This window comes from Acinetobacter sp. SwsAc6, from assembly GCF_013391565.1.
Lineage (GTDB): Bacteria > Pseudomonadota > Gammaproteobacteria > Pseudomonadales > Moraxellaceae > Acinetobacter > Acinetobacter cumulans.
The window spans coordinates 1-57671 of sequence record NZ_JACAXE010000018.1; the positions used below are offsets into that span (position 1 = coordinate 1).

Below are 57671 nucleotides of genomic sequence, written 5' to 3' on the forward strand. Positions count from 1 at the left end.
TGGAGAGTTTTAGCATCTATACCAATATGTAATTTACGCCATTGACGACGATATTCAGGCTGATGTTTCTTCCTTTTCCATTCACCTTCACCTAAAAACTTTAGACCGGTAGAGTCTACTAGCAAGTTAAGCCCACCACTGCTTTTTTGATAACTAATCGCAATATCAATATGTTTTTGTCTTCTGCAAAGCGTACTGTAATCTGGTGCTGTCCAATTTAATCCACAGAGTTTAATCAGACTTTGAACAAAACCTGTGACCATACGTAAAGAAAGGCGAAATAAAGATTTAATCATTAGACAGCATTGGATGGCTGTGTCGGAATAAGTTTGATTTCGTCCATGCTTGCCTTTTGGCTGCGCATACCATTGAGTCTTAGTGTCAAACCAAATTGAAATATTTCCTCGATTTATTAATGCTCGATTATAAGAAGACCAATTGGTGGTACGATAAATTTTAGGTGCAGGCTTGTTCATTTGGAAATTATATTGTGGAATAAGCCCTTAACGATAGGTTTGTGCAACAAAGCCAATCTCAACTAGAAGATATTATTTATTTCATTATTTTTCAATTACTTATATTATATTTAATAAAAAAGAATAATTATCGCTTTAGCCAGTATTGAAATAGCCAATGACGTAAAGCGATATATTCAATCACCATTACTTTATAATGATTCTCAATTAGTGCTGGTAATAAATATCAGCATCATTACCTTCACCACCAGACTGGCCATCTGCACCAAATGAGTACAAATCAAAAGGACGGCCTTCTGTCCCTGGAGCAACATATTGTACGTCATTGTCCCAGCTGTCTTTTGGATAGCCACCTTTGACATAGCCTCCTTGTAGCCAGTTTTTTGCAGACTCTGGCTTATTTACTAATGCCCCTAAACCACCATCTTGCATGGATGGGTATTTGCCATTGTCCATTTTGTACTGATCTAAAGCACCCGCTACACTTTTGAGTGTGATTTGTGTGGTATCTACTTTGGCTTTTTCACCACGACCCATCACGTTTGGTACGATTAAAGCCGCCAACACACCTAAAATCACAATAACAACCATCACTTCAATGAGGGTAAAGCCCGATTGTTTTGCGTTTAATCCTTTGCCTTGCATGTTATTACTCTCGTTTATCTCTTTTGGGTTCAACAGGGTTAAATCATATTATTCATATTCACAATCGGTAGCATGACCGCAATCACAATGACCAACACAATACTGGCCATGACCACCAACATCAGTGGCTCTAACAAAGCCAATAAGGTCGAAATTAAAGTGGTTACTTCACGGTCTTGCATAACAGAAGCCCGTTCTAACATGCGGTCCAATTCGCCTGAAGATTCACCACTTCGGATCATTTGTACCATCATTGGTGGGAAATAACCACTGCGCTCTAGTTGTGTTGCTAAGTTCCCACCTTCGGTGACTTTTTCAGCTGCAATATTCACTGAATCACGGATGACCCAATTGTTACTGACCGCCGCGCCAATTTTCAGCGCATCCACCAAAGGCACACCTGACTTGGTCAAAATAGATAAGGTACTGGCAAAGCGTGCAGCATTAATACCTTTAGACAGCTTGCCAAACAGGGGCATTTTTAAAGTAAACCGATCAAAAGCATAATGCCCAGCGTTAGTTTTTAAAAATCTGACTAACAACATAATACCGACTGTGGCACCAACCAATAAAAATGGCCAAGCCACACGTATAAAATCACTGGCCTTCATTAAGGCAATGGTAATCCACGGCAGTGCCGCTTTGTCTTGATCAAAGGTTTTTACAATGTCTGGCACCACATAGGTCATTAAACCCATCACAATCGCGAAAGACATCAACATTAAAATAATTGGGTAGATCATGGCCCCTTGAATCTTTTTTTGCATGGCAAAACGATTTTCGGTGTAATCTGCCAATTGATCTAAAATTAAATCCAAGTGCCCAGAACGCTCACCTGCAGCAATGGTGGCAATATAGAGTTCAGGGAAACGCCCAGACTGTTGCAAGGCTTGCGCTAAAGAATGCCCTTCTAGCACTTTTGAGCGCACGGACATTAAAAGGCTTTGCACATGTGCTTTTTCGCTTTGCTTGCCTACCGCTCGAATCGCTTCTTCTAAGGGAATAGCTGCCGCCACCAACACTGCCAATTGCCGCGTCATGAGTGCCAAGTCATAAGAAGTAATACTTTTTTGAAACCAGCGTGGCTGTGCATGTTTATCTTTTTGCTCAATCGGATCTACAGCAACGGGAATTAATGCTTTATCACGTAACTGTTGACGAATCTGACGCGCAGAATCACCTTCAAGCACACCTTTCTGTTGCTTGCCTGACGCATCTATGGCGGTAAACTGATATGCTGGCATTACAATGCTCTAATTTTCCAAAAAACCCTGTTAGCGCAGTTGCGCCCAACCCTCAAAATCATTCATATTCTTAGATATAAATTGTTTGATCACTCTAACACAACTGTTCTTACAGCACGACGAAATTTAATCAGGACCCGACCGCCTTTTTATGCAAGTTTCAGATCTCGCCCCCGCCCCTATCTTTCGTGTCCGTGTGGCCGTCCCTGTACATTTATATGACTGTTTTGATTACAGTCTAAGTGCAGAACTTTATCAACGCGCTGAAGTTGGCACGCGGGTTGCAGTGTCTTTTGGTCGGCAAAATCTGGTCGGCGTGATTATGGAAAAGCTCGCACCTGATGTGCCACTCAATCCAGATATCAAGCTCAAAGCCATTACAGAACTACTTGATGAACGCGCTATTTTAAATACCCAAAGTTTAAGTTTATTGACTTGGGCTGCGCAGTATTATCAATTCCCCATTGGCGAAGTGGTTCATAGTGCTCTTCCTACACTACTGCGCCAAGGTAAACCCTATAACTTGCTGGCACGGACATGGAAACTGTTAGATGCCGAAGCCGAACAAAAAGTAAAACGCTCTGAACGCCAGCAAGAAGCTTATAAAATCTTAAAACTACATCCTGCTGGCACATCCGAAAATGTGCTGAATTTAGCGGGTGTAGAAACTGCAACACTCAAAGCTTTAGAAAAAAAACAAATTTGTCGTTGCGAGTTAGAGGCGCAAGATTTTAGCCCAATGCCGATTCAAATGGCGCAAATGCCTCTGACGGCCAATCCAGAACAGCAGCATGCGATTGATAGCATTCTGAAGGCCCGCAAAAAATATCAAGCTTTTTTACTCGATGGCCTCACAGGTAGTGGTAAAACTGAAGTGTATTTGCAAGTCATGCAAGAGGTTTTAAAACAAGGCAAACAAGTACTGGTCTTGGTACCCGAAATTGGTCTGACACCACAAACCATTAGCCGTTTTCAGTCGCGCTTTCATTGCAATATTGTCTTGTTACATTCAGGCCTCAACGACAGTAAACGCTTACAAGCATGGCAGGCTGCCGAAACAGGCAAAGCCTCGATTATCTTAGGTACGCGCTCAGCCATTTTTAGCCCACTCCCTAACTTAGGTCTGATCGTGCTCGACGAAGAACATGATTTGTCTTTTAAGCAACAAGAAGGCTTTCGTTATCATGCTCGAGATGTAGCATTATATCGTGGCTATTTAGAGCAATGCCCTGTGGTGCTCGGCTCTGCCACGCCAAGTATTGAAAGCTATGCATTGGTGCAACATCAAAAGATGCAATGCTTGGAACTCAACCAGCGTGCAGGCACGGCACTCATGCCTAAAATCCACATTTTGGATTTAAAAATTGCCAAGAAGCAACATGGCATGAGTCAAGCTTTGCTCGATGAGATGAAAAAACGCCTCGATAAAAATGAGCAAGTCTTGGTGTTTTTAAACCGCCGTGGTTATGCGCCTGTGCTGATCTGTGAAAGCTGTGCATGGCAGGCCAAATGCCCACATTGTGATGCCAATTTTACCGTGCATCGTACTCCTTATCAGCATTTGCATTGCCATCACTGTGGTACGATTCATCGCATGCCTGACCACTGCCCACAGTGTGCACATACAGAACTTAAACCTTTGGGCTTAGGCACTGCCAAAGTTGAAGAACATTTAAATGAGCTATTTCCTGATTATGACGTCATTCGGGTCGATCGAGACTCCACCAGTCGCGTAGGTAGCTGGCAAAAAATTTATGACAAAATTCAGCAAAGCCAAGCATCTATTTTATTGGGTACACAAATGCTGGCCAAAGGTCATCATTTTCCTTATGTGACCCTTGTGGCTATTTTAGATATCGACTCAGGCTTATTGAGCGTCGATTTTCGGGCAACTGAGCGCACTGCTCAATTGGTCGTACAAGTAGCTGGGCGTGCTGGTCGTGGCGAGCGTAAAGGGGATGTATATTTACAAACCTTAAGACCTGATCACCCCCTATTAAACACCTTGGTCAAAGAAGACTACCGCCAGTTTGCCAAACAAACTTTACAAGAACGTGAAGCAGCACTCATGCCACCTTTTCGCTATGCAGCACTGGTGCGTTGTGAGTCCAAAAGCCAAGATCTGAACCGTGATTTTTTACAACAGCATGCAGCCTTACTTAGACAAAGTGCTGGCTTAAATGTCGATATTTGGGGCCCAATTCCAGCTCCCATGGAACGTAAAGCAGGCCGCTATCAATCACACATGGTGTTATTGTCACCAGATCGCGCCCGATTACATTTTTATATCCGAAATTGGTGGCAAAATATGTTGCATCAAAAGCCTTCTAGCATGAAATTAACCCTAGATATTGACCCACAAGAACTCAGTTAATTTGATGCTCCTGCTTCAAAGTGACCGCTTATATTGAATGATAAAACGAGGACAGCCTTATGTCATTACTGTTGCAAATCACCCTGTTTCTAGGAGCGTCTTTGCTCCTGGTGCCTTTGTTAAAAAGGCTGGGCATTGCAACAGTACTCGGCTATTTATTTACTGGCATTTTACTGGGGCCCAGTGTATTTAATCTGGCCAGCGACCCAGAAGCCATTCAGGAACTGGCTGAGTTTGGTGTTATTCTCTTAATGTTTATTATTGGCTTAGAGCTTCGCCCACAACGCCTATGGTCGATGCGCCAATCTATTTTTGGTATGGGAAGCCTACAAGTGGGCTTAACAGGTATCTGTTTAGCACTACTTAGCTTTGTGGCTTTACAACAAGGGATTGCCGCCAGCTTTGTGATTGGCTTTGCGCTAGCACTATCTTCTACCGCTTTTGTACTGCAACTTTTGACCGAAAAACAACAACTCAACACCACCTACGGTCAACAATCCTTTTCTATTTTACTGTTTCAAGATATGGCGGCTATTCCCCTACTGGCCATCATTCCAATGCTCGCGGGCACGCAATCGACACATCATGGGATTGCTTATTTTGCTGCCATTGTGGCGACCTTTAGTGGCTTGTTTTTATTTAGTCGCTATCTCATGCGTCCGTTTTTTCGTTTTGTGGCCAAAAGTGGCGCCCACGAACTCATTACCGCTGTGGGACTGTTTATTGTTTTGGCTGTTGTTGGCCTGATGGATGTATTGGGCATTAGCACCACACTCGGGGCATTTTTAACTGGCGTACTTCTCGCTGACTCTGAGTTCCGCCATGAACTTGAAGCCAGTATTGCGCCCTTTAAAGGATTATTGCTTGGTCTATTCTTTATGACCGTCGGCATGACCACACAATTATCGCTGTTTGTCGATGCACCATGGCTTATTATTGGTGGCGCACTCTGCCTGATGTTAGTCAAAATCATCACCCTCACAGGCGTTGCACGTTATTTAAAAAACTCATGGCAAAACAGCTTAATGCTCGCCACTTGCCTTGCTCAAGGGGGTGAATTTGCCTTTGTGGTATTGAGTGTAGCCCGCAGTGAACAAGTGGTGAGCCAAGCCATTGTAGAACCTGTGGTCTTGATGGTGACACTCTCGATGGTTCTCACGCCGATTGCCTACTGGCTGATGAACTCGGTCATCCTACCTCGCTTTAGCCACAGCAAAGTCGTGCCTGAATATGATGATATTCCAGACCAGCACCATCCCGTGATTATTGCGGGCTTTGGCCGTTTTGGCCAAATTATTGCGCGTATTGCACACATTCAACATTTGTCTTTTACTGCCATTGATAGCAATTTAGACAAAGTCGATTTTGTACGTAATTATGGTGGCCAGCTCTACTATGGCGATGCTGCCCAACCGGAAATTTTACGGGCTGCAGGCATTGAGCATGCACGGGTATTTGTGCTGGCCATTGACGACATTGAAGACTCCATGAATGTTGCGCGTCATATTCGCTTAAATTACCCCAACCTAAAAATGCTCGTCCGCGCCCGTGATCGACACCATGTGCACTTATTGCGTGATTTAGGTGTAGAGCATATCTGGCGTGAAACCTATTTATCATCGCTAGGAATGGCTTATCACATGCTCCGCGATGCTGGTATTAATGAAGACGATGCCTATAAAAGTATTGAGCTGTTCCGTGATTATGATGAAAAGCTGTTAGAGCAACAGCAACACATCTATACCGATGAACAAAAAATCTATGAAACACACCGTAATGCCCTTGCTGAACTAGAACATTTATTTGCCAGCGATGCTCAAATGCGCCAACCACCCGCAGGGGTTGATTTACAGCGTGGCTTGCAACGTAATCGAATTGATGTAGCCCGTGATGAAAAGGATGATCTGAAATGACTTGTGTTTTACAATATTGACACCATTAAAGCAGGGTTATGGAGAATTTTATGCCTGATTTACGTCAACGCTTTTTTATTGAAGACAGCCCTGTGCGTGGTGAAGTCGTTCATCTTGAAGATGCCCTACAAACCATTCTTGCACAACGTGACTATGCGCCTGCAATTAAAATTTTATTGGGTGAAATGCTCAGTGCAACGGCGCTATTGGCCAGCACTTTAAAAATTAAAGGCCGTATTAGCTTACAAATTCAAGCTGCAGGGACATTTAAATGGGGCATGGCAGAATGCAACCATTTAGGTGAAGTTCGCGCCTTGGCCGACTATGAAGAAGACCCACACTTCACACAAGCTACCGACAGTAGCGTAGTGCTCCAGACGTTGGTTAATCCCGTGTTATTCATTAACATTGAGCCTGAATTTGGCGAACGTTACCAAGGGATTGTTCCCCTCGACAAGCCAAACCTTGCAGGTTGTTTGATGCAGTACTACGATTTGTCTGCACAAATCCCAACACGTATTGTATTGGCAAGCAATCAACAACGCTCAGGTGGCCTACTCATTCAGCTCTTGCCACGTAATAGTGAAGAAGAGCAAAAACGTGTTGATGAAGATTTGTGGCCTCGTCTAACTATGCTGACTGAAACACTAAATGCAGATGAGCTCACCAACTTAGAAAGCACTGAAATCTTATATCGTTTATATAACGAAGAAGAAGTACGTTTACCTGAAGTTGAACTGCTTAAATTTGGTTGCACATGCTCTAAAGAACGCTGTTCAGATGCACTCAAACAAATTGGCGTAGATGCCGTACGTGAAACCTTAGAACACCAAAATCCAATTCAAATGGATTGCCAGTTCTGTAACAGCCACTACCAATTTTCTGCCGAAGAAGCACTGGGACTATTTGGCGAACATCTCAGCTAAATTCTGTCTGATCTAAAAGCGCCCTTAAGGGCGCTTTTTTTATGCCAAAGCCTATACTTTAAATACAACAACAGCCTCATGCCATGCACTAAAATATTGCAATTTTTATAACACTTAAAGCTTAGAAATCACTCAAAAAAAGCCGATAAACTGCTCTTGTTATTTACATTTGTTCTTGTACACTTTGCGCACACTGAAGGCAAAAATATAATTTCAACCTTCTTTGAATAATTAAAATGACGCTAATAAATAATGGATAATATAGATGAATAAGAAAATTATTTTGGGAGCTTTCGCTCTCTCAATAACCTGCTTTTTTCAAGTGCAGGCTGCCGATCTAGCAGGACGCTGGAAAACAATAGACGATAAAACTGGCTATGCACGTGCAGAAGTTCTCATTAGTAAACTCAAAGATGGTAGCTACACAGGTAAAATTGTGAAAGTCCATGCAATTCCCAACCGTACTGCGATCGACCATTGCGACAAATGTGAAGGCAAATTAAAAAACGCACCTTTAATTGGTCTGCCTATTTTCTCAGGCTTCCATCAAGATGATGAAAATAAAAATGAATACGTTAATGGTAAAGTCATTGATCCATTAACAGGTAATGTCTATCAAGGCAAAGGGCAACTTAATGCACGAGGCAATGTACTCACACTTCGTGGCTATTTAGGTACCACCTTATTGGGCCGTACAGTATCTTGGATCCGTATCGACTAAGACATCAGCTTCACACTGAATACTGGCATTATTTGTCTAATCAACTGACAAATAATGCCTCCCTTCCCCGCAACTGTCTCTCGTCATGCACGCCATAATGATAGTTCAACCAGCTCAATGTGATTAAGTTTTCACTTTCATATTCAGAGTGCAATATATTTAATAATTTATGTGAATTTATATTTTTTAATCACCTGATTTACCTAGTATTTCTTTGCTTATTTAAGCTATATTAAATCCATACTTTTTTTATGCCTATCTGCTTAGGCAGATTTTCTCCTTCCTAGTGTGGATTGTCCAATTATGAAAAAGCACCCCTTCACTGCACTCATTTTAGCATTTAGCTTTGTGGCAAGCGTACCTGCATGGGCAGCCACAAGCGACCCTTTGGTGGGGACATGGAAAACCATCGATGACCGCACGGGTTATTCGCTCTCAGATGTGATTATTCAAAAAAACAAAAACAATGAGTACAGCGCCAAAATTATTAATGTGCGTAGTGTGCCTGGTGCAGAAAGCATGACCACCTGCATCAAATGTACAGGCCCAGAAAAAAATCAACCTTTGGTGGGTTTAACAACACTCACGGGACTAACTACAGACCCACACAATGCCCTTGAGTTTAATGGTGGTCATCTCCTTGATCCCAAATCTGGCCAACGTTACCAAGCTCGTGCACGTTTAATGAGTAACGGTAAACATCTGATCATTCGCAGTAGCATGGAAGGTGCAGCTGTAGGCCGAAATATCACTTGGGTCAAAAACTAAACCAAAGCCCCTGTTAAAAGGGGCTTTTTTTCACCATTTTATTCCACACAATTTTAGATAGAGCCAGCATTTAGCCCATATAATGTGACACAGATAACAATATATCTGTTTGTTTTTTAAAAATTAAATTATTAGAATAACTACTCTAAAAAATACATAAAACTTAGATTAGGGATATCTATGGTTGCATATAAAAGTATATTCACTGCGCTCATTTTTTCTGTCATCAGTAGCCTCGGCTATGCCAGTGAAGATCCATTGGTCGGTAAATGGAAAACCATTGATGATCGGACTGGATATTCACGTGCTGATGTTGAAATTAAGAAAAAGCCTGACGGGACCTATGAAGGTATTATTGTAGAAACTCGTAATATCCCAGGCACCGACAAAATGGTGATCTGTAGTAATTGTCCAGGTCAATTAAAGGACAAACCATTTTTAGGCTTACCTTTCATTTGGGGGTTTAAAAACGATCCAGACAATCCTCTCGCTTATGTACAAGGGAAAGTCCTAGACCCCATTGGCGGTAAAATTTATAAAGGTAAAGCACGCTTAAATGCCTCAGGCAAACGCCTCACCATTCGTGGTTATGTCGGTGTATCTGTTATTGGTCGTAGTGTGACATGGATTAAATACTAAGCCTCTGCATACTTGAATCAAAGCCTCATTTTAGAGGCTTTTTTATTGTCATGATTTGAAACAATCTGCTGCAAATAAACACTGTTTCAGAAATATGAACGTCATACTATTGATTAAAATACAATCAATTTATAAACAACAAGTATGACGACAAAAGTCCCCAAAAATTATTATGAAATTCTGGGTGTAACACGAGAGGCTTCTGCGGAGCAGATCAAAAAAGCCTATCGTAAATTAGCTCGGAAATACCATCCCGATGTCAGCAAAGAGGATGATGCTGAAGCACGCATGCAAGAAGTTAATATTGCTTATGACACGCTCAGCGATGCAGAAAAAAAACAAGAATATGACTTCCAGTTAGATCACCCAAACTTTACCCATAGCAACGCCAACCAGACGCAAGGCAGTGACTTTACTGACTCTGCTTTTCATCATTATCGTAGCTCACAGCAGCAATCTGATTTTAGCGGTTTTGAGGATTTATTCGGTCGCTTTGGTTCAGGCTTTGGCGGTGGGCGAAATCATCAACATGATGGTGCAATGCGTTATAAAGGTGAAGATCAACATGCACGGATCGATCTAGAACTTCAGGTTGCCTATGATGGCAGTACCCAAAAATTCAGTTTACAAATTCCAAGCTATAACGCTTATGGTGAGCCGGAAGTTCAGCGTAAAACGCTTGAAGTTAAAATTCCAGCTGGGCTTAAAGATGGTCAACAAATTCGCCTGAATGGGCAAGGCCAGCAAGGCATAAATGGCGGTGAAAATGGCGATTTATATATCGAAGTTCACTACCCAGCTACGCATAGTTATCATGTTGATGGCGCTCATGTTTACTGTCATGTAGACATCAGTCCTTGGGAAGCAGCCTTAGGACAAAATATTCGGGTTAATCTTCCCAATGGACGTCATGTAGATGTCAACTTGCCAAAAAATGCCAAAACAGGCCAACAACTGCGACTGAAAGATCAAGGTATTCCATCCCAACCCGCAGGGCATTTATATTTAATCTTAAATATCGTGTTGCCCGTTGCGCAAACCGACCAACAATTACGTGCCTACCAAGATTTTGCTGAAGCATTTCATCAATTTAATCCTCGTTAGTGTTAAGGAGAAATCTCTATGACCACGATTCATTACCGCGAAGTGACCTGCAATGACAGTTCGCATATTGAAATTGTCGATGATCAACGTAGCTTCGACTTAAACCATTTTGCAGCTGCTTGTGGCCAAAGCCCAGAGTGGGTATTACAACTTTTAGAATACGATATTTTGAGCAATCGACCAGATGAACGCATTCATCAATTTTTTGGAGATGATATTTCGCGTGCGCGTCGTGCTTACCGTTTACAGCGTGACTTTAACGCCAGTTTTACCGCTGTAGCCATGATGCTTGACTTGATTGATGAAGTACAACAGCTACGCAAACAAGTCAAACAACAGCATTTGCACTCACATTAAGAGTGAAATGATGCGGCTAGCACAATCCGAAGCATAGCCTGTACTTTAATCAGCCAAGAGAACCATGCATCACCATGAAAATCAAAGACTGTAATAAAAAAGTAAAAAATATGTTCCCAGAATATCGAGAGCGTATCCAACAACTTCGGGAGGAAAACCCACATTTCGCCCAAATGTTTGAACAACATTGCGAGCTCGATCAATCTATTACCCAATTGGAATTAGATCCACTCAACCATTTGCATGAAGATATCGAAGCACTCAAGCGGAAAAAACTTAAACTGAAAGACGAAATGTATCGCTTACTGAAAGATGCTGTGCCGCAGCATCCGACTTCACCCTAGTTTTGGCGAGTGACGATATAGTGTGTCATACAGTAACACCCGTAAAAACACCTAGCTTACTTCGTGTCAGCGATTTAATAGTGAATTAAAAATAAGTTATGCAGGAGCACACCTGCAATGGAAATGCCATAACAACAAAGATGAATAGGGAAAATTATGATATTGAAACGTGTTCTATCTATCGCACTACTCGGTTTTTGTAGCACTCTGTATGCCAATGATATGGTTGGGGTTTGGAAAACCATTGATGAACAAACGGGCTACTCGCGTGCAGATGTCACCATCACTAAAAATAGCGATGGAAGCTATACAGGTAAAATTACTGCCATTCGACCACTGCCCTATAAAGCTCTCGTTGAAACTTGTGAAAAGTGTAAAGGCCCACTTAAAAATACCAAATTGGTGGGACTTGAAATATTAAAAGGATTTAAACAAAACCCACAACATGAAAATGAATTTGTGGGCGGGACTGTGCTCGATCCACTGTCTGGGAATGTCTACAAAGGCAAAGCTAAACTCAATCCGACTGGCAAGCGGCTCACAATGCGTGGCTATATTGGTGTCTCTGCACTCGGCCGAAGCACCACGTGGATTCGCGCAGAATAATCAACACAACCTTGGGTGAAACCTTAGCTTTCACCCAGCGTATAAACTGAAAGCAACTTTATTTTTTCACCGCCAGTTTTTCAATTTCCTTTAAAGTCTTTTTGGTTCCACTGACCGTTTGCTTAATTGGCTCATAATCCATAAACCACAGTAAATTTACGTGCTGGTCGGTTTGTTGTTGTGCCAACATATCTATTACACTTTTTTCTCCACGGCCAACCAAATGGCGACGGTAAAAATAATAAATAAGAATCAAGGTCGTCATCAGCATAATAGCCAACATGATCCAAAATCCTGTCGGAGATTTTAAGCCAGGAATAAACTCAAAGTTCATTCCATACACCCCTGTCAATAAAGTGAGTGGTGCAAATATGGCGGTAATGATGGCCAAAATACGCATGTTTTCATTGGTTTGATTGGCAATGGCTGAAAAATGTAAATCAATGGCCGCTTGAACTGCAGAGCGTAATCGAGTTGTATGCTTTTGAATTCGCTCCACGTGGCTACTTAAATCATCCACGCGTAGCAACATAATGTCTTGCTTTTCACTGCGCTTCTTACCTTTGAGATGTGAGTAATTATCAACAATTTCATCACGCAATTCTTGCAAGACTTCGATCTGCTCTTCACACAGGTTTTCAATTTGTTGAAAGGCCATATTTTCCTGCAAAAGCTGATGCCACTTAGTAAAGCGTCGATGACCTTGCAACAGCTCTTGTTGCCAAAATTCGACACGACGCGTTAATGGCACCCGTAAATCTAAATATCCATCTACCATGGTATTGAGCAAACGTAGGGCTAAATCAAGCGGTGTAATCGGGAGTTTTCGCGGTTTTTGATGTTCTTCGATCGGTCGCATCAACACCGTTTCAATACGTTGTACGTAGCTTTCAATTTCTTTATTGCCCTGTTCACGTACCGTCACCAAGATCTGTGGCGTCATTAAAAAGCTAATCGGTGTTGTGGCTAAGCCAAACAGGCGATCGTGCTTTTCCTTGCTAGGTGTATCCAATTTAATCTGATCATCTGGTGTAATCAGTTTACGGAAAATCAGTAAGTCATAATCGTCGAGGGCATCAAAGGCGCAAGGATGCTCTAAATTTAAAATATCACGCAAATGGTATTCATTCACCCACAGCTGAGTAAGTTGATAGAGCTCTTGTTGCCAATGCTCTGCCCGATTCACTAAATCCTCACGGGTAAAATCGAGCCAAATAAATTCAGCATCTTGATGCTCTAGCGCTGACTTTTGGACAAAGATATGTTGCCCTGTGGGGTGCTGATAAAAATAATAGCTTTGCATGTCTCAAATTATTATGGCTTTTCTTTATGACGCATCATGCCATAAAAAAAGCCCTCAATTGAGGGCTTTTTTGTTTAGAACATCACAAGATTAAGCTTGTTCGATGTCTTTCATTGTTAACTTGATACGACCACGGTTGTCGACATCAGCAACTTGAACTTTAATCTCTTGACCTTCTTTCAATACGTCTGCAACGTTTGCAATACGCTCGTTAGAAATTTGAGAGATGTGAAGCAAGCCGTCAGTACCTGGAAGGATGTTGACGAACGCACCGAATTCAACGATACGGATTACTTTACCAGTGTAGATTGTACCTGGTTCGATTTCAGCAGTAAGCGCTTGGATTTTCGCAACAGCAGCAGAAGCAGCCGCTTTAGTTTCACCAAATACGCGAACTGTACCGTTATCTTCGATATCGATTGCAGCTTTAGTTTCTTCAGTAATTGCACGGATTGTTGCGCCACCTTTACCAATCACATCACGGATTTTGTCCGGGTTGATGTTGATCACTTGGAATGTAGGCGCGTGCATAGAAATTTCAGGACGAGCGCGTGAAATTACTTGGTTCATTTCGTTCAGGATGTGCATACGGCCAGCATAAGCTTGGTTCAATGCAGTTTCCATGATCTCTTCAGTAATACCTTCGATCTTGATGTCCATTTGAAGCGCAGTAATACCGTTTGCAGAACCTGCTACTTTAAAGTCCATGTCGCCAAGGTGGTCTTCGTCTCCCAAGATGTCAGAAAGAACTGCGAAACGCTCGCCTTCTTTCACTAGACCCATTGCGATACCTGCAACTGGCGCTTTAAGTGGAACACCTGCATCCATAAGTGATAGAGAAGCACCACATACAGAAGCCATTGAAGATGAACCGTTAGATTCAGTGATGTCAGATACGATACGGATTACATACGGGAAGCGGTCAGCTGCAGGAAGAACGGCTTGAACACCACGACGTGCTAGACGACCGTGACCGATTTCACGACGTTTAGGACCTGATTCACGACCCGTTTCACCTACAGAGTATGCAGGGAAGTTGTAGTGCAACATGAAGTTATCAGTTTTCGTACCTGCAAGGGTATCAACCATTAACGCATCACGTGTATTACCCAAAGTTGTTGTTACCAACGCCTGAGTTTCACCACGTGTGAACAATGCAGAACCGTGAGCACGGTCTAATACGCCAACTTGTACGTCGATTGCACGAACAGTTTTTGTATCACGACCATCAATACGTGGCTTACCAGACAAGATGTTGTCACGTACTGTACGGTATTTAAGATCTTCGAATAATTCGTTCACTTCGTCAGCAATGCCAGTTTCGTCATTTTCAGGAACGAATTGAGCCAATGCTTCTTCAGACAATGCATCAAGCGCTGCATAACGTTCATGCTTAACAGCAATAGTATAAGCATCAGAAATTTTCGCTTCGAATGCGTCTTTCAGTTTGCCAAGAAGTTCTTCGTTTTTAACTGGAGCAACCCAAGTTGATTCAACTGCACCAGCAGCTGCAGCAAATTCTTTGATCGCTTGGATCGCGATTTGCATTTCGTCATGACCAAACAATACAGCGCCAAGCATTTGGTCTTCTGAAAGTTCTTTCGCTTCAGATTCAACCATAAGCACTGCAGATTCTGTACCTGCAACAACAAGGTCAAGATCAGATTCTTTTAACTGTTCGTGGTTTGGGTTAAGAATGTATTCGCCGTTGATTAAACCAACACGCGCACCACCGATAGGACCACGGAACGGCGTACCTGCGATAGAAAGCGCAGCAGATGTACCTAACATTGCAGCAATGTCAGCATCCATAGTTTTGTCAGAAGAAATAACAGTCGCTGTTACTTGGATTTCGTTGAAGTAACCTTCTGGGAACAACGGACGAATTGGACGGTCGATTAGACGTGAAATTAGAGTTTCAGCTTCAGACGCGCGGCCTTCACGCTTGCCATAACCACCAGGGATACGACCAGCTGCATATTGTTTTTCTTGGTAGTTAACAGTCAATGGGAAGAAGTCTTGACCTGCTTTTGCTTTTGGTTGAGCAACTACAGCAACAAGGACTTGTACGCCACCCATTGTAATCACAACAGTATTGGCTTGACGTGCAACACGGCCTGTTTCAAGCACTACATTGTGCTGACCAAATTGGAATTCTTTACGAATAATATTAAACATCGACATGTTTTATTTTTTCCTAGTTCTTGTGAACAATTATTCTAGTGGAGACCCCTAAGGTTTGGCATTCACTCAGCTAAACACTAGCCCGCAACATAAATGACAAAGCTTAGAAGCCGACCTCACTAGAGACATTAAATACACATTTAAGACACAAAGAAGGAGCGAATCATCGCCCCTTCCCCATTATCCAACCAAGGTTGGATAGACTTTAGATTTCAGTATTACGGCATTCGACATGCAATAGTCCGAAAATCAAAGTTTAATCGAATTAACGACGTAAACCTAAAGCAGCAATCAAAGCGCTGTAACGAGTAGCGTCTTTACCTTTAAGGTAGTCAAGAAGCTTACGACGTTGGTTAACCATACGGATAAGACCGCGACGGCTATGATGGTCGTGTTTGTGTTCTTTGAAGTGACCTTGCAAATCATTGATTTGAGCAGTTAAAAGAGCTACTTGAACTTCTGGTGAACCAGTGTCGTTTTCAGCGCGAGCGAATTTTGCAACGATCTCTGCGCGATCTGCGTTTGTTAAAGCCATTCGATTTCTCCGAGATGCTTAATAAGTTACTTTTGATACAAATCAAACTGATTCTTCAAAACCAATTTGACTGCCGTGCATCACTACAGCAAGTCCAATATATTAAGGGAAAATGCCCACGATTGCAAAAAAGTTCATCTGCTTTGCACTATTATTCATGCAAACTTTGTTTGCCTATATTTTAAACAAAATAAATCTGGCTTATTTGAACGCTTTTTTGCACAGCAGATAACTAAACTTACAAAAATATTTTAGCTCCTGTACTGAGTGTCATTTTTGCAAACAGTTCGCCCCAAAAAGATAAAAAAAAGCCCGGGCAGAACCCGGGCTTTTTTGCGCTGTAGTTTCTTCTGTTTTCATTATTATTTTATTATTTATTGTTTTATGGCGCGTTCTCGCGTCTTGTTTCTCAAACATTCCATGTTTTAAGTTGTACTTCCTTATGCGGTAGATTTTGACAGATTCAAGCTGTGAAAAAAGTCGCATTTTCCTAATTTATCTGTAAGATATTTCGTACATTTAACACACAAACAACAAACTATTCACTAAATATTTCACGCATAAAAAAGCCCTGCAGTCTCTCCCAAAACTGCAAGGCTTAGCGGCTGTAAGTTTCCTCTTTACTTACTTCATTGTAAGTTCGCTGTCTTCACGACTTTTTTATTCTATTTGTGCGATTTTACCCAACATTCCATGTTGAGCACTTTATTGTGTGAAGCCATCTTCTCAGAAACTTATACAAAGCTCTATGCGTCAATTTCTCGAATTGTTGTAAGAAATTTCGTACAAAACAAAGCACATCAGTACCTTAAATTTAACTCAGCGTAGTAGCAACCTTGGCACTTAACCCACTACGGCGCAACGTTCGAACGCTCATTGCATTCGCCAATGACGAACGTGCAGCCAATATACTGACGACTTTTTTCGCACGTGTGATGGCCGTATAGATGAGTTCTTTACTTAGTAATTGCTGTGCATTGGCATCTAACACCACCGCGGTATGGGTAAATTCAGAACCTTGTGATTTATGAATGGTGAGCGCATAGGCCGTCTGTATGCTTTTAGGTAAGCGAGCAGCAGCGACCCATTTCTGTAAACTCGGAAAGTACACTGCAAATTGTATTTGACCTTGTTGTTGCTGTTGAAAGCAGATGCCAATATCACCATTCGACAGCCCGAGCTGATAGTCGTTATAGGTCATCATGACTGGGCGACCAACATACCACTCGCCTTGCTTCACTTGCTGTGTAGCTTCAAGCACACGTTGCTCGATCTGCTCATTCAGCACATTCAAACCCAGATTGCCATGCCGAATAGCCGACAACACGCGATAATCGTCAAAACGTGCAATCACCTGTTCAATTTCGGCGACATCTTTTATTTTTGGGGCCTGTTGCAAAAGGGAAACTAAAGCTTGGCAATAGCCAGAAAAACCAAACATTAGCTGATCATAATAGCGAGACCACATCGCCAGCGTAATATCACTCTCTTGCTCGGGCAGATACTGCAATTGAATCTGATTGTGCATGCTGTCCGTTAATGCGATTTCCCCCAACTCACCCGCAGGTACAAGCGCTTGCTCGAATTGTTGTAAAACGCCATCAATTACACGATTCTGTTGTATAAATTGCGCCATTCGACCAATCAATTGCTCACCATCAAAACGGCGACTGGTCACCAAATGCACGTGATTTTCAGCCAATGCAGGCACTTGCTGTAGATCCGCTAAAACGGATCCCACATCTACAGAGGCCAATTGGTCGGCATCGCCCAATAAAATCAGGCGGGTCTGTGGTGCAACTGCGGCCAACAGCATTTTGGCTAAATTGAGATCTAACATCGAAGCTTCATCAACCACAATTACTTCAAAGGGTAATGGACGCTTTGCATGAAAACGCGGGCGCTGTGTTTCGCCTAGCCCTAACAGGCGATGCAACGTAATAGGCGTTAAACGCTTTAAATCATCACTGATTAAATCGGCCAGTTTCGGATCTGAAAATGAATTTTGTAAAGCTTCTTTCATCCGCTGCGCCGCTTTACCAGTGGGTGCTGCCATAGCAATACGAATATTGGGCAGGCTTTGATTTAAGACCGCAATAATACGCGCCAAAGTATAAGTTTTACCTGTACCAGGCCCGCCTGTGATAATACTCAGTGCTTGTGAAGCCACCATACGCATCGCTTGCTTTTGTTGCGGGTCTTCTAATAAAGCCTCTTGCTGTGGGCTTAAAGTCAAAGCAGGTAACTGTTGTTGTTTCAATGTTGCAACATACTGGGCCAATTGAAATTCTAATGACCAATAGCGATATAGATAAATCTGCTGCTGATCATATACAAATGGTGCAATCTGTTGATTAGCTGCATCTTCACTTGTGGCATATAAGCCAGCCAGCAATTGCAACTCACTTTCTGTACATGTCAGACAGCTATCACCTTGGGTCAAGGCCTGAAAAATTTGCTGTATAAAAACAGTGGCTTTTTCTCGCATTAATGCAGAGCTATGTTGTAAAGACACATATTTTGCCCAAGCCTGCATTGGCAAGTCTTTTTGATCATTTTCCACACAGTTATCCTCAAATTTATCCACAGGATAATTTATTGTTTATTTGCTACTTTTTGTGACGAATTAGGCAATATCGCGCAGTTTATCAACATTAAAATTGCCCAATATTTCATCCAATTTTTGTATAAAATCCGCTGTGGGTTGCCAATGACACACGCCATAATTAGCATCACCATTCATGCCACGTAAGTACAAATAACTCGCCCCACCCAAATGCTGCGCGATATCATAATCCTGCAATTGCACCTTCAAATAACGATGTAAGGCCAATAAATAAATGGCTGCTTGTAACCAATAACTCGAACTACTCATGTTTCGGCGGATTTCACTCAGCGTATATTCCTGCTGTGCCTTACCCAAAAAGTTACTCTTGTAGTCGGCAATGTGATAACGCTGTCCATCGAAATACACCAAGTCAATGGCACCAATTAAATAACGTGCAGAATTGGCTTCATTTAGTGCTTCAATCGAAATTCCAGCTTGCGTGAAGAGTTGTTGAATTTTTTTAATTTGCACGGGTCGATCTGACAGTGAAAGTTGAAATGGGAACTCTGGGAGATGACTGTCTGTAGACAACTGACTCAAACTAAAATCCGCATGCAATGGCGTATTTACGACCTCTTGCGTCCACTGTGTCATTAGCGCATATAAGATTTCATTTTGCATCCCTTCAACCAACACCCCAAAACCAATGTTTTGGTAAAAGCTTGTTGACTTTGGTTGATCTAAGGCAGGGCTACTCCCCAACTGTTGCGCTTGCTGAATAAATCCATCCCGCGTTGCACTCGGATCTGCTTGCTGAATATGTTCCACCAAGGGTTGTAGCAGCTTTAAAAACTGTGAAGCATCATAGCTATGCTGACTTTGAAACAGCCTCGTACATGCTGTAGGGACATCGGTATGGGCCAGCATCTGTTGCAAAATGTCATGGTTAAATGCCAAATACACACTGCGCACTAATTTATGCTGTTCCTGCGTATGGATAAATTCACCAAAAGCCTGACGTACCGCATGATCCAAAGGCGCGGTCAGCGTTATATACGCAGATTTCCATGCCTGTGCAAACACTTTCCACACATCAAAACTGTCTTGCAATTTTTCACGTAGCTCATCCAGTAGCTGTGGGCCATCATTTTTAAAACGTCTTAAGATTTCCAATGGCCATGCAGCGGAATCTTGAAAATCAATTTGCTCATACACACTGTGTAAGAATGTTCCCGCCACCGTTCCTTTTGGAAAGTTTTGCTTAATCCATGAAACTCCCAAAGCGCTGTACTGGATTTCACTTTCTTGGTCTTGTTCATCTTCAGCACTGTCTTGCATCTCAACTTGATTCGCCAGCTGATCTTGGGTGCTTTGGCGGTAGGATAAATGCTGTGATAAACCAGTAAAACTGGTATTGCTCCGCGGGTAAAACCGCGCCTCAGGCAACGGCAAAGCCTCTAAGACTTGCGAAGTCTGCTCATGTGCAACCGAAATGAGGTCTGGACATTGTTCAAGCAATTCCTGCTGCATGCAGCCTGCATGTTCAAAATGATTAGGCGCAACACCACGCCAAAACGGCAAGCTGTAGACAGACTTATGATCTTGGGTTCTAAACATGGCATAAATGCGATAACTGGCACGGGTTAATGCCACATACCAAAGACGATGTTGCTCTGCGATACTTCGTGCATCACTTTGTTCTTTTTCTGCTTTTTCAGCATGCCCACTAATGTTAATCACACGGTGCTTTTCATTGCCTTGCCCATCAGCAAGGGGTTGCTCTTCGTATGAAAAAATTAAACTATTATCTGCCTTCTTTCCACCATCAGCATTGAGTAAAAAAACGACTTTAAACTCTAAACCCTTCGACTGATGGATGGTCATCAGTTGCACTCCTTCAGCATTACTTAAAGGCCGCTCTAGCTCCCAGTCGCGTTGCTGTGGCGCCTGCAATTGCTTGAGATACCAGTGATGTAAATGCTGTGCACCTTGCAAGTGTTCGCTTTGTGCACTGAGTAATTCTGTCAAATGACGTAAATTCACCACATCCCGCTCATTATTCAAACTCTGTAGCGCGACAATGCGCTCCCAAATTTTGAAATAGTTGAGACAATAATGCCAAGCTGGCAAGAAGCCCTGATGTAACCAAAGCTCTCTAATGTGATCAAATTGGGCAATATAGTGGCTTAAATCCAACATTTGCATGTCATCACGCCACAAATCGACCAACTGTAACCCCATCAGACGTCCCAATAGCGCACGTTTCACTTTGGCTTCTTGATACGGCGTTAAAATTGCATTTAACAGTGCAGCCACATCTTGGGCAATCTCACTACTAAATACACTCCGTTTGGCTGAACGATTGACTTTAATCCCCAAAGCCAAAAGTGATTTTTGTACCGCATTTAATGCAGAATGGCCTGCCGAAAGAATGGCGATATCTTCTACTGCCAATGCCTCACGAATTGTTTCTCCATCCTTGAGCGACTGAAAATACAACTCACCTTGCTTGGCTTGATTGAGTAAATGCTGAATTTGCCACGCCACTTGCGAGGCTTCATCGGCTGGTCGCTCTAATTGCACCCAACGTAAGGGCGCAGGATTGATTTGCCCTGCATCATATAAATCTGGATGCGATGCACCTGCACTAATCGGCACATAATGCACATCTTCACCAAAATCCATTTGCCGTTGAAATAAGGCATCCACCACATCAACCAATGGGGCAATCGAACGGAAGTTTTTGGTTAATTGATAAAACTGGCCTTGCTTACGATACACATCATTGCGTGCCTTTAAAAAGGTCAGCATATCGCCACCACGGAAGCCATAAATGGCCTGTTTACGGTCACCCACCATAATCATACAGCCCTGCTGTAAACGCGCAGGATGACGCCAAATCTCTGCCAGCATGCTGTCTTGATCTAGGTTGGTGTCTTGAAATTCATCGACCAAAATAAGCGGATAGCGCGCATGCACAAAAGCCGCAAACTTTTCCCCTTGCTCGCCTTGAAGCGCTTCCGATAAGGTTCGAATTTGCTGTGCAAACGTGGTTTCACCTTTGCTTTGTAGCATTTGCGGTAAGCGTTGCTTCGCTTGTAGCGCAATAAAATACTTCAGATAAGCTTCGAGCCCTTGCAAATTGGATTGGCATTCCTGCAAAGTAGCAAAGACCTGCCCCAATGCCACAATGACTGGATGCTGCTGAATAATAGTGAGTTCATCTTCGGTGAGTTTTTTCTTGCCAGTGGCATTTCGTGGATCAAGCTTGTCTACAAACTGCTTCAGCTGTGTCAATACGTCCGTGTTTGAGGCAAATAATACACTCACGCCATGCGTTGCAACATCGTCTAAAAGAGGCTTTAATTCCTCCAGTACAAGCTCAACAATCGACCATTTGGACCATGGTTGCAGTAGCCATTTGGCATAGTCACCATTTGGCGTAAACTGCTCTAAACTCCGAATTTTGTCTAAGTCCAATGTGCTTAATGCACTGACGGCGTGTTGCAATGCGGTCAAATCAAACTCAGGTTGCTCTACTGGCAACAACTTCGCCGAACTAAAATTTAAGCTTTTTGCAATCAGCTCGGCATAATGATCGACTGATTTCAAATTTTGACGTTGTATCAGTAAATTAATGGCATCTTGTGATTGTTGCTGAATCCATTCACGCAAGGTGTCATGCACCAATTGTTGAATATAAACGCTGTCATCATTGGTAATTTCAGCACGTTCAATTTTGCCACTTTCAAAGGCGAATTCACGAAGTAGGTTTTGGCTAAAGCTGTCCAAGGTCCCCACAAATAGTTCATCCAGCTGATCCAACACCAATTGCAAGCGATCACAGGCATAGCCTATCTGATGTGCATGACGTTCTAAAATCACTTTCACCAGCTCATCTTTTTCAGCTTCAGCTTTGACCTGTATTACCGCCACTTGTGTGCTTCTTAAACTTTCAAGCAGACTCAACACTTGATATAAACGCTGGCGAATACGGCTTTTTAATTCTGCCGCCGCTTTTCGGGTAAATGTGGTTGCAATAATTTGTCGCGGTAAATATTTTTCCAACAAAATACGCACCATCAGGCTCGATAAGGTAAAAGTTTTACCCGTACCCGCCGAGGCTTCTATCCAATGTAAGCCCTGAAAATGCATGTTGCGGATTGGATTTTCAATTTCCTGAATATTCATCATTTACTCCGCAGTTTGATGCTGAAAAATCGGCTGATACAGTGCATAGGCAAATAATTCACAGCAATGCTCCAGCAACTGTTTACTGTCCTGATCACGTAATATAAAGGCCCAATCCAGATGTGCCTGATTGGCTTCATCGAAGCGAATATCAAAAGCACTATAATCGCCTGCAGCCGTCCATTTTTGTTTTAACTGTTCGATTTGCTCAAGCACTAAAATGCCTGCCTTTTTTTCAATCCAGCGCACACCGCGCTCATTGCCTTTACCATTATTTTCTAAGGTAAATGCACCACTTTTTTCACTTGCCAGCAATAAATTGGCCGGTAAAACCAAAGGCCGTTGTTGTCCATAGCGCCAAGCCTTAAGCCACGCTTGAATGTGCACGCGCGCTTGCGCAGGTGATATCCCCTGACAACACACCGTAAGGTCGCCACATACTTCTATACGTTGATAGCTTTGTGTATCTTGCTCGGGCAAGCTATGCAACCAAAGCAAATATTCAAGCCAAATTTGTGCACGGCGACGCCCTCGGGCACTCGATGCTGTCAAGCTCACCCACGTTTGTACAGGCTCGGCAGGTACAGTAATTTGCATTTGTAGATTGGTTTCTAAGCTCAACATGCGCTGAGTCACTGGCGTTAAAGTTGCATCATCGCTCTGGGTCACGGCTTTCACTCGCTCCAGCAAAGCTTCATGCTGTTGTAGGCTACTATTCCAAGTCGCCTCTTTTAATTTGCCCACAGGCAATTGATCTAACAGTAAGTCTTCGCTCGCAATTTGCGTCGACTGCAATAAGCTATTGCGTACAGCATATTTTTCTAAACCATCTAAAAGTAAAGGCTCATCCGTAGCCAAACTGTCCTCAGGTTTAGGGTTTACAATGCCTAAGGTTTTTAAATAGAGCTCGGCAGGAAAAGTGACTTGCTTGATCCACTGGCTACTATCTAGCTGTAAATCAGCGACTTCCGTCGGCTTAAGGGCTTTGCTGGCCCATGCAGTACGCGCACCCTGAGCCTGTTGTAGTTGCTGTGCCACATGAAACCAGTGGTCTTGATAGCGAATCTTTCGCTCTTGGCGAGTGTGAACAAAATTCTGCTGTTCAAACGGTTGTAGACTGTGAATGCGATACAGAGTTTTTAAATTATCTGGCACTTCAATGCCACTATCCAAAGTAGTCAGCAGAGGCAAAGTGCTCTCTGCACGCCCTCCCTGAACGATCACGGCCAAATGACGAATAAATTCTTGCACCACACTCGATGGCTCGCGTATTTCACCATCATTGACATCAAAGCCATTATAAAACAGCCATAAATTATCTTTGGCCAACAACAATGCATCTAAAAATGCGCCTTGTTCATCATCTAAACGTGAACGGTCACCCAAGTGCGATTTCAGCACATCCATTAAGTCAAAAGGCAAACGCACCTGACGGCTTGGGAACTTCCCGCTGTCTAAGTTCAGCATCACAATCAGCTTATAGGGCAAGGGACGAATTTGCCCCATTTGGCTAAAAGTAATTTGACCAGTCGGCACAGCCTGATCCATTTGGCTATCAATAGTATTTTGAATTTCTTGTAATAAGTAAGGCAAAGGCAATTGCATGTCTTTGAGTAGCAGTTGCTCCTGCGGGCCCAGCTCTCCATCTTCGGTATAGTACGACAGTGTAATTAAAGTAATATATTTACGCAGTGTATCGCGCACTGCTTTTAAGGCTGTGACGCCATGTTTTTGGTACTGATCTAAATCACGTAACAATAAATGTAACCACTCTTCAACATTACGTTGAATGCCCATCTCATGCTCTACCAGCCAATGGCGACGTTCGGCAAAATCTTGATACATCGTGATCAAGATATTGATCAACTCAAAATCTTCTGGACGCACATAGGCATAACTTAAAGTATCTTGTAGCATGACATGCTCAGGCACTGCTACGCCAAGTACCAAACGGTCTAAGGCAAATTTAAAACTGTAACGATAGTCCTGATCATTGGCAGCCAAACTCCGTTTTAAATGTTCCTCGTCTAGGCCTCGCTTAAATTTGGCATCACTAAGTAATTCAATCATACGTGCTGCTTGATCGGTGCTCAGCGCATAACGGGTTTGCACCGCACCTAAATTCAGCCAATCTGCAAAATCTTCTAGGCTAAAGCGACCTTGGCCTAACTGAATTGGCCCAAGTACAGCACGCCATGCATTTTGTGTATCCAACTGTGGTACACCTGCAATTTTAACAGGCAAATACACACTGTCTTTACGCGTCTGCTGTGCAGTATTTTCAAAGCTCTGCTCTCGTGGTGGCGGTGCAAATACACTGCGAATAAGCGGTTCAAGCTCTTTGAGCTGCGGACTTAACACCAAAATATCATTGGGCTGACGAGGCTGTTCTGGCGTGCTCTGTGATAGCCAATGCACCAATTGATCTTTGAGCACTTCCAACTGACGCAAAGATGAATGGCAAACATGCAGTTGAATCGAATCATCTTGTTCCAACAATTCAAATGATTCAGGTTCTGGCTCAGCCAAATTTAAAATATCAGACTGTAATTTCCCCAGTAAATGCGCTTCATAATCCATTGGAAAAAGGTCATGCCACTCTTCATCTTGCTCACCTGCAGCCAAATTGACCAGCAATGAAAAGTGATCTCGGGCTTGCTTGCCAAAACGAGTCAACAGTGGATGTCTGGAATCTTTTTGTTGTCCATATTCCAGCGTGTATTTTTCAAAAAATGCGTCAATTTGTGCAGTGGTTGCTTCAGGATTTTTTTCTTGAAAGCGTTGTTTGAGTTTTACGTCATATTGCTTTTTCCAGTTGGCATCTACGGTGTCTGCCCAGTACTCTTGCGATGGATTGAAGTGCAAAATCAACACATCCATATACTGCCCCAAACGACGTAAAAAACTCAGCTGGCTCGGAGGCAAATCCAGTACTGTAAATAGCACCACCTGTTTAGGCAACGCTTGTAAAGCTTTGACACGCTGTGCAGGATCATCCATCACTTGCCAAAAGTTTTGATCAATACTTTGCATTAACTCAAAGTCAGCATGAAATTCGCTATGCCACAACCAGCGTTGCCATTGCTCAAGTTGTTCGGCTTGTGCCAAAGCAAAGCTTGAAATTTGCTGCTGTTGTACTTGCTCTTCTTTGCTGTCCAAACCAGGAAACAAAGGCCTTGGCATAAAAAATTGCTTATCCAAATCCAGTGGCTGATTGTTGCCCCAATCTTTCAGCCAATTATGTGCACAGTCACAAGACTCGCCCTGCGCATGTTGTTTTAAACAATGTCCACGGTATTCCATATAGTTACTAAATAAACGTGAGACTTGCTCCGAAACCCAATACAACATACCTTGCTTTTTGAGCTGTTGCTCCGTGCTATCACTCAGTCTGGACGCGCTGTCATACATACGTTGCACAATGCTATGTAAAGGGTGATCTACAGACAAAGGATTGTTTGCCTGCTGAATAAAGGGTTTTAAAATTTGATAGGTACGCCATTTAATAATTAAGCGTGGAATATTGGCTTTCCGTACTTTTTCTTTATCATCCAATACTGCCTGATAAGCAAACCATTGAAAGGCACGGATCCGCTGATGAAACATGGTATTGGCGCTAATACCTTGTTGTTCTGATAATTTTGTCGTGAGCCACGTTTGCACTGCCATAGAAGGCACAATAAAATGTTGGGTCTTGAGTGCGGCCAAGGGCGAAGTTTCAGCTTGATGGCCTGCTTGAATCATGGCTTCTAATAAGATTTCAACACGCTGACTTTGTATGACGCGAATAGCCATGTTCTCTCCACTCAATAAAATACGGACGCTGCAAAACGATAAAGATTATTTACTATACTTTTATGGCTGTCTATGCGAATTTGAAAACAATATTCAGTATAAAAATCAATTTGAAACGCGTATCTTAAAGTACATTAGCGATCAATACCTTTGATGAGCGCAGAAGGATCTTCACCATGAAAATAGACAATGTTCCAGACTCCATTGATCCAAGCTTAGATTTGGAGGCCATCCGCCAAGAATGCCTAGAGCTGGTAAAAAAACGTGCTTACCTCTCTGCTGGGGTTGCCGTCATTCCCGTGCCTTTTTTAGATGTCGTGATTGATGTCGGTATTTTGTCGCTCCTCATTCCAGAGGTAAATGCACGCTTTGCGCTCGCGCCAGAGCAAATTAGCGTGTTTGACCCAAAAACCAAACAAGTCCATTGGAACGAACTACGCAAACGTGGTGTAGAGTTCTCTGGTTTAGTCGTTGCCCGCACAGCAATGAAAAAATCACTCAATAATGTTGCGGCCAAATACATTACCAAACAAGTAACTAAATTCATTCCGCTCGGTGGCCAAGCCATTGCAGCCACTTTGGGTTATATAGTGATGAAAAAAGTGGCAGATGCCCATGTAGAAGATTGCTACAACTTAGCCAAAAGCATTCAACAAAAACAAATTGCACAGCAAGGTAGTACAACCATCTAATTCGTCCGCTCTTCAAATACATGCTATCGCATAAATGAGCAGGTCGAAATTGATTGAGCACTTGCGCTACACACATAGCGCAGTGCTAAAAAATAAGGGCTAAGTTCTCGGTTAGCCCTTATTGTTAGATGTTATTTCATTCCAATTTAAGTACTGTTTTTAGTCTATTTCATCGCGGTACAGCACAAGACTTACTCAACCTTCAATTGCTTTAAGATCGCACGTAGCACGTCTAAGCGTGCCGTATTTTTATCATCCGTTGCAATCACATGCCATGGCGCATACTCCGTATTCGTGCGCTCAAACATGTCAGCAGCCGCATTTAAATAATCATCCCAATGTTCCCGATTACGCCAATCTTCTGGTGTAATTTTAAAGCGTTTATGGGGTGTTTCTTCACGTGCTTTAAAGCGTGCCGCTTGCTCATCTTTACTGATCGCCAACCAACACTTCACCACAACGGTATTGCTGTTCACCAGATCTCGCTCAAAACGATTAATTTCATCATAAGCACGTTGCCACTCGATCGGGCTCGCAAAGCCTTCAATCCGCTCTACCAATACACGCCCATACCAAGTGCGGTCAAAAATGGTGATCTTTTCACTCGGCTGAATTTTACTCCAAAAGCGCCATTGATAAGGTCGGCGCAATTCATATTTTTCAGGCGCGCCAATGGTATAAATTTCGTATTCACGTGGATCTAATTTTTTTACAATTCGTTTAATTGCGCCACCCTTGCCTGCAGCATCCATACCTTCAAAGGCAATCACCACATTTCGGCTATCAAAACGCAGTGCTTTCGACACCTTTTTGCTGAGCTGTTTCAGTTCTTGTTTATATACATCTTTCTCCATAACATCTGTTGCAGGCTTTAATAAAGCTTCTGGAATCGTCGCTTGTTTCCAGCGACCTTTGCCCTGCTTTAAGTGTTCTGGGCAATGTTGTATCGCTCGTAAAATATATTGTGCAAATTGCTGATCACGTTCTTTTTCATCTTCACAATCAATCAAAAACCAATCTTGGGTAAACCTCTGGCGTAGCTTTTGCAGATTGTCATATTGTTTTTTATTTCGCCAATCTAGTCCGTGTAATTTATGCCAATGCACTTCACTCGGGTCCATCGTATCTAAACGCTTTTGCAAAGATTTCCAAGACAGATCAAACCAGACTTTAATCACATCGACATTATTATTTTTTAAGTCTTGTTCAAAATTGCGCATGTTTTCGACATATTCATCAAACATGGTGTCATCCATCGGCTGTGATACATGCATGGCCGTGGTCAGCAAATCACTATACCAATTGCCAAACATCACCATCATTTGTCCTTCAGCTGGAATTGAGCGTGCATAAGACTGCCAAAAGGTTTCTTTATGATTAAACGTTCTCGGTGGATCAGCTTTCACCTGTAAAAATCTTGGATCTAACCATTCTCTGAGCTGTTTAACCGCCTCACCTTTGCCCGCCAACTCAATGCCACTCACGAGAATCAACTGACTTTTAGCATTGGTTTTAGCACGGCTGTCTTTCAGGGCATATTGAGCTTCAATCAGTGCCAACGATAATTGTTCTTCATCCATCAACTGAAATTGGTTTTGTTTTGTCGTCATTTTCTATTCGATACTTTATGATGATTTTTTCCAGTATAGCCCTAGTTTTTAATTTTATAGAAGCGCTCAAAAGTGCTTTTAGCCAGCAGTTTTGAAGCATTTTACAACCAACTGGCTGCGCGCTCTACATTTTTCCTGCAATTTGTCATAGCAGCACATCTCAAGTGCAGCTACTATGTGGTGAACTTGAAAATAATTGAGACACACAATGTCCAAGCTGGCTGTTTTAGACGATCTTTTAGAACTTTATATTCAACTGAACTATCATAAAAATCCTGAGATCCAACAACGCTTGGCCGATGTACAGCTTTGGCAAAAAACACGTATGCAGCGCACCCATGCACAACAATTTGCTGAAAAACAAAATGTACTCATGGCCGAATATTTTTTAAATCGTTTATATGGTGGCCCAGACTTTGATGCCCTTGCAGAGCAAATTGCACGCTTGACCAAATATGCACACAAAGCAGAAAAACTCATTCCAGATAACGCAATTAAAACTGGTACATCAGGCGTCGCTTTAGCTATTTTAGCCGTACAGCTGGACGAACAAGTCGCCATGCAACTACTACAAGACTATCATCCAAACGAAACCTTGACCGATGAAATGATGCGTCAAGCTTATCTCAAGCTCAATCAAAGTGATGACCGCTTAAAACAATTAGCCTTACTCGATGAGCTTGGCAAAAGCCTAGACAAATATATGCGTTCCTTCGTGGTCTACACGGCATTTAAAATGTGTAAAGGTGCGGCCACTAAATATCGTTTTGAAGTCATGTATGACTTTATGCAAGATGGTTTTTCGGCAATGAAGCCCTTAAAATCTGCAGAAAAATTTGTGAAAGAATTTACCGCAACTGAACGCCAAATCGTTGCGAAAGTGCATGCTGGTGACCCCAACCCCTTTCAATAATTTTGGGGCAATGTCAAAGTAAGCATCGCATGAAATCAAGATAATTCTGTATATTATTCATAACAATTGCTTGATGATTGCTGTACAACGCACGAGAATCTGTCATCATGCATGCAATGATGAATTAACCCTATTTTGAAGTTAGGAGTGACTTAATGTCTAATGAAAATCAAAAGCCTGCTCAACCTGAAACTGCAGCACAAAATACAGACAAAGTCAGCCCATTCTTAACCGAATCTCTGCCTCAAGGTGCGCCACAAGGCCAACAACAGTCTCTAGAACAACGCCTTACCGATACACCAGTAACAGGCACCATTCCAAAATACAATCTACCTCGTGGCGCCAATACAGGTAATGTTGGCGCAACAACGCACTTCGGTTATCAAACTGTCAACAGTGAAGATAAGGCACAAAAAGTGGCTGAAGTTTTCCATTCTGTTGCTGCCAAGTACGACATTATGAATGACCTGATGTCTTTTGGTATTCACCGCCTTTGGAAACGTTTTGCAATTAACATGTCTGGCGTACGCCGTGGTCAACACGTGCTTGATATTGCGGGTGGTACAGGTGACTTAGCCAAAGTTTTCAGTCGTGAAGTCGGCCCTACAGGTCATGTCGTTCTTTCAGACATTAACGAATCAATGTTAAACGTTGGCCGTGATCGTTTAATTGATGCAGGTTGCACGAACGTTGATTTTGTCTTGGCCAATGCGGAAACTTTAGAGCCTTTTGCAGACAACAGTTTTGATTTACTCACCATTTCATTTGGTCTACGCAACGTGACTGATAAAGATGCCGCTTTAGCCGCAATGTACCGTGTGTTAAAGCCAGGTGGCCGTTTATTAGTGCTCGAGTTTTCTAAACCTGTGTTTGAACCTTTCTCTAAGCTCTACGATCTTTACTCATTCACGGCACTTCCGATTATGGGTAAAATCATTGCGAATGACTCAGAAAGCTATAAATATTTAGCAGAATCAATTCGTATGCATCCAGACCAACGTACTCTCAAAGGTATGATGGAAAATGCAGGCTTCCAAAACTGTGATTACCATAACCTCACAGGCGGTATTGTTGCAGTACATCGTGGCTTTAAACTTTAATTCGGTTTTTTAAGGTTCCATTATGTGGTCAATTCTCGCACTCGGCGTAGTGGAAAGATTGATTCATCATGTTATTGATCTGGATGCCATTACGCGCATCCAGTTCAACGCCTTGCAAGGAAAAATGCTCCGCGTCGTGATGGACTCACCTAAACTTTCTGTCGATGTTTTTTTTGATGACGGAAAAGTTCGTCTCGAAGCCACCGCAACAGGACACAGCAACGCGCCATCCATCTTTGAGCAGCGCCCTTTTGATCCACAGAATACTGTGATCGAAGCAACAGCAACCTTGCATGTTGAAAATGCAGTTGCTGCGCTTAAACTGTTGCTTGCTGAAGATGTAGGCACGATTCCTGTACAAGGTGATTATCGTCTTTTACAAGAAATTCAGCGCATCATTCGCCAAGCAGAGCCAGATTTAGCAGCCCACCTTTCGCCATTGATTGGTCCTGCCTTAGCACATGAAATTGCTAAAATTCAATTGGCACCAAAACACTTAAAACAATCCTTCCAAAGCCAACTATTTTTTGCTGAAGACTTCCTCAAAGAAGACCTCCATGCACTTGCACCACGTTGGCAAATGGATGATTTAAACCAAGATACACGCATTTTAAATCAAAATTTGGATCGTGCCGAAGCTAAGATTCAGCAACTCCAAAATCAAATTGATGCATTACACACCCCCACTCAACCCTAGGTAAAACTTATATGATTCCGCATTTGAGACGTTTAATCGACCTTTGGCGCATTGCCGCGCACTATAGACTCGACACGTTATTCCCTGCGGAAGAGTTGCCTGAAAAAGCACGCCATGTGTTAGGGTTGATTCGTATGCATCCTGCGGCGTGGTCGAGTCGCGAACGCAAAAATCCGCTGAAGCTCAAAATGGCTTTAGAGGAAATGGGTCCTTTGGCCATTAAGCTTGGCCAGCTGCTCTCTACCCGTCGTGATCTCATTCCACCCGAAGTATTGCAACAACTGGTTTTACTGCAAGACCGTGTCAAACCCTTTGACAACAATGTTGCGAAAATGCGTATTCAGCAATCACTTAAAGCTGATGTAAATACCTTATTTGCACGTTTTGATGAACAACCTTTGGCTGCAGCATCCATTGCCCAAGTGCATACAGCTGCACTACATGATGGTCGTGAAGTCGTGGTCAAAGTCACACGCCCAGATATTCGCAATCAAATTTTACAAGACTTTGAAATTTTAGAATGGCTCGGTCATTTTTTAGAAAAACGCTTAGAAGCTGCCCGTGCACTGCACTTGTCTGAAATTATTCAAGACTATAGACAAATTATTTTAAAAGAATTAGACCTCACTTTAGAGGCTGACAACACCCGTCGTATGCGCCATTACTTTACAGGCTCAAGCATGATGTATGTGCCTGAAGTCTATATGGACAGCAAAGACGTCATGGTGGAAGAGCGTATCACAGGTGTACCAATTTCAGATATTGCAACCTTTGAACGTCTGGGCATGGACCGTAAAGATTTGGCAGAAAAAGGTCTGACCATTTTCTTTACCCAAGTCTTTCGGGATAATTTTTTCCATGCAGACATGCATCCAGGCAATGTCTTTGTGGAAACGATTAATCCTGCAAATCCACGTTTTATTGCGCTGGACTGCGCCATTATGGGTGAGTTATCTAAACATGACCAAATGACCGTAGCACGCATGCTACTGGCCGTCATGAATAGTGACTTTATGCAACTGATTCAAGTGGTACATCAAGCAGGCTGGATTCCACCAGGCACAGACCAAGATGCTTTAGCACGAGAAATGCGTCGGACGGTTGGCCCAATGGTCTCTAAACCAATGCATGAACTGGATTTTGCGGGCATCTTGATTGAAGTGATGGATGTGGCTCGTCGCTTCCATTTGGAAATTCCACCTCAATTAATGCTGTTGCTTAAAACCTTAGTCCATGTGGAAGGTTTAGGCACAGATTTATATCCAGAACTGGATATTTGGAGCCTTGCAAAACCAATTCTAACGGATTGGATTAAAACCCAAATGAATCCACAAAAAAACTTGAAAGAGTTAGGACAAAAAATTCCCGACTTACTTCTAGGGGCACAAGATTTACCTACCTTACTCATTGATAGCTTAAATGGTCTCAAAAACCAATCCGCTTGGAATGCCAAACAATTACATGAGATTCAAACCATACGTTTACAGCTCGAACAGCAACAAAAGCGTAGTTGGATCTTCGGTAGCTTCATTGCCATCTTCTTAGCGATTGCCGTTATTTCTCCGTGGTATATCTCTGTTCTTCTTATTGCACTGGCAAGCTTATTATCTCTTTGGCGAATTTTTAAATAATTTAAAACCAGTATGTTCAGCAAATCATGTGCTGAACATACTGGTTTTTTGTGACATACATCGCAGAATTCAATTAAAGCCTTATAAATATATGTATTTGTAATTTAAATATTTTTTATATCTATTTTCACGGTATTTTTATCTTAATTTTAAAATACGAAATCCAATCAAAATAATACCTGTTAATATTTAAAACAAAATATTTAGATATTTATCCATAAAAAAACATATTAATCATAACTCAATATTATTTTATCTTTCTCATGATTATTACTTTTTGTATATTTTTTGTTTTTTTATTTGATATAAGTTACATCACGTAACCCTTCACTTCGAGATTCAAAATAATGAAGCATAAAACATTAAAACTGTCTGTCTTATCAATTGCTTTAACTTCACTATTAACTGCATGTGGCGGTGGGGGTGGAAGTGATGAAGGTAGCACAACACCTCCTTTCGCATCTAAAACAGTTTCTGGTCAAGCTGTCGATTTCTATTTAAAAAATGCAACAGTCACTTTAACTGACTGTCTGGATAGCAATGGCCTCCCTCTTGTTGAAAAAACAGGAGATAAAGGTGAATTTACATTTAAAACCACTGAAAAATGCCAAAGTTCAGCCATGACTGTGACTGGCGGTACTGATATTGCCACTGGATTAAGCTTCACTGGTACACTAAAAATTCAAAAAACTGATCTGCAAAACTTCAATAGCGCAGCAGTTGTTGTAAGCCCATTAACCACCTTACAAGTGTATGCTGGCTCAGCAGGCATTGAATCATTGTTAACTAATTTAGGCCTTTCTGCTGAAACACTTGCTAAGCTTAAAGCATCTAATTTTAACCTTGCAGGCTTTGATCCTGTTAAAGATGCAAGTGCTAAAGACATGGCAACGATTTTCGTTATTCAGCAACTTGCTAACCAAATTGAAGATAGCTTACAAAGCATTAGTAAATCAGATGGTTCTGTGGCTCTAGATGCAAGCAAAGCAACTGAACTTGCATTTGGTGCATTGGTAAAACAATTATCAGCTGGAAAACTATTTACTGACGGAACAACCAAATTAGATACCACAGTACTGCAGAACCTATTAACTACTGTTAAAGCAGATGCAACAACAGCCATCAATGACAATACTATTGTGATTGATAACAGCGTTTTAGATCAAATAAGCCATAGTGTAAGCACTGTTGCAGATGCATTAAATACGGTTGTTACCACAGGTGGCAATTTAACCGCTGAAGCCTTACAACAAAAACTACAAAATAATGAAGGTGGCATTCAAGATCAACTGCAAGCAGAGTTACTTACTCCAGTTTATAGTGACTTCAAACTTGCAAACTACGATTTAACTCAGATTAAAGGTTCAGCAACAGCACCATTAGCAATTGGCCTAAGTCAATTAACAAGCAACTTAAATGTTTCATTTAAAATGAAAAATGCAACAACATCATTAAAAGACACGATTAAGCTTGCTTTTGCATTACATGGAATTCGTGGTACTGCTCAAAAAGATTTAAATGTCACCGTAAATAGTATTCAAGCAACTTTTGATAATACGGGCAACCTAGAAAAAGCCATCATTCCAGCTGGTGCGAAAATCACAATTTCGTCGACCATTAATAGCTTGAAAAATGCAACTTTCACGATTGATCAAGATATTAAAGTAAGCTCAAGCAATGGTGCTATTTCACTACAAGCTCTAATTGACAGCAATGCTACATTGAAAGGCTACTACAATCAGTATTATTCAGAATTGGCTACAGGTGATGCAATTAACGCAACAGCATACGTCCTACCAATCTCTTATGTAATAGATGCTGATTTAAATCTGCCAACAAGCCAAGCCAACTTTAATGGCGAAAACTTTAGCGCACCTTCGATAACTGCATATTTCAAACTAAATTAATTCAAAAACTAAAAAGCCAGTTTTCGAACTGGCTTTTTTCATTGCTTACGTTTTAGAGTGACCCAGAATTATGCATTTTAAACTTCTTATTTCCTACTCTTGCTTGGTGATTAGCACACAACTAATCGCAGCACCCAATGACCCTTTCTTAACTGCAAAAGACTTTAATGCAAAACATAATGCAGCATTGCAAATGACCTTTGCTATTGATGCTGTCAATGACACCATCGATTTTCTAGACATGCGACAAAGCGAAGGTATTACGGACAAATCTACGGGTGATTACCAAGGTTTTCATCTTGGGGCAAACTACCAGATTAACCCACAATGGTCAGTTGAAGGTACCTATTGGCATCGAGAAATTGACTACAGCCAAGACACCAATAAAATTGACAGTGGTTTAATTGCAGCGCGCTATACCCCAGCATTAAATTTAAATAAGAATGATGCACTCACCTTCCGTGCAAGTCTTTGGGGAAATACTGCAAACACCTTAACCAAATCCACCCCAACAAAAGTTAATCAACGTACATTTCAAAATGTAAAAGTTGAAGACCCACAAGATCTTCAACTGCAACTCGATGGTATTTTCTCACGCAAACTTGATCCAATGAATCAGCTAAATGCTTTCGTTAGTGTGGGTTACAGTAAAGTAGAAGTGAGTCAGCTCCAAATTCAAGCCATGCAACAAGGTTGCTTGATGAATGTAAACATTAATAGTAGTAATCAATATACAGGCAACTTAGCACAGCCGTGTAAAAGTGGTTCAATTACTCTGACTGATTTGGCAATTAGCGGCAATGCTAATGAGTTTGGCCTTGAGATCGATAAAGACTTAAATTACGACAGCTATTTCACTAATTTAGGCGCATCGTGGAATTGGCGTTATCAACAATTTGAAAGCCAAATTGCATATCACTATCAACGCTTATGGCGTAAGAATATCGACGATCGCGTCAATCAGTTTGGTAATAGCGCAATCAAAGACAACCACACGCTTGGCATGAAATTTAGCTACGATTTTTCACCAACAATCACCGGCTTTGTTCAAGGTGAAATCTACCAAAACAACTTTGTCGGTTATATCCCTTTCGTTTACAACGGGGTAACCGCTTCTCGCTTAGAAAAACGCTATGGCCTTGCCTCTATAGGCCTACAAGCTCGCATGTTCTAAACACTTAAACAGTTTACTTACCATAAAAAATCGCAACTTAATCCCTTGCGATTTTTTATTTTAAGTTAAAGACACCCTTGATCAACACAAGCAATTTACTGGCTGTTTTGTTATGCTCGAACTGCCATTTTTCATATTCATAGCCTATTTATGATCCAAATATTAAAAAAGTCTGCGCCCGCACTTTCGCTTCGGGCTGGGCGTATTGCACGTCAGTTAATTGAAAAAGACGGATTAAATGCGGCCCAAATCGATATGATTCCTGGGGCTGCAGGGGGACCGAAAGGCATTGGCTTAATGGGTCTCGACCAAGCCATTTTTGGTGATTTTCTACCACGTGCCAAACAGCGTCGCTTTTTAATTGGTTCATCAGTAGGGGCATGGCGCTTTGCTGGAATTTTGGCTCAGGGTGAAATTGCTGGGCCTGAACAATTGGCCGAACTTTATATTCATTTGCCTTTTCATAAAAAAATGCGCATTGCAGAAATTGAAAAAATTTCTAGAGATATGCTTCATGGCATCATTGGTCAGCAAACTGAAAAACTGGTTCAGCATCCCGACTATCATCTCACCATTATTGCAGCCAAAGCCTCTCATTTATTTCAAAGTGATCAGCGTCTTGCACTGTATGGTAGCTTGGCCGGTATTGTGGGTGCAAATGCTATTTCACGCGATCATTTAAGCAAATTTATGCAACGTGTGATTTGTCAGCCTTCTCAGTTTCCTCAATTTAAAATGCCAGATGACGCCTTTAAAACCCATTATCTCAACTTCAATGCACATAATGTGGCGGATTGGCTCATGGCTTCTGGTTCTATTCCCGGAGTCACACCTGCAGTTAAAAATATTCAAGATGCGCCATTAGGTGTCTATCGAGATGGTGGCCTGATTGACTATCATCTTGACTTGGCATTTGAAAGCCAAGGTATTGTGCTCTACCCTCATTTCAGTGACAGTATTATTCCTGGCTGGTTTGATAAAATGTTTAAATCACGCCAAGCCAATCCCGTCAATCAGGCACGCACGCTGTTGATTTCGCCTTCACAAAGCTATCTAGATTCATTGCCCTTGGGTCGCCTGCCCGATCGTAAAGACTTTGTTTTAAAAGGTTTAGACCCCGAGCAGCGGATTAAAATGTGGAAACAATCTGTAGCTGAAAGTCAGCGTTTAGGCGATGAGTTTTTAGCCCTAATTGAGAGCCAAAGTTTCGCCGATGTCTTACAAGACCTGTAGTTTTGGGCATTCTACAAATTATTTGTATAATCCCCCTGATCTATTGATATGTTGAAAATTATGCAGAAGTTTTTATGGGCCCTGCAATATCTGTGTTTAGCCTTTGGCATTTATCTTGTGTACGGCGTTGCGTTGTCGCTATATACACAAGACTTTGATTTAATGGAACTCGTTTCAGATATTGGGACCATTTTAATTTGTATTGATTTGGCCGTGTTCTTATATACCAGCAAATCCAAGAAAGGGATCAGCATGGAAGAATATGCGAAGCAGCTGGAACAACCACCGACTAAGCTGGTGAGCATCACCCGAAAACTCGGACATTTAGGCATCATGCTGATTGTATGTGGTTGGATTGTGCCCATCATCAATGGCTAATTTTTACGATAAAAAAACCTCCCAACTGGGAGGTTTTTTTATTGCGGTGAAAAGATTACTTAGAACCTTTCACACCTGCTTGTAATAACAATGCGCCTAAACCACCAATTTTTTGCTCTTGTGGTTTTTGAGTGTGTGGTTTCTTCGCTTGTGGGCGATCGCCTTGTGGACGTGCATTCTGCGGACGTTTGCCTTGAGGCTTGCGTTCACCACGTGGCTGATCATTATCACGGCGTGGTTGGCGCGGTGCTTTCGCAGGCGCTTCTGAACCTTCTGGACGCATCGATAAATTCACACGGTTACGTTCAACATCCACATTAAGTACACGTACTTGTACAATTTGACCTGGTTTCACCACTTTATGTGGATCTGACACGAAACTATTGGCTAATTCAGAAATATGTACCAAACCATCCTGATGTACGCCCACATCAACAAATGCACCAAAGTTCGTTACATTGGTCACCACACCTTCAAGCTGTAAGCCTTCAGTTAGTTGAGCAACTTCAGTAATGTCATCACGGAATTGCGCTGTACGGAACTCAGGACGCGGGTCACGGCCTGGTTTTTCCAATTCAGCCAACACATCTTTAATCGTTGGTAAACCGAATGTGTCATCTGCAAATTCTTCAGCATTCACTTGGCGAATAATTTCAGTATTGCCAATGATATCTTTTACTGTCGTTGCTTTCGCACCTACAATTTTAGCAACCAATGCATAAGATTCTGGATGAACTGCCGACGCATCTAATGGTTCTGTACCATCTTGAATACGTAAGAAACCTGCTGCTTGTTCAAAAGTACGCTCGCCTAAACGTGGTACTTTCTTCAAGTTTTGACGGTTATCAAAACGGCCGTTTTCTTTACGGAAATCTACAATTTGCTGTGCAATTGATTTATTCAAACCAGCGATATAACCCAAAATTGCAGCAGAGGCAGTATTTACATCTACACCAACAGAGTTCACACAGTCTTCAACCACAGCTTCAAGTGTTTTTGCCAAACCCGTTTGGTTCACGTCATGTTGATATTGACCTACACCAATAGATTTTGGATCAATTTTCACTAGCTCAGCAAGCGGGTCTTGTAAACGACGTGCGATTGAAACCGCACCACGAATAGATACGTCTAATTCTGGTAATTCAGCAGATGCCAATTCTGATGCTGAATATACCGATGCGCCTGCTTCAGATACAGATACACGTGTCAATTTCAGGTCGCTGTTGGCAGCCATCATTTCCGCTACAACCGCTTCTGTTTCACGGCTTGCTGTACCATTGCCAATCGCAATCAGATCAACATTAAACTCACGGCATAAACGTGCAAGTTCAGCAATTGAGCCTGCTTTATCGTCTTTAGGTGCAAATGGGTAAATTGTGCTATGTGCAAGTACATCGCCAGATGCATTCACTACTGCCAATTTAACGCCCGTACGGATGCCAGGGTCCACGCCCAGTGTTGTACGCGCACCTGCAGGAGCAGACAACAACAAGTGACGTAGATTTTCAGCAAATACGTTCATTGCTTCAGCTTCAGCAGCTAAACGCTTTTCAGTCAACAATGAATGTTCGATGGCAGGACGCACCTTGCCTAACCAAAACAATTTTGCTGTTTGCTTTAAATAGTCCTGACGGCTTTGTGGCTGAATCGTCTCTAAATCATATTCAGTTTCGATGCGTGCTAATGGTGCTGTATCTTCACCATCTACCTTTAAGCCCAAGACATTTTCTTGACGGCCACGAAGCATTGCCAGTAAGCGGTGTGATGGAACTTTGTTCAGATTCTCTGAAAAATCAAAATAGTCGCGGAACTTTTTGCCCACTTCTTTTTTCTCATCACTCGCCACAAGGCTTTTCAATACTGCAGTTTTTGCAAATGTATCTTTTAGCGTAGTGGTTAAAGCAATATTTTGTGCCCACTCATCAATTAAAATATGCTGAATCGCATCTAATTGACTTTCAGTGTCTGGATAATCTTCATGACTAAATCCATTAAGCGCCTCTACTGGATCAATTGCATCTGTAAAAATTTTCTCTGCAATTGGACCTAAACCAGCTTCTTTGGCTTTAAAAGATTTACTCGTACGTTTAGGGCGGTACGGCGCATAAATTTCTTCTAATGCATTTTTGGTTTCGGCTGCAATAACGCGTGCCAATAAGTCTTCTGATAATTTGTCTTGTTCTTTCAGTGATTCAATGACTTTTTCACGGCGCTCATATAAATCACGCAAGTACGCGAGACGCGTATCGAGCTGGCGTAACTGCGTATCGTCTAAGCCCTGCGTTACTTCTTTACGGTAACGTGCAATAAATGGAACACTGGCACCTTCGTCGATAAGCTTGATGGCAGCTTCAACTTGATTTGGACGTACGGCAAGTTCTTTTGCCAACTGCTGAACTAAGTCAGTCATCGTGTATGATTCCACAAGGATAAGTACTAAAAGCCATGATTATAAAGACCAAGTGCATAAAATCCACAATTGTTTTTAATAATTTACACAGCGATTTTGCAACCGATTCACTGCAAATTCATAAAATGTGCTTAAAGTCCTCTATAAACATTGTTTTAACAAAGATCGGCTCAACATACTTTTCGCCAATCCCTGTATATATTTAGTATCTATGTCTTGATTTTAACTGCAATATTTGTTGCTTTAGAACATAGTAAATAGATATGAATGAATCGTATACTCAAGGCATACCTACTTTTGTTTACGATGACAATAAAGAATAAAGGAGCACATCATGAGTTTAGTTGTACCTGCTGAAAAAACAGATGCCGTACAAACCGAAACTGACCGCGTTGAACGCATCCTCGTTGTCGATGATGATGTGCGTTTACGTACGCTTTTACAGCGCTTTTTGGAAGATAAAGGCTTTGTTGTAAAAACTGCACACGACGCAACTCAAATGGATCGACTCCTTCAGCGCGAACTGTTCTCCCTCATTGTGCTGGACTTCATGCTACCTGTAGAAGATGGTTTAAGTATTTGCCGTCGTTTACGTCAATCTAGCATCGATACGCCCATTATTATGCTGACTGCACGTGGTAGTGACTCAGATCGTATTGCTGGATTAGAAGCTGGTGCAGATGACTATTTGCCAAAACCATTTAATCCAAATGAGCTTTTAGCCCGTATTCGTGCTGTATTACGTCGCCAAGTACGCGAAGTACCTGGTGCACCAAGCCAGCAAATGGAAGTAGTTTCATTTGGCCCATGGTCACTCGATCTTTCAACACGCACCCTCACCCGTGAAGGACAAGTTGTAACGCTCACCACTGGCGAATTTGCTGTATTAAAAGCTTTGGTACAGCATCCACGTGAACCGCTGACCCGTGACAAATTAATGAATTTAGCACGTGGTCGTGAATGGGGCGCAATGGAACGCTCGATTGATGTTCAGGTATCGCGCCTGCGCCGTTTAGTGGAAGAAAACCCAGCCCGTGCACGCTATATCCAAACGGTTTGGGGCGTAGGTTATGTTTTCGTTCCAGATGGCGCGGAATAAAAAATTGGCATAAGAGTCAAATCACTGGCTCTCATGTCCGGAAATGCCATTCGCTGCTGTTTGAGCCGCTTGAAATTGAATTTATAAAACTAAAGTGCGCGAGTTCAGCGAATGGCAAAAATTTTGGTTACTTTTTTAAAAAGTAACATAACGAACTCCTTCCAAAGAACGTTCCAGCAGTAAGATTCCATCACAAAGAACAAAAACTGCATTTCAAAAAATTTGCTTAAAGGATTTCTGCGTGAAACTCGAACCCATCGACCCACAGGAGTTTACCGACTACGTTACCTACTCCGAAAAAAAACGGACACCTTGGGAACGCTTCCTAGATAAAATCAAACCCCGGTCTGCAGCTATGCGCACCACGGTTTTAGTCTTATTTATCGTATTTTTCAGTTTATTTATGTCGCTGTGGTTCTTTTGGCGCACTTTGTATTTACCAGAAATTCAACAACATGCACGCTATTTGGCTGTTGAGCTAGAAATTATCAACAATCCACAATTACGTATTTTTCACAACAATGCCGAAGTTGATGTGGATAATTGGCTAAAAAATCGAGTCGGGATCGAATACATTACCGATAAAAAAGAATTTCCAAACGTTAAAGATAAAGTCATCGCTGAATTCTTTACCAATCAAATTGAACAAAAATTGGCAAAGGAAATGCGCATTGACAATGCCACGGTTTATTTTCAATTTAAACCAGACCCACGTATATGGATTCAAACCCCAGAAATGAATGGCAATTGGGTGCGTGAGCCACTCAAAACCTACGCCAACTATAGCCCTGAACTTATTTTAGGCTGGCTACTCGGTATTCCACTTATTGCTGCAGTTATTATTTTAACCTTGGTGCGTCAGCTCAACCGTCCGCTTGCACGCTTACAACACGCAGCCAATAGTTATAGTAAAACAGGGAGTGCGCCCTATTTAGAAACCAATCATGGACCACAAGAAATCCGTGAAGTGAACCAAGCATTCAACCACATGATCTATACCTTAGACCAAACAGAACGTGACCGTCGCATTATGTTGGCAGGGATTTCACACGACCTGCGTACACCGCTCACGCGCATTCGGCTCAGTGCAGAAATGATGCCAGATGATGATTTTTTAAAAGAGGGCTTGATTTATGATGTCGAAGATATGGATGCCATTTTAAATCAGTTCATTTCTTATATGCGTGATGGTTCTGATGAAGAACCTCAAGACACCGATATTAATATGTTGCTACAAGAGCTCGTCATCCAGTTTAAGCCACTCGATATTCGTTTCGATGCACAAGACCTTCCCGTTATTCAAGCCCGTAGCCTTTCACTCAAACGCCTCATTGGTAATTTAATCAACAACTCCAAGCGTTATGGTGCAGAACCAATTGAACTTGCAACCAGATATGAAGGTGACCATATCCTGATCAGTGTGGCTGATCATGGCGAAGGGATTCCAGATGATCAAATTGAAGACCTCATGCAACCCTTTGTCCGCGGTAATGATGCCCGCACAATACAAGGTAGTGGATTAGGTTTGGCCATTGTAAAACGAATTGTCGATATTCACTCTGGACAACTTTCAATTCATAATCGGCCCGAAGGCGGACTAGAAGCGATCATTTCCTTACCGCTCAAAAAGCTAGAAAATGATGAAGTTTTAAACATCAGTCCATTGGAAAAAATTAAACAAAGTTTTACTGAACGCTTTTAACAAGCGTTCAAAAATACAACAAACAGTTTTGTATACTACTTAAACAACTATTTTTTTAGTTTTAAAAATCATAAAGATAAAAACCATAAATAATTCTTATACCCGCATTTTTTCAAAAAATTAGACCTTAGCCTAACAGGTATGCAAAATGGCTTTTTTGATCGGTACAATCCGTATCAGTTTTGAGATTTTAATGAGAGTAAAAGATGTCTTTAGATCGCATCCGTTTAGCGTCACTTCACGATAAAGTCATCAGCGCGGCAAAAGCTGCTGAATTTATTAAAGATGGCATGACTGTAGGTATGAGTGGCTTTACCCGTGCTGGTGAAGCAAAAGCAGTGCCTTTGGCCTTGGTTGAACAAGCGCATGCGAACCCGTTAAAAATTACTTTAATCACGGGTGCATCTCTAGGCAATGACTTAGATAAAAAATTAACAGAAGCAGGCGTACTTGCTCGTCGTTTACCGTTCCAAGTAGACAACACTTTACGTAAAGCAATCAACAAAGGCGAAGTGATGTTCATCGATCAGCACTTGTCTGAAACTGTTGAACAAATGCGTAACCTTCAATTAAAAAAGCCTGATGTTGCTATTATTGAAGCTGTTGCAATCACTGAAGACGGTGGCATCATTCCAACAACGTCTGTAGGTAACTCTGCAAGCTTTGCGATTTTTGCTGAAAAAGTAATTGTCGAAATCAACACCAACTTAAGCCCTGCTTTTGAAGGTTTACACGACATCTACATCCCTACTTACCGCCCAACACGTCAAGCAATTCCATTGACTCATGTTGAAGAGCGTATTGGTACACATGCAATTAATATTGATCCTTCAAAAATCGTAGGTATCGTATTTAACAACGAATTACATGATTCTCCATCAACAGTGACTGCACCAGATGATGAGACTCAAGGTATTGCCAATCACCTCATCGCATTCTTTGAAAAAGAAGTTGCTGCTGAACGCCTACCGAAAAACTTAGGCCCGCTTCAAGCTGGTATTGGTTCAATTGCCAATGCAGTATTGACTGGTCTTAAAGATTCAAACTTCGAAGACCTCATCATGTACTCTGAAGTTCTTCAAGACTGTACATTTGAACTTATCGATGCTGGCAAAATGAAATTTGCTTCAGGTTCATCAATTACACTTTCTGCAAAATACGGCGAAAAAGTATTTAACAATCTTGAAGCGTACAAAGACAAATTAGTACTTCGTCCACAAGAAATTTCCAACCATCCTGAACTTGTACGTCGTTTAGGCATCATCGGCATTAACACTGCGCTTGAGTTCGACATTTACGGCAACGTAAACTCAACTCACGTATGTGGTAGCAAAATGATGAACGGTATTGGTGGTTCAGGTGACTTTGCGCGTAATGCTCACATTGCTATTTTCGTAACAAAATCAATTGCGAAAGGTGGCGACATTTCATCAGTAGTACCAATGGCATCTCACGTAGACCATACAGGTCATGACGTAGATGTATTGGTAACCGAGCAAGGCCTAGCAGACTTACGTGGTTTAGCACCTCGTGAACGTGCTCGTGCAATTATTGATAACTGTGTACACCCAATGTACCGCGATGCATTGAATGATTACTTTGCACGTGCATGTGCAAAAGGCGGTCAAACACCTCATCTTCTTCGTGAAGCGCTTTCTTGGCACTCTAACTTTGAAGAGCAAGGCCGTATGTTGGTAGATGCAACAGAAGCTAAATCAGCTTAAGCATCTCTAGCATGTAAAAAAGCACCCTATTCAGGGTGCTTTTTTTATGGCATTGGCACTCAAAAAAACAGAAGTATCAATAGAATTTAATTTCACTGGCAAGCTGATTACCTAAGCTCCCCTTTTTCATTGACCTGAAACAACTTACCAAAGGTCGTGGCCTCTGTAGCCGTTTGAGCAGATGCTGGAGCAAAGAATTGCTGAATCTGATGGCGAATAACATCTAAGTTCAGACCATAAGGATCTTCAGCCGACATATTGCTCACCCCCTGCCCAATCACCATACTTAAAGCATCATTATCCAATGACATCATTGTAGGTAATGAATATGCCGCCATGGATTCAAAAGATAAACCGACAACCAAACCAATAAAAATAGATCGTTTAATCATAGCGATTCCCTCATATCGTCAAATTAGCGCCCAAAGCTTGATAATTAAGGGCGCTAAGTTTTATCTATTCAGTGCTTAAAAATACGGCACAACATGACAAAAAAAAATTAATTAGCAAAGCTAAAAAGAAAAATTACCCCTAGCGGATGAGGTTCTTTTCATTTTAATTAGGATTTAATTTTTAGCATAATAATTAACCATTTATCTAGAATATTCAGACCAAGTGTTATATTTTTTCTTTTTGTTCTGATTTTTTAATTAAGTTTCTCTATAAATTAAGTGGACATTTCTTATTTTTAAAAACATCCAAAGATGCGATGTATTTTTTTATTTGCTACATCTCAAATGCGCTTTAAATTCTCAAGCTCGCCCCAATAATTTATAAAAACGATTGGTTGAGAAAAATTATGCGCGTTGATATTTGGTCAGATGTGGTTTGTCCATTTTGCTATATTGGAAAAAAACGTTTAGAGAGTGCGGCTGAAGAAGCAGGTGTCGACTTAGAAATTCATTGGCACAGCTTCCAACTTGACCCAGAAGCACCAACACGCCAAACAGTTTCCAATTCAGAACGCCTTGCACAAAAATATGGTCGCACAGTCGCTGAAGTTGAAGACATGCAACGCAATATTGCCAGCATGGCTAAAGAAGAAGGCATTGAATTTAATTGGAAAAATGCCAATTCTGGCAATACATTTAATGCCCATCGCCTGATTCATTTAGCACAAAGCAAAGGGCTGGGTAATGAAGCTAAAGAAGCTTTATTTTATAGCTATATGACTCAAGGCCTAGCCATTGGCGAACGTGAAACCCTTGAAGATGTGGCTGCACGTATTGGCTTAAACCCTGTTGAAGTTGATGATTTGCTCGATTCAGATGAATTTGCTGACTTTGTGAAATTTGATGAAGAGGTTGCACGTGAGCAACTCAAAGTTACGGGTGTACCATTCTTTGTATTTGATGAAAGAATTGCTTTAGCAGGTGCACAACCGAAAGAAGTCTTTTTACAAGTGTTAGATAAAGCTACTGCTCCACCTGAAACAAAAAATGCAAATCAATGCAATGACGACCAGTGCGAAACTCCTGAAAACTAAGTTCATTTTCATGTGAACTCAAATTTCAAAAAAAATTCTCTATCCGTAGGGAATTTTTTTTGCTTTTAGCTCCTCAAATTCTGCATTTGTCGCCAATGGTTAGATAAGAGACCGCGTGATGGCAGACCACCAGCTTAAACCTGTTTCAATGAGCATATTTAACACCAGCACCAAATAATCACCCACCTATTCTGCAACTGAAAATAGCTCAATATAAACATTCAACGAAACTGTTGTTTCGCTACATCATGCATGAGCAAATTCAGTAAAACCCCCTCTCTATAAGATGAAGCTTTTAACTGTAAATGATGTATTTTTCATCAATAAATTAAGCCTTTAGTTCTTGTGTTTATTCCTAAAATCAGAAGTAAAAACTATAGAGCAACAACTCTAACACCATGTTTTATATTGTATATTTATATTGCCGTTTATCTTGTATTGCCGAAACGATCATTTTTTAATATACCACTTTTGCTATTATTTTTATGTTTTTAAGATTTACCTTTTCTCCTTACTCAACATCGTTGAGTATTTGATTGTTAGGATATTGTGATGAACGCACTTCAATCTATTTTGGCTGTTTCTGTTTTAGCTCTTTCTTCTGCTGTATCTGCTCAAATCGTATACGTACCTGACTTCCCTGTTAAAAAATCAGTACAAACTGAAACTGCAACAGAAGTTCAAGCACCTGCTACTGATACAACAGAGACACAAAAAGCGGCTTAATCTATTTAACTAGATTTTTCCATTAAAAAACCAAGCATCCTTTATGGAGCTTGGTTTTTTAATTGCTTTTATTTTATGTAAGCATCAATCCAAAATTTTTATTTGTATTTTTTCCATGCAAAACTACATTTCAATATGACCATATTTGTCATCATAGCATTCGCATCATGATGACAATTTTTTACCCTAAATGACTAAAATTTCACTTTTTTATTAAAAAATGATCAATATTTTTAAAAATTCATGCAAAGAAATGCGGATTGTTGTTCCTGTTTCCATTTACCTCACTCTATAATCAAAACTTCTTTTTTATAAATGTCTTGTCCATCAGGCGGCGTTATGCAAGAACTACAAGCATTGATACAAGGTAAAATTTCTCCCTTTGCTATTAAAATTGATCATTTAATGGAAATGGCAGAAAAATACCCAGAACCCAATTCGTCAGAATATAAATTAGTGGAACTTGCCACCAATATTGTACTGAGCGCTTATTTAGAAAAAACACAAAAATATTTTTAAGGGCATCGAAGGTATGAATGTATTAGAAAAAGCACAGCTCCTTAAAGAACTCCATGATTTACTCAATCATTTAGAGAATCGTAGCCTTAATTTTTTTGAAATTGCCAAATCAAAGAATAGAATTAAGCAAATTTTCAAGCTATGTGATGAACCTATTTTTCATAAGCAACAAGCTGAATTTAAACGCCGCTCAGAGCCTAAGGTTTCTGCCATTGAGTTTGCTCAACAAAGTGCTTATGCACTGAGTTTTGTCGGCTATTTTGAACAAGAAGATACCCTATTAGAGCAATTTGGCTCACAACATCAGCTAGGCTGGGGTCTTTTACATCATAGCAATGCAAGCTGGAAAGTGATTGTTTACACCCCCCAGCTGACGCAGCCATGGCAAAGCCCGTGGGGAACGCTAGAACAGAGTTTTGCAGTAATGCAGACCCAGCATACCGAACATGGTCTATTGACCGATGAAGCATTATTACATGCGCAGCAAATACTGCCATTGGATAGTGTTGTTTCTCATGAGATTGTTACAGAAAACACTTCACCTTATTGTTTTGATGAAGTCATTATCACTGAGACAGATCCCTCGGACAATCATTCCATCAGTGTAAATAGTGACTCCAATACAGCAGAAGCAGAAGCAGAAGCAGAAGCAGAAGCAGAAGCAGAAGCAGAAGAGATTAGCTTATATGCTGATGTACCTACACAAACAGAATTTGGTGTGAACACGCCATTAATCCCCGACCCTATCATCGAATTTAAACCAGCACTGATCGAAGAACTCACACCGATGCCAGAGGTGGAGACTATACCGAGTCAGGAATTTAACGCACCAGAGCAAATCGCTTTATTTAAACTCAAAGCAGCAGTACAGGTCATACCACCCAAAACAGCCACTGAAGATGTTTTATTACACTTAAACATTGAAAGCATGCCTGAGCTTGATCAGCATGCCACGCTGATCATGCATGCCAATGCCATTGAGACATGGCAAAACATGCCAGCAACCTTGGCTGAACAAATCGATAGTGATAATAAATTTATTAAATATATTTTGCTATTTGGTGCACATAATCATAGCGCTGCCATGCGCCTATTAAATCAATATTGTCGCCATGCTAATTTGCATATCGCAGCCATTAAAGAATTAAGCCTCAATAGCTTAGGCATGGACTTTACAGATGCCGATTTGCTATTTCGTGCTTATCAGGAACGCGCTCATTTACTGTGGTCAATGGATCATTACTATCCTTATATTCCAGCGCATTTGGTGCATACCCCAAAATTCATTCTATTTGAAGAAGCCGCTGCAACACGTCAAACCCCCATTTTATTGCTCTTAGAACGGAATAAGACCCGAGTGATTCATGGCGAAAATCGAATGGCCTTTGATCATTCAGAATCTGCCTACCCTTACTTGTTGCTCAATCGCCAACAAGACATCACATGGCAACGCATTCACAATATTATTTTGGAGATGCCCCAACCGATTGATGTTTTGACCCTGTATCAAACCCTCAAACAAACTGAGCTGGAATAATTGCTGTCTTTTTGTATATTGCCTTGTTTTAAGTCAGCTTTTTCACCACACTAAAAAGATGATCATTAAGTACAAGGGATAAAGTCGAATGCGAACAATAAAAAAACCTTTTGCTTATAGCCTATTTATTTTTAGTGCGAGTTTAAGCTGTATGTCCAGCTTTGCAGCCGATACAGCAAATCCGCCCACTGAAATGACAGAGACTGATAGCACAGAACAGGGATTGTTATATCAAATACCACGCTTGATTGATGCAACACCAACAGTATTCCCTGAGCAATCTGAAGAGAGTACAGTACCCACCACTTCAGAAACTGAAAATTCGACATGGCCCGATCGACAACAAAAAAACATTCGCGAATGGGCCGATCGTACAGCACATAAAATTGATAATTGGTTTGGCGATACCAACCCTAACCACCCAGCGTCTGCAACACTACGGGTCATCTTAGACAGCACATGGAATAAACATGATGGTTATGAGCTAAGTCCTCGAATTCGAGGGAAAATTAAGCTCCCCACCCTAGAGCAAAAAGTGAGTGTGGTTTTTGGTGATGATAGTCTGGACAATGAATTGGCAAATAATGTGGCAATTACCAATGAAAACCCAGCCAGCCAAAATAATAAAAATATCGACAACAAAAAAACCCGTCAAGATAATGGCTCTATTGCCATACGCTGGTCAGAGTTTTCTAAACACGTCCCTTTTACAACCGACTTTGACATCGGGATACGTTCTGGAAGTGATATTTATGCCCGCTTGAAGGCATCTAAAGATTGGCAATTAGACAATGATTTTAGCTTTCGTGCAGAGCAAATTTACCGTTATGGTATTGATAGTAAAAACTACCTGCGTACCAATTTAGAGTTTACCCAAAGTAAGCCTCATCATCCTATTTTATCCAATCAATTCAACCTCACGTATGCTGATGCACAAGATGACGACTTAAGCTGGGACAATTTTAGTTTTCGTCAACACCAGTTTTTTAAAGGCAATAGCTTTAGCTACGGGCTTTATACCGGGGGTTATTATAATGACAGTGACTTACGCCTAAATAGCTATGGCCCATTTGTATCATGGCGCCAACCTGTATTACGCGAATGGTTTTTTGTGCAAGGTGATTTAAATTATCTGAATGATCATCGTGCTGATCGTAGCCACTTTCTAGGGGCATTGGTTCGTTTAGAGGCGCTGTTTTAAATCTAGTTTTTTAAATGAATCATGCTAAATATTTAGCCTCCCAAAGGAGGCTAAATATTTTGAGTGTGATACTTAATTACTTCAATAACAGACTATTAATACGTTTAATGTATTCCGCTGGGTTTTCAGGTAAACCACCTTCAGCAATCACGGCCTGATCAAAAATCACATTGGCCAAGTCATCAAATTGATTTGATGTCTCTAACTTTTTCACCAACGGATGCTCAGGGTTAATTTCTAAAATTGGTTTACTCTCTGGCACTGCCTGACCTGCTTGCTTCAACATACGAATCAACTGCGGTGAGAGCTCACCATCACCTGTCACTAAACATGCCGGAGAATCAACCAACCGTGTTGTCACTCGTACTTCTTTGGTTTTGTCCTTTAATGAACCAGATAGTTTTTCAATCACTGGCTTAAATTGTTCAGCTGCCTGTTCTAAAGCTTTTTTCTCTTCGGCATCTTGTAAATCGCCTAGATCAACTGCACCCTTCGCAATATTTTGCATTGGTAGACCATCAAATTCTGTCACGAATTCCATCGCCCATTCATCAACACGCTCAGACATCAACAACACTTCAATGTCTTTTTTCTTGAACAATTCCAGTTGGGGTGAGTTCTTTGCCGCAGTTAAGCTATCTGCAGTGACATAGTAAATCGCCTTTTGACCAGCCTTCATACGCGCTTTATAGTCAGTTAATGCAGTGCTCACATCATCATTTGTAGATGTCGCAAAACGTAATAATTTTAAAATTCGCTCACGATTACCAAAGTCTTCACCTAAACCTTCTTTGAGTACTGAGCCAAACTCAGCATAGAAGGTTTTGAATTTCTCTTGATCTTGGACATCTTCAGATTTCGCTAGACCATCTAAGACGGTCAAAATACGTCGTGTATTGCCTTCACGGATGGTCTTCACATCACGGCTTTCTTGTAAAAGCTCACGGCTGACATTTAAAGGCAAATCTGCACTGTCCACCACACCTTGCACAAAACGCAAATAGTTTGGAATCAGGCTATCTGCTTCATCCAAAATAAATACACGCTTCACATACAGCTTAATGCCAGCTTTTGCTTCACGGGTAAAAATATTACTGGCCGCTTTGCTTGGGATATACAGTAACTGCGTATATTCTGTATTTCCTTCTACGCGATTATGTGCCCAAGCCAATGGTGCTTCGTAGTCGTGGCTTAGATTTTTATAAAATTCTGTATATTGTTCATCTGTAATTTCATTTTTATTGCGCGTCCATAATGCACTGGCTGAGTTAATCGCTTCCCACTCATCCGTTTTTACATATTGACCGCCAGCTGGCGCTTCACCTTCTGCTGATTCTTCTTCCTGCCAAACTTCTTTTTGCATTTCAATTGGTAGGCTAATATGATCAGAATATTTATTAATAATTTGCTTTACTTTATAAGACTCTAAATACTCCAACGCATCGTCACGCAAGTGCAAAATAATGTCTGTTCCACGTGAAGCCTTACTAATCTGTTCAACCTCAAAATCACCCGTACCACCGCTAATCCAGCGTACACCGTCGGTTGCCTCTTCACCTGCACGGCGTGATTCCACCGTAATTTTTTCTGCAACAATAAAGCCTGAGTAAAAACCCACACCAAATTGACCAATCAATTGAGCATCTGACTTTTGATCACCTGTGAGTTTAGACATAAAATCTTTGGTGCCAGATTTAGCAATCGTCCCTAAATTATCAATGGCTTCTTGCTGGCTAAGACCAATACCATTATCTGAAATAGTGATGGTTTTATTGTCTTTATCTAAGCTAACGCGAACATGCAAATCTGGATCATTTTCGTAATATTCAGGATGGTTAATACCTTCAAAACGTAATTTATCGCATGCATCAGAAGCATTTGAAATTAATTCGCGCAGGAAAATTTCTGGATTTGAGTATAACGAATGGGTTACGAGATGCAGTAGTTGGGCCACTTCTGCTTGGAAACTGTGTTTTTGGGTATTCTGCTCGCTCATTGCTTACTCCTCATATTCATGAACAATTTTTTTATTAACTGTGTATATGAATGGAGTAAGTTTGCTTTTTTTCAATCCTCTACTGCTGATTTTTTCAGCATTAAAATGGACCTTTTTTATAAACGCGTTCTAAATATAAATCTAATTTTTGCTGGCGCATTTTATACACGTCCGTTAAGCAACTGACATTATCTAAACATTGGTCACGTAAGGCCAACCATTTGAATTGCTCATCTTGAATCAAGCCACGTGTACCCATAGGCACTAAACGCTTCACAATGCTGTATGTCGTCGCCATTTTAACATCAGCATCATTTAATCCCCCATGCTTACAGATCGCATGTTCTGTTGTGGTATTTGCTCGGGCACAATTAAAACTGGCCGCTTGAGTATTGACTGCAACTAAAGCAAAACCGATACAACTTAAAAGCACCACAAGCTTCATGCTCATCCCCAAATAAATCTGTACATTTTTCTTATACTGTAACAACTTAGCTGAAATTAAACAGGACAAATCTGCTCAAATTACACATGATCAACATATAGGCAAATAAAAAGCCCCGTCTAATGACGAGACTTTCAATGCAAATTCAGTTCTTAGAATTTGTAGCTATAACCCAGTGTATACACAACCGGATCAATATCTAAATCGAATTTAGTTTTACCAACAGCCAAAGCAGTTGCATCATCTAAAGTCACTTCAGGACTCAATTTAGCATAACGAACGTCAGCATATACGCCCCAGTTCTTTGCATCAGCTGGTTGATAGTTAAAGCCAATTTGGCCAGCAACGCCAAAGTCTTCTTTAACATCTTTAGCTACGCCTTTTTCATCCCAAGCAATAAATGCTGTACCACCTACACCAACATAAGGAGTGAAACGTGTATTATTTTTAAAATGATATTTAGCAGTGATTGTTGGTGGTAAGTGTTTTAACTTTGCAGAATTCACACCATTGACCATTACATCATGGTTAAACGGCGTTGCTAAAAGCAGTTCCGCAGAAATATTATCTTTAAAGAAATATTCAACAGAAGGCGTGAAACCATATTCTTGAGCGGCTTCAACAAGAACACCAGTAGCTAGTGTCGTATCGCTTGATGGCGCCAAAGATGAAGCACCAACTTTTACCTGCCATTGACCAGCCATTGCTGAAGCAGACATCCCCAATAATGCAATAAGAGCAGCTTGTTTTAACATATTAAACAACCTTCTAGAATGAATAAATAAATAATAAACATGAGTATTAATATTATGCAACCACATTATTTAATATTTTGAAAAGTTATTATCTAATATATTGTTTATTATGTATATTTATTTTAAACCAATCAGCTTGGTTGGTTTTAAAAATCCAACCAAACTGATTAACTTTTTACATTATATTTCCAACTCTTTTAATCAAGATTAATATTCCAATATTGATTAATTATGTGACTTGGTTTGCAATTAAAGTACCATTGCCGCGATCCAACCAAAGATCATTAATGGAATGTTGTAATGAATAAATGTCGGAACTACACTGTCTCTCATGTGATCATGTTGACCATCCATGTTTAAACCAGAAGTAGGACCTAGAGTAGAATCTGATGCTGGAGAACCTGCATCACCTAACGCTGCTGCAGTACCAATCAGTGCAATTGTTGCAGCTGGACTAAAACCAAACTGTAAGCATAGTGGCACATAAATAATGGCTAAAATTGGCACTGTCGAAAACGATGAACCAATGCCCAGTGTAATGAGCAAGCCTATCAGAAGCATCCAAAACGCAGCCAAACCTTGGCTATTACCAATCCACTGTACTGATGCTTCGACCAAAGCGGGTACCTGATTCGTCGCTTCAATAACCGATGCAAAACCTTGCGCAGAAATCATAATAAAGCCAACCAATGCCATCATACGCATGCCCGTAATAATCACATCGTCCGCTTCTTTCCATTTGAAAATGCCAGCAAAACTCAAAATACCGACACCAACCAAACCTGCAAGAATCATTGAGTCTGAATACAACTGTGCTGCTAGGGTCGCAACGACAGCTACACCTGCCATATAAATGGTGAATTTCGCAACTTGTGGTTTGCCATCATCATCGCTATCTACAGTGCCAGCAATCGTATGATGGGTTTGATTAACACTGACATCTGCATATTCACGCGGTTTGCGGTAACTGAAGAAAATCGCAATCAATAAGCCTACAAACATACCAAAAACGGGAATAGCCATTGCAGAAGGAATATCTGCAAAGTTGATTTGAAAACCGTATGGCTTACCGAAGGTATTGATGTTTTGACCTAAAATATCATTCAGGAAGATCGCACCAAAGCCAAAAGGTACCAACATATAGGTACCAACCAAACCAAAAGTCAGCACGCAGGCGATAAGACGGCGATCTAATTTTAAATGGTTAAATACGCTAAGTAGTGGTGGAATCAAAACTGGAATAAACGCGATATGTACTGGAATCACGTTTTGCGAGCACACAGCAGCAATCGCAACTGTTGCAAAAATCGTATATTTAACTCGGTTTTGTGCTTTGGCATTGCTACTGCCCTTGAGCTTAGTAATTAAATTATAAGCCAAAAGATCTGGTAAGCCTGAACGCGCCAATGCTAAGGCAAAAGCACCCAAAACACCGTAAGCCAATGCAATTTGCGCACCATTACCCAAGCCATTGTTAAATGCTTCAATCGTGCCATGGATGCCCAATCCAGCCATCAAGCCACCTGTGACAGCACCGATAATCAGTGCAAAAACCACAGGCACACGAGCCAATGACAGTCCAAACATGACTGCAATTGCGGTAAGAATAGCCAACATAAGTAAAAGGGAGTCTGAAAAAAGAACATATTTTATCAGAGTTTGTTTGCTATTCTGTACCCTCTTATCTATTTCAGTCGGTCATTCTTTAGAATGCTATTGCATAGGTTGACTAAGCTGTATGATGCTTATTCACAAACGCTTTGATATAGCTCGCGATTTTTTCTGGCTGACTGAGTATTGCCCAATGGTTCGCTTCAACTTCAATAACCGATAAATCCTCCACCCATTGGGGTAATGCATCTATATAGTCTGGACTAACAAAATTATCATGCTTTAAAACAATTGCTTGTACTGGGCAAACTGCATAGCGCTGTCTAGGTTGGCTTAAACGTGGAATAAAATTGGCACGGTACAAACTGATGCCGTATTTACCATCTTGCTGAATATTATGATTCAACGGAAGTTGCTTTTTCCGTTCCAACTCGTCGACGATTTTGCCCCAACGCTCAGGATTGAAAAAATGCCAAGCGCTCGGCGCTACAAATGGCAATTGAAACACTCCGATATACCAAGACTTGCTCAGCAATTTAAGTAAATTAACTTTATTCTCTTTAAACTGCTCTCGTAGCAACAGTGCAGCATGATCTAAGCATGGGCCTGAAATCGTGCTATACGACAGCAAACGGCCACGGAATTTCGCTTCAGTTGCAGATTCCCAAGACTGAATCGATCCCCAATCATGAGCAGCTAGATGGAACGCACGGTCTGGAAGTATCGCATTAACAACACTCTCTAAATCTCGTGACAGCTGTTCTAGGCGGTAATCTCGAATGCGTTTTGGAATACTGGATTGACCAGCACCTCGGACATCATAGGTTACAATATAAAAATCTTGTTGCAATTGCTGAATCACCAGCTCCCACACTTCTTGATTATCTGGGTAGCCATGTACCAGAACCAAAGCAGGTTTTTCTGGATTGCCCCATGTTTTTACATAAAGACGTTGCTGATCTGAGGTGTTTACCCACTGTGTACGTGCTTCCATGATACTTATCCTGTTACTGGCGTTTTATCTTGATGTTCTGGCAATGTAATCAATGCCTGTTTTTATAATCTGTTTTAGTATGATGACAACAGTATAAAAAGAAATTGACCGTTATGAGCCTATTCAAAAAAATTATGACAATACCCATTGTCTCGAAATTCTTACTCAATCACTATGCACCCTATAAAGGCGCTGGAATTGAAATTGATAAAATTGATCTGCCCAATTATCACATTCGGGTCAAAATGCCACTCACCCGTAAAAATCAAAATGTTGTCGGTGTACACTTTGGCGGTAGCTTATATTCGATGGTTGACCCCTTTTACATGCTGATTTTAATGCATCATCTGGGTTCTAAATACATTGTGTGGGACAAAGCCGCCACCATTCAGTTTCTTTCTCCTGGACGCGGTACGGTGTATGCCGATATTCGTTTAGACTTTCAAGAAATTGAGCATATTAAATCATTGGCTGAAAACTACGCACCTGTGCTACGTAACTATAGTCTCAATATTTTTGATGAAGCTGGGCTACGTATTGCTGAAGTTCAGAAGACGCTTTATATCCGTCGCAAACAACCTCACGCACGAAAATAAAAAAAAAAGCGCTTGAACCTTCAAGCGCTTTTGCAATCGCGATTAGCGATTTTGTTCAATTGCAGCACCTGCACCGCCACCAATCGCACCACCAATGGCCGCACCAGCATTGCCACCAAATACGCTCTTACCAACAGCTGAGCCAATCGCACCACCTACACCACTGTAAGTTGCATTACGATTTGAGCCACCTTGTGCTTTACTACCAACTGCTGCACCTGCACCACCGCCAATTGCTGAGCCAGTACCACCACCGATGTTGTTACCCACACCGCCACCAATTGCACCACCTAAGGCAGCTGCACCAATACGCTGTTCATTTGCACTCATGCTTTCGCAACCTGCTAACATTGCAGTTGAGAAGATTGCAATTGAAAGTACTGCTACTGTTTTTTTCATATTCATGTTGAAGTCCCCGCTACTTATTTCAATGATAGGATACGTTTATTGTATGGATAGATACGATTTATATTGTTACGTCTCAGCATGAATTTGCTGTCATTTGTAAAAAAGCCCATATCTCAAAAGCATTTTGGGGTTAGCTATGCTATAAGCCGTTCATTCCAAAGGTAAAGCATCATCCCCTTCACTTAGTACTGTAATATCTCGCGTGACTGTTCCATTTGTGGTTTGGACTGCATGTGAAATTTTGGCACTACTCTTAGGATCCTGACGCTGATCGAGCTGTAAAGTGCGCTTCACGGGTGCAGCATCTTTTTTAAACTCCATACCTTCTGCGTCAATTTTTTTACTCTTAGAAATGATTTCACCATCTTGCTTAACCGTAGTGCTCAATTCGATTTTCGAAGTTGGAATAATCACACTGCCTTTTTGTACAACAGGTACTGATAATTGTTGCTCT

The 57671-nt window shown here is 41.4% G+C and carries 47 protein-coding genes (1 of these 47 running past the window's edge); 28 read left to right on the top strand and 19 right to left on the bottom strand.

Annotated elements, in window-relative coordinates; all coding sequences use genetic code 11:
- The 3 genes from HYG93_RS12290 to gspF form a co-directional block, all read right to left on the bottom strand.
- A partial coding sequence (locus tag HYG93_RS12290) for an IS5 family transposase (RefSeq protein ID WP_178962518.1) occupies nucleotides 1-476 on the bottom strand: 476 nt, incomplete at its 3' end.
- 207 nt (nucleotides 477-683) lie between these two features.
- Nucleotides 684-1121, bottom strand: coding sequence for a type II secretion system major pseudopilin GspG (gspG, locus tag HYG93_RS12295; protein WP_106985523.1), 438 nt, complete (start codon nucleotides 1119-1121; stop codon nucleotides 684-686).
- A gap of 38 nt (nucleotides 1122-1159) precedes the next feature.
- A complete protein-coding gene (gene gspF, locus HYG93_RS12300; RefSeq protein ID WP_106985524.1) occupies nucleotides 1160-2365 on the bottom strand; it encodes a type II secretion system inner membrane protein GspF in 1206 nt (401 codons plus the stop codon).
- A gap of 151 nt (nucleotides 2366-2516) precedes the next feature.
- Between gspF and HYG93_RS12305 the strand changes: the two genes are divergently transcribed.
- From HYG93_RS12305 to HYG93_RS12350, 10 genes are all read left to right on the top strand, one after another.
- Entirely contained in the window at nucleotides 2517-4739 is a 2223-nt protein-coding gene (locus HYG93_RS12305; protein ID WP_117007864.1) for a primosomal protein N', read from the top strand.
- A 59-nt stretch (nucleotides 4740-4798) separates the two neighbouring features.
- Complete coding sequence (locus HYG93_RS12310; RefSeq protein ID WP_106985526.1) at nucleotides 4799-6652, top strand: monovalent cation:proton antiporter-2 (CPA2) family protein; 1854 nt, start codon at nucleotides 4799-4801, stop codon at nucleotides 6650-6652.
- Nucleotides 6653-6702: 50 nt separating this feature from the next.
- A complete protein-coding gene (locus HYG93_RS12315) occupies nucleotides 6703-7578 on the top strand; it encodes an Hsp33 family molecular chaperone HslO (protein ID WP_117007862.1) in 876 nt (291 codons plus the stop codon).
- 265 nt (nucleotides 7579-7843) lie between these two features.
- Entirely contained in the window at nucleotides 7844-8299 is a 456-nt protein-coding gene (locus HYG93_RS12320) for a DUF2147 domain-containing protein (RefSeq protein ID WP_106985528.1), read from the top strand.
- 303 nt (nucleotides 8300-8602) lie between these two features.
- A complete protein-coding gene (locus tag HYG93_RS12325) occupies nucleotides 8603-9067 on the top strand; it encodes a DUF2147 domain-containing protein (protein WP_106985529.1) in 465 nt (154 codons plus the stop codon).
- Between the two features lie 180 nt (nucleotides 9068-9247).
- Complete coding sequence (locus HYG93_RS12330; RefSeq protein ID WP_106985530.1) at nucleotides 9248-9706, top strand: DUF2147 domain-containing protein; 459 nt, start codon at nucleotides 9248-9250, stop codon at nucleotides 9704-9706.
- Nucleotides 9707-9850: 144 nt separating this feature from the next.
- Nucleotides 9851-10810 (top strand): DnaJ C-terminal domain-containing protein, encoded by a 960-nt coding sequence (locus tag HYG93_RS12335; RefSeq protein ID WP_106985531.1) that lies wholly within the window; start codon nucleotides 9851-9853, stop codon nucleotides 10808-10810.
- An 18-nt stretch (nucleotides 10811-10828) separates the two neighbouring features.
- Complete coding sequence (locus HYG93_RS12340) at nucleotides 10829-11167, top strand: chaperone modulator CbpM (RefSeq protein ID WP_106985532.1); 339 nt, start codon at nucleotides 10829-10831, stop codon at nucleotides 11165-11167.
- A gap of 74 nt (nucleotides 11168-11241) precedes the next feature.
- Complete coding sequence (locus HYG93_RS12345; protein ID WP_106985533.1) at nucleotides 11242-11511, top strand: YdcH family protein; 270 nt, start codon at nucleotides 11242-11244, stop codon at nucleotides 11509-11511.
- Nucleotides 11512-11667: 156 nt separating this feature from the next.
- On the top strand, nucleotides 11668-12117 hold the full coding sequence (locus HYG93_RS12350) for a DUF2147 domain-containing protein (RefSeq protein ID WP_106985534.1): 450 nt from the start codon (nucleotides 11668-11670) through the stop codon (nucleotides 12115-12117).
- A 58-nt stretch (nucleotides 12118-12175) separates the two neighbouring features.
- Here the strand turns inward: HYG93_RS12350 and HYG93_RS12355 are convergent, their stop codons facing one another.
- The 6 genes from HYG93_RS12355 to HYG93_RS12380 form a co-directional block, all read right to left on the bottom strand.
- Entirely contained in the window at nucleotides 12176-13420 is a 1245-nt protein-coding gene (locus HYG93_RS12355; protein ID WP_106985535.1) for a magnesium transporter CorA family protein, read from the bottom strand.
- A 90-nt stretch (nucleotides 13421-13510) separates the two neighbouring features.
- The gene (gene pnp, locus HYG93_RS12360; RefSeq protein ID WP_171356366.1) at nucleotides 13511-15598 is read right to left on the bottom strand and encodes a polyribonucleotide nucleotidyltransferase; all 2088 of its coding nucleotides are present in this window, start codon (nucleotides 15596-15598) and stop codon (nucleotides 13511-13513) included.
- A 271-nt stretch (nucleotides 15599-15869) separates the two neighbouring features.
- Nucleotides 15870-16139 carry a 30S ribosomal protein S15 gene (gene rpsO, locus HYG93_RS12365; RefSeq protein ID WP_005007057.1) on the bottom strand — a complete coding sequence of 90 codons (270 nt, stop codon included), beginning with the start codon at nucleotides 16137-16139 and terminating at the stop codon, nucleotides 15870-15872.
- Nucleotides 16140-16953: 814 nt separating this feature from the next.
- The gene (recD, locus tag HYG93_RS12370; protein WP_178962524.1) at nucleotides 16954-18675 is read right to left on the bottom strand and encodes an exodeoxyribonuclease V subunit alpha; all 1722 of its coding nucleotides are present in this window, start codon (nucleotides 18673-18675) and stop codon (nucleotides 16954-16956) included.
- 90 nt (nucleotides 18676-18765) lie between these two features.
- Nucleotides 18766-22878, bottom strand: a complete 4113-nt coding sequence (locus tag HYG93_RS12375; protein WP_120364930.1) for a UvrD-helicase domain-containing protein — start codon at nucleotides 22876-22878, stop codon at nucleotides 18766-18768.
- Nucleotides 22879-22881: 3 nt separating this feature from the next.
- The gene (locus HYG93_RS12380) at nucleotides 22882-26673 is read right to left on the bottom strand and encodes an exodeoxyribonuclease V subunit gamma (RefSeq protein ID WP_120364924.1); all 3792 of its coding nucleotides are present in this window, start codon (nucleotides 26671-26673) and stop codon (nucleotides 22882-22884) included.
- 176 nt (nucleotides 26674-26849) lie between these two features.
- Here HYG93_RS12380 and HYG93_RS12385 point away from each other — a divergent pair, with 176 nt between their 5' ends.
- Nucleotides 26850-27365: a hypothetical protein gene (locus HYG93_RS12385; protein ID WP_106985539.1), complete on the top strand. Its 516-nt coding sequence runs from the start codon at nucleotides 26850-26852 to the stop codon at nucleotides 27363-27365.
- Nucleotides 27366-27556: 191 nt separating this feature from the next.
- Here HYG93_RS12385 and HYG93_RS12390 read toward each other — a convergent pair whose 3' ends face one another.
- A complete protein-coding gene (locus HYG93_RS12390) occupies nucleotides 27557-28975 on the bottom strand; it encodes a phosphate--AMP phosphotransferase (RefSeq protein WP_106985540.1) in 1419 nt (472 codons plus the stop codon).
- A 208-nt stretch (nucleotides 28976-29183) separates the two neighbouring features.
- Between HYG93_RS12390 and HYG93_RS12395 the strand changes: the two genes are divergently transcribed.
- The 8 genes from HYG93_RS12395 (at nucleotide 29184) to HYG93_RS12430 (ending at nucleotide 38008) form a co-directional block, all read left to right on the top strand.
- The gene (locus HYG93_RS12395) at nucleotides 29184-29888 is read left to right on the top strand and encodes a hypothetical protein (protein WP_117007849.1); all 705 of its coding nucleotides are present in this window, start codon (nucleotides 29184-29186) and stop codon (nucleotides 29886-29888) included.
- A 155-nt stretch (nucleotides 29889-30043) separates the two neighbouring features.
- Nucleotides 30044-30988 (top strand): bifunctional demethylmenaquinone methyltransferase/2-methoxy-6-polyprenyl-1,4-benzoquinol methylase UbiE, encoded by a 945-nt coding sequence (gene ubiE, locus HYG93_RS12400; RefSeq protein WP_106985542.1) that lies wholly within the window; start codon nucleotides 30044-30046, stop codon nucleotides 30986-30988.
- Nucleotides 30989-31010: 22 nt separating this feature from the next.
- The gene (locus HYG93_RS12405; protein WP_120364921.1) at nucleotides 31011-31685 is read left to right on the top strand and encodes an SCP2 domain-containing protein; all 675 of its coding nucleotides are present in this window, start codon (nucleotides 31011-31013) and stop codon (nucleotides 31683-31685) included.
- Between the two features lie 11 nt (nucleotides 31686-31696).
- The gene (locus tag HYG93_RS12410) at nucleotides 31697-33316 is read left to right on the top strand and encodes an AarF/ABC1/UbiB kinase family protein (protein WP_106985544.1); all 1620 of its coding nucleotides are present in this window, start codon (nucleotides 31697-31699) and stop codon (nucleotides 33314-33316) included.
- 347 nt (nucleotides 33317-33663) lie between these two features.
- Complete coding sequence (locus tag HYG93_RS12415; protein ID WP_218646826.1) at nucleotides 33664-35223, top strand: hypothetical protein; 1560 nt, start codon at nucleotides 33664-33666, stop codon at nucleotides 35221-35223.
- A gap of 70 nt (nucleotides 35224-35293) precedes the next feature.
- A complete protein-coding gene (locus HYG93_RS12420; RefSeq protein ID WP_178962519.1) occupies nucleotides 35294-36397 on the top strand; it encodes a hypothetical protein in 1104 nt (367 codons plus the stop codon).
- A 150-nt stretch (nucleotides 36398-36547) separates the two neighbouring features.
- Nucleotides 36548-37630, top strand: coding sequence for a patatin-like phospholipase family protein (locus HYG93_RS12425; RefSeq protein ID WP_121594414.1), 1083 nt, complete (start codon nucleotides 36548-36550; stop codon nucleotides 37628-37630).
- A gap of 60 nt (nucleotides 37631-37690) precedes the next feature.
- The gene (locus HYG93_RS12430) at nucleotides 37691-38008 is read left to right on the top strand and encodes a hypothetical protein (RefSeq protein ID WP_178962520.1); all 318 of its coding nucleotides are present in this window, start codon (nucleotides 37691-37693) and stop codon (nucleotides 38006-38008) included.
- Between the two features lie 55 nt (nucleotides 38009-38063).
- Here the strand turns inward: HYG93_RS12430 and HYG93_RS12435 are convergent, their stop codons facing one another.
- Nucleotides 38064-40418, bottom strand: coding sequence for a Tex family protein (locus tag HYG93_RS12435; protein ID WP_120364932.1), 2355 nt, complete (start codon nucleotides 40416-40418; stop codon nucleotides 38064-38066).
- Between the two features lie 334 nt (nucleotides 40419-40752).
- On the opposite strand from HYG93_RS12435, the gene ompR reads away from it, so the two are divergent.
- The 3 genes from ompR (at nucleotide 40753) to HYG93_RS12450 (ending at nucleotide 44943) form a co-directional block, all read left to right on the top strand.
- The gene (gene ompR / locus HYG93_RS12440; protein WP_106985549.1) at nucleotides 40753-41517 is read left to right on the top strand and encodes a two-component system response regulator OmpR; all 765 of its coding nucleotides are present in this window, start codon (nucleotides 40753-40755) and stop codon (nucleotides 41515-41517) included.
- Between the two features lie 241 nt (nucleotides 41518-41758).
- Entirely contained in the window at nucleotides 41759-43219 is a 1461-nt protein-coding gene (locus HYG93_RS12445; protein ID WP_178962521.1) for an ATP-binding protein, read from the top strand.
- Between the two features lie 206 nt (nucleotides 43220-43425).
- Nucleotides 43426-44943 carry an acetyl-CoA hydrolase/transferase family protein gene (locus tag HYG93_RS12450; protein ID WP_106985551.1) on the top strand — a complete coding sequence of 506 codons (1518 nt, stop codon included), beginning with the start codon at nucleotides 43426-43428 and terminating at the stop codon, nucleotides 44941-44943.
- A 107-nt stretch (nucleotides 44944-45050) separates the two neighbouring features.
- Here the strand turns inward: HYG93_RS12450 and HYG93_RS12455 are convergent, their stop codons facing one another.
- Nucleotides 45051-45335 carry a hypothetical protein gene (locus HYG93_RS12455; RefSeq protein ID WP_106985552.1) on the bottom strand — a complete coding sequence of 95 codons (285 nt, stop codon included), beginning with the start codon at nucleotides 45333-45335 and terminating at the stop codon, nucleotides 45051-45053.
- Between the two features lie 407 nt (nucleotides 45336-45742).
- Between HYG93_RS12455 and HYG93_RS12460 the strand changes: the two genes are divergently transcribed.
- The 5 genes from HYG93_RS12460 to HYG93_RS12480 all read left to right on the top strand — a co-directional run bounded on the left by HYG93_RS12460 (nucleotide 45743) and on the right by HYG93_RS12480 (nucleotide 50412).
- Nucleotides 45743-46429: a DsbA family oxidoreductase gene (locus tag HYG93_RS12460; RefSeq protein ID WP_106985553.1), complete on the top strand. Its 687-nt coding sequence runs from the start codon at nucleotides 45743-45745 to the stop codon at nucleotides 46427-46429.
- Nucleotides 46430-46981: 552 nt separating this feature from the next.
- Complete coding sequence (locus HYG93_RS12465; RefSeq protein WP_167514215.1) at nucleotides 46982-47155, top strand: hypothetical protein; 174 nt, start codon at nucleotides 46982-46984, stop codon at nucleotides 47153-47155.
- Between the two features lie 339 nt (nucleotides 47156-47494).
- Nucleotides 47495-47674, top strand: a complete 180-nt coding sequence (locus tag HYG93_RS12470; RefSeq protein WP_106985554.1) for a hypothetical protein — start codon at nucleotides 47495-47497, stop codon at nucleotides 47672-47674.
- A 13-nt stretch (nucleotides 47675-47687) separates the two neighbouring features.
- Nucleotides 47688-49211, top strand: a complete 1524-nt coding sequence (locus tag HYG93_RS12475; protein WP_178962522.1) for a hypothetical protein — start codon at nucleotides 47688-47690, stop codon at nucleotides 49209-49211.
- Nucleotides 49212-49299: 88 nt separating this feature from the next.
- The gene (locus HYG93_RS12480) at nucleotides 49300-50412 is read left to right on the top strand and encodes a hypothetical protein (protein ID WP_106985558.1); all 1113 of its coding nucleotides are present in this window, start codon (nucleotides 49300-49302) and stop codon (nucleotides 50410-50412) included.
- Nucleotides 50413-50488: 76 nt separating this feature from the next.
- Here the strand turns inward: HYG93_RS12480 and htpG are convergent, their stop codons facing one another.
- The 5 genes from htpG to HYG93_RS12505 form a co-directional block, all read right to left on the bottom strand.
- Nucleotides 50489-52408 (bottom strand): molecular chaperone HtpG, encoded by a 1920-nt coding sequence (gene htpG / locus HYG93_RS12485; protein WP_106985559.1) that lies wholly within the window; start codon nucleotides 52406-52408, stop codon nucleotides 50489-50491.
- A 100-nt stretch (nucleotides 52409-52508) separates the two neighbouring features.
- Nucleotides 52509-52853 carry a lysozyme inhibitor LprI family protein gene (locus HYG93_RS12490; protein WP_106985560.1) on the bottom strand — a complete coding sequence of 115 codons (345 nt, stop codon included), beginning with the start codon at nucleotides 52851-52853 and terminating at the stop codon, nucleotides 52509-52511.
- A gap of 152 nt (nucleotides 52854-53005) precedes the next feature.
- Nucleotides 53006-53608, bottom strand: coding sequence for an OmpW family protein (locus HYG93_RS12495; protein ID WP_106985561.1), 603 nt, complete (start codon nucleotides 53606-53608; stop codon nucleotides 53006-53008).
- A gap of 249 nt (nucleotides 53609-53857) precedes the next feature.
- The gene (locus HYG93_RS12500) at nucleotides 53858-55225 is read right to left on the bottom strand and encodes a Na+/H+ antiporter family protein (protein ID WP_106985562.1); all 1368 of its coding nucleotides are present in this window, start codon (nucleotides 55223-55225) and stop codon (nucleotides 53858-53860) included.
- Nucleotides 55226-55337: 112 nt separating this feature from the next.
- Nucleotides 55338-56213 carry an alpha/beta fold hydrolase gene (locus tag HYG93_RS12505; RefSeq protein WP_106985563.1) on the bottom strand — a complete coding sequence of 292 codons (876 nt, stop codon included), beginning with the start codon at nucleotides 56211-56213 and terminating at the stop codon, nucleotides 55338-55340.
- A 113-nt stretch (nucleotides 56214-56326) separates the two neighbouring features.
- On the opposite strand from HYG93_RS12505, the gene HYG93_RS12510 reads away from it, so the two are divergent.
- Nucleotides 56327-56809 carry a DUF4442 domain-containing protein gene (locus HYG93_RS12510; protein ID WP_106985564.1) on the top strand — a complete coding sequence of 161 codons (483 nt, stop codon included), beginning with the start codon at nucleotides 56327-56329 and terminating at the stop codon, nucleotides 56807-56809.
- Between the two features lie 42 nt (nucleotides 56810-56851).
- Here the strand turns inward: HYG93_RS12510 and HYG93_RS12515 are convergent, their stop codons facing one another.
- Together HYG93_RS12515 and HYG93_RS12520 are read right to left on the bottom strand one after the other, a co-directional pair.
- Nucleotides 56852-57208: a DNA transfer protein p32 gene (locus HYG93_RS12515; RefSeq protein WP_106985577.1), complete on the bottom strand. Its 357-nt coding sequence runs from the start codon at nucleotides 57206-57208 to the stop codon at nucleotides 56852-56854.
- Between the two features lie 159 nt (nucleotides 57209-57367).
- Nucleotides 57368-57671 carry the 3' portion of a hypothetical protein gene (locus HYG93_RS12520; RefSeq protein ID WP_117007829.1) on the bottom strand. Its footprint extends 254 nt past the window's final position, so the window shows 304 of its 558 coding nt (coding positions 255-558); its start codon lies off the right edge, out of view; it ends in the stop codon at nucleotides 57368-57370.

Excerpts from the sequence above, each read along its gene's own strand:
- HYG93_RS12355 (WP_106985535.1), bottom strand. The coding sequence starts at position 13,420 with ATGCAAAGCTATTATTTTTATCAGCACCCCACAGGGCAACATATCTTT.
- recD (WP_178962524.1), bottom strand. The coding sequence starts at position 18,675 with ATGCAGGCTTGGGCAAAATATGTGTCTTTACAACATAGCTCTGCATTA.
- HYG93_RS12335 (WP_106985531.1), top strand. The coding sequence starts at position 9,851 with ATGACGACAAAAGTCCCCAAAAATTATTATGAAATTCTGGGTGTAACA.
- HYG93_RS12510 (WP_106985564.1), top strand. The coding sequence starts at position 56,327 with ATGAGCCTATTCAAAAAAATTATGACAATACCCATTGTCTCGAAATTC.
- ubiE (WP_106985542.1), top strand. The coding sequence starts at position 30,044 with ATGTCTAATGAAAATCAAAAGCCTGCTCAACCTGAAACTGCAGCACAA.
- HYG93_RS12495 (WP_106985561.1), bottom strand. The coding sequence starts at position 53,608 with ATGTTAAAACAAGCTGCTCTTATTGCATTATTGGGGATGTCTGCTTCA.
- HYG93_RS12380 (WP_120364924.1), bottom strand. The coding sequence starts at position 26,673 with ATGGCTATTCGCGTCATACAAAGTCAGCGTGTTGAAATCTTATTAGAA.
- HYG93_RS12315 (WP_117007862.1), top strand. The coding sequence starts at position 6,703 with ATGCCTGATTTACGTCAACGCTTTTTTATTGAAGACAGCCCTGTGCGT.
- HYG93_RS12515 (WP_106985577.1), bottom strand. The coding sequence starts at position 57,208 with ATGAAAAAAACAGTAGCAGTACTTTCAATTGCAATCTTCTCAACTGCA.
- HYG93_RS12455 (WP_106985552.1), bottom strand. The coding sequence starts at position 45,335 with ATGATTAAACGATCTATTTTTATTGGTTTGGTTGTCGGTTTATCTTTT.
- pnp (WP_171356366.1), bottom strand. The coding sequence starts at position 15,598 with ATGTTTAATATTATTCGTAAAGAATTCCAATTTGGTCAGCACAATGTA.
- HYG93_RS12475 (WP_178962522.1), top strand. The coding sequence starts at position 47,688 with ATGAATGTATTAGAAAAAGCACAGCTCCTTAAAGAACTCCATGATTTA.
- gspF (WP_106985524.1), bottom strand. The coding sequence starts at position 2,365 with ATGCCAGCATATCAGTTTACCGCCATAGATGCGTCAGGCAAGCAACAG.
- HYG93_RS12500 (WP_106985562.1), bottom strand. The coding sequence starts at position 55,225 with ATGTTGGCTATTCTTACCGCAATTGCAGTCATGTTTGGACTGTCATTG.
- ompR (WP_106985549.1), top strand. The coding sequence starts at position 40,753 with ATGAGTTTAGTTGTACCTGCTGAAAAAACAGATGCCGTACAAACCGAA.
- gspG (WP_106985523.1), bottom strand. The coding sequence starts at position 1,121 with ATGCAAGGCAAAGGATTAAACGCAAAACAATCGGGCTTTACCCTCATT.
- HYG93_RS12320 (WP_106985528.1), top strand. The coding sequence starts at position 7,844 with ATGAATAAGAAAATTATTTTGGGAGCTTTCGCTCTCTCAATAACCTGC.
- HYG93_RS12490 (WP_106985560.1), bottom strand. The coding sequence starts at position 52,853 with ATGAAGCTTGTGGTGCTTTTAAGTTGTATCGGTTTTGCTTTAGTTGCA.
- HYG93_RS12465 (WP_167514215.1), top strand. The coding sequence starts at position 46,982 with ATGAACGCACTTCAATCTATTTTGGCTGTTTCTGTTTTAGCTCTTTCT.
- HYG93_RS12505 (WP_106985563.1), bottom strand. The coding sequence starts at position 56,213 with ATGGAAGCACGTACACAGTGGGTAAACACCTCAGATCAGCAACGTCTT.
- HYG93_RS12430 (WP_178962520.1), top strand. The coding sequence starts at position 37,691 with ATGCAGAAGTTTTTATGGGCCCTGCAATATCTGTGTTTAGCCTTTGGC.
- HYG93_RS12385 (WP_106985539.1), top strand. The coding sequence starts at position 26,850 with ATGAAAATAGACAATGTTCCAGACTCCATTGATCCAAGCTTAGATTTG.
- HYG93_RS12480 (WP_106985558.1), top strand. The coding sequence starts at position 49,300 with ATGCGAACAATAAAAAAACCTTTTGCTTATAGCCTATTTATTTTTAGT.
- HYG93_RS12415 (WP_218646826.1), top strand. The coding sequence starts at position 33,664 with ATGAAGCATAAAACATTAAAACTGTCTGTCTTATCAATTGCTTTAACT.
- HYG93_RS12435 (WP_120364932.1), bottom strand. The coding sequence starts at position 40,418 with ATGACTGACTTAGTTCAGCAGTTGGCAAAAGAACTTGCCGTACGTCCA.
- HYG93_RS12345 (WP_106985533.1), top strand. The coding sequence starts at position 11,242 with ATGAAAATCAAAGACTGTAATAAAAAAGTAAAAAATATGTTCCCAGAA.
- HYG93_RS12420 (WP_178962519.1), top strand. The coding sequence starts at position 35,294 with ATGCATTTTAAACTTCTTATTTCCTACTCTTGCTTGGTGATTAGCACA.
- HYG93_RS12425 (WP_121594414.1), top strand. The coding sequence starts at position 36,548 with ATGATCCAAATATTAAAAAAGTCTGCGCCCGCACTTTCGCTTCGGGCT.
- htpG (WP_106985559.1), bottom strand. The coding sequence starts at position 52,408 with ATGAGCGAGCAGAATACCCAAAAACACAGTTTCCAAGCAGAAGTGGCC.
- HYG93_RS12325 (WP_106985529.1), top strand. The coding sequence starts at position 8,603 with ATGAAAAAGCACCCCTTCACTGCACTCATTTTAGCATTTAGCTTTGTG.
- HYG93_RS12340 (WP_106985532.1), top strand. The coding sequence starts at position 10,829 with ATGACCACGATTCATTACCGCGAAGTGACCTGCAATGACAGTTCGCAT.
- HYG93_RS12460 (WP_106985553.1), top strand. The coding sequence starts at position 45,743 with ATGCGCGTTGATATTTGGTCAGATGTGGTTTGTCCATTTTGCTATATT.
- HYG93_RS12405 (WP_120364921.1), top strand. The coding sequence starts at position 31,011 with ATGTGGTCAATTCTCGCACTCGGCGTAGTGGAAAGATTGATTCATCAT.
- HYG93_RS12310 (WP_106985526.1), top strand. The coding sequence starts at position 4,799 with ATGTCATTACTGTTGCAAATCACCCTGTTTCTAGGAGCGTCTTTGCTC.
- HYG93_RS12395 (WP_117007849.1), top strand. The coding sequence starts at position 29,184 with ATGTCCAAGCTGGCTGTTTTAGACGATCTTTTAGAACTTTATATTCAA.
- HYG93_RS12390 (WP_106985540.1), bottom strand. The coding sequence starts at position 28,975 with ATGACGACAAAACAAAACCAATTTCAGTTGATGGATGAAGAACAATTA.
- rpsO (WP_005007057.1), bottom strand. The coding sequence starts at position 16,139 with ATGGCTTTAACAAACGCAGATCGCGCAGAGATCGTTGCAAAATTCGCT.
- HYG93_RS12305 (WP_117007864.1), top strand. The coding sequence starts at position 2,517 with ATGCAAGTTTCAGATCTCGCCCCCGCCCCTATCTTTCGTGTCCGTGTG.
- HYG93_RS12375 (WP_120364930.1), bottom strand. The coding sequence starts at position 22,878 with ATGAATATTCAGGAAATTGAAAATCCAATCCGCAACATGCATTTTCAG.
- HYG93_RS12350 (WP_106985534.1), top strand. The coding sequence starts at position 11,668 with ATGATATTGAAACGTGTTCTATCTATCGCACTACTCGGTTTTTGTAGC.
- HYG93_RS12330 (WP_106985530.1), top strand. The coding sequence starts at position 9,248 with ATGGTTGCATATAAAAGTATATTCACTGCGCTCATTTTTTCTGTCATC.
- HYG93_RS12450 (WP_106985551.1), top strand. The coding sequence starts at position 43,426 with ATGTCTTTAGATCGCATCCGTTTAGCGTCACTTCACGATAAAGTCATC.
- HYG93_RS12470 (WP_106985554.1), top strand. The coding sequence starts at position 47,495 with ATGCAAGAACTACAAGCATTGATACAAGGTAAAATTTCTCCCTTTGCT.
- HYG93_RS12410 (WP_106985544.1), top strand. The coding sequence starts at position 31,697 with ATGATTCCGCATTTGAGACGTTTAATCGACCTTTGGCGCATTGCCGCG.